Origin of the sequence: Catenulispora subtropica, assembly GCF_039531675.1 — a bacterium.
GTDB lineage: Bacteria > Actinomycetota > Actinomycetes > Streptomycetales > Catenulisporaceae > Catenulispora > Catenulispora subtropica.
The window spans coordinates 1-42,376 of the sequence record NZ_BAAAQM010000077.1; the positions used below are offsets into that span (position 1 = coordinate 1).

25 protein-coding genes and 1 pseudogene are annotated in these 42,376 nt (G+C 72.9%); 13 read left to right on the plus strand and 13 right to left on the minus strand.

Going from position 1 to position 42,376, the window contains the following annotated elements; genetic code table 11:
* Positions 1–141: 141 nt before the first annotated feature.
* Complete coding sequence (locus ABD466_RS40345; protein WP_344662584.1) at positions 142–1,599, minus strand: M28 family metallopeptidase; 1,458 nt, start codon at positions 1,597–1,599, stop codon at positions 142–144.
* A 78-nt stretch (positions 1,600–1,677) separates the two neighbouring features.
* Positions 1,678–3,078, minus strand: a complete 1,401-nt coding sequence (locus ABD466_RS40350) for an MFS transporter (RefSeq protein ID WP_344662585.1) — start codon at positions 3,076–3,078, stop codon at positions 1,678–1,680.
* Positions 3,079–3,213: 135 nt separating this feature from the next.
* Here ABD466_RS40350 and ltaE point away from each other — a divergent pair, with 135 nt between their 5' ends.
* The 8 genes from ltaE (at position 3,214) to ABD466_RS40390 (ending at position 21,333) form a co-directional block, all read left to right on the plus strand.
* Positions 3,214–4,329, plus strand: a complete 1,116-nt coding sequence (gene ltaE / locus ABD466_RS40355) for a low-specificity L-threonine aldolase (protein ID WP_344662586.1) — start codon at positions 3,214–3,216, stop codon at positions 4,327–4,329.
* Positions 4,289–5,197: a cupin-like domain-containing protein gene (locus tag ABD466_RS40360; protein WP_344662587.1), complete on the plus strand. Its 909-nt coding sequence runs from the start codon at positions 4,289–4,291 to the stop codon at positions 5,195–5,197. The genes ltaE and ABD466_RS40360 overlap by 41 nt, the downstream gene beginning before the upstream one ends.
* A gap of 30 nt (positions 5,198–5,227) precedes the next feature.
* Positions 5,228–6,184 (plus strand): GHMP family kinase ATP-binding protein, encoded by a 957-nt coding sequence (locus ABD466_RS40365; protein WP_344662588.1) that lies wholly within the window; start codon positions 5,228–5,230, stop codon positions 6,182–6,184.
* 13 nt (positions 6,185–6,197) lie between these two features.
* Positions 6,198–7,115, plus strand: a complete 918-nt coding sequence (locus ABD466_RS40370) for a phytanoyl-CoA dioxygenase family protein (protein WP_344662589.1) — start codon at positions 6,198–6,200, stop codon at positions 7,113–7,115.
* Positions 7,116–7,192: 77 nt separating this feature from the next.
* Positions 7,193–11,416 carry an AMP-binding protein gene (locus tag ABD466_RS40375; protein WP_344662590.1) on the plus strand — a complete coding sequence of 1,408 codons (4,224 nt, stop codon included), beginning with the start codon at positions 7,193–7,195 and terminating at the stop codon, positions 11,414–11,416.
* Between the two features lie 13 nt (positions 11,417–11,429).
* Positions 11,430–12,191 (plus strand): SDR family oxidoreductase, encoded by a 762-nt coding sequence (locus tag ABD466_RS40380; RefSeq protein WP_344662591.1) that lies wholly within the window; start codon positions 11,430–11,432, stop codon positions 12,189–12,191.
* Between the two features lie 22 nt (positions 12,192–12,213).
* A complete protein-coding gene (locus ABD466_RS40385; protein ID WP_344662592.1) occupies positions 12,214–12,405 on the plus strand; it encodes an MbtH family protein in 192 nt (63 codons plus the stop codon).
* 21 nt (positions 12,406–12,426) lie between these two features.
* Positions 12,427–21,333, plus strand: a complete 8,907-nt coding sequence (locus ABD466_RS40390) for a non-ribosomal peptide synthetase (RefSeq protein WP_344662593.1) — start codon at positions 12,427–12,429, stop codon at positions 21,331–21,333.
* Positions 21,334–21,494: 161 nt separating this feature from the next.
* Here the strand turns inward: ABD466_RS40390 and ABD466_RS40395 are convergent, their stop codons facing one another.
* From ABD466_RS40395 to ABD466_RS40415, 5 genes are all read right to left on the minus strand, one after another.
* A complete protein-coding gene (locus ABD466_RS40395; RefSeq protein WP_344662594.1) occupies positions 21,495–23,729 on the minus strand; it encodes a pyridoxal-phosphate dependent enzyme in 2,235 nt (744 codons plus the stop codon).
* The gene (locus tag ABD466_RS40400) at positions 23,719–25,215 is read right to left on the minus strand and encodes a lyase family protein (protein ID WP_344662595.1); all 1,497 of its coding nucleotides are present in this window, start codon (positions 25,213–25,215) and stop codon (positions 23,719–23,721) included. Before ABD466_RS40400 ends, ABD466_RS40395 begins: the two co-directional genes overlap by 11 nt.
* A gap of 200 nt (positions 25,216–25,415) precedes the next feature.
* On the minus strand, positions 25,416–25,928 hold the full coding sequence (locus ABD466_RS40405) for a mycothiol transferase (protein WP_344662596.1): 513 nt from the start codon (positions 25,926–25,928) through the stop codon (positions 25,416–25,418).
* Positions 25,929–25,938: 10 nt separating this feature from the next.
* Positions 25,939–26,064 (minus strand): hypothetical protein, encoded by a 126-nt coding sequence (locus ABD466_RS40410; RefSeq protein WP_344662597.1) that lies wholly within the window; start codon positions 26,062–26,064, stop codon positions 25,939–25,941.
* Between the two features lie 39 nt (positions 26,065–26,103).
* Positions 26,104–27,165: a cation diffusion facilitator family transporter gene (locus ABD466_RS40415; RefSeq protein ID WP_344662598.1), complete on the minus strand. Its 1,062-nt coding sequence runs from the start codon at positions 27,163–27,165 to the stop codon at positions 26,104–26,106.
* A gap of 180 nt (positions 27,166–27,345) precedes the next feature.
* Here ABD466_RS40415 and argG point away from each other — a divergent pair, with 180 nt between their 5' ends.
* Complete coding sequence (gene argG / locus ABD466_RS40420) at positions 27,346–28,773, plus strand: argininosuccinate synthase (protein WP_344662599.1); 1,428 nt, start codon at positions 27,346–27,348, stop codon at positions 28,771–28,773.
* Positions 28,774–29,009: 236 nt separating this feature from the next.
* Here the strand turns inward: argG and ABD466_RS40425 are convergent, their stop codons facing one another.
* A complete protein-coding gene (locus ABD466_RS40425) occupies positions 29,010–29,786 on the minus strand; it encodes a class I SAM-dependent methyltransferase (protein WP_344662600.1) in 777 nt (258 codons plus the stop codon).
* Between the two features lie 253 nt (positions 29,787–30,039).
* On the opposite strand from ABD466_RS40425, the gene ABD466_RS40430 reads away from it, so the two are divergent.
* The 3 genes from ABD466_RS40430 to ABD466_RS40440 all read left to right on the plus strand — a co-directional run bounded on the left by ABD466_RS40430 (position 30,040) and on the right by ABD466_RS40440 (position 33,741).
* Positions 30,040–30,834 (plus strand): crotonase/enoyl-CoA hydratase family protein, encoded by a 795-nt coding sequence (locus tag ABD466_RS40430; RefSeq protein WP_344662601.1) that lies wholly within the window; start codon positions 30,040–30,042, stop codon positions 30,832–30,834.
* A 162-nt stretch (positions 30,835–30,996) separates the two neighbouring features.
* A complete protein-coding gene (locus ABD466_RS40435; protein WP_344662602.1) occupies positions 30,997–31,638 on the plus strand; it encodes a VOC family protein in 642 nt (213 codons plus the stop codon).
* 180 nt (positions 31,639–31,818) lie between these two features.
* A complete protein-coding gene (locus tag ABD466_RS40440; RefSeq protein ID WP_344662603.1) occupies positions 31,819–33,741 on the plus strand; it encodes a serine/threonine-protein kinase in 1,923 nt (640 codons plus the stop codon).
* A 28-nt stretch (positions 33,742–33,769) separates the two neighbouring features.
* On the opposite strand, the gene ABD466_RS40445 is transcribed toward ABD466_RS40440, so the two are convergent.
* From ABD466_RS40445 to ABD466_RS40460, 4 genes are all read right to left on the minus strand, one after another.
* A complete protein-coding gene (locus tag ABD466_RS40445) occupies positions 33,770–36,529 on the minus strand; it encodes a CHAT domain-containing protein (RefSeq protein ID WP_344662604.1) in 2,760 nt (919 codons plus the stop codon).
* 130 nt (positions 36,530–36,659) lie between these two features.
* On the minus strand, positions 36,660–37,127 hold the full coding sequence (locus ABD466_RS40450) for a hypothetical protein (protein ID WP_344662605.1): 468 nt from the start codon (positions 37,125–37,127) through the stop codon (positions 36,660–36,662).
* Positions 37,128–37,185: 58 nt separating this feature from the next.
* Positions 37,186–37,770 carry an RNA polymerase sigma factor gene (locus ABD466_RS40455; RefSeq protein WP_344662606.1) on the minus strand — a complete coding sequence of 195 codons (585 nt, stop codon included), beginning with the start codon at positions 37,768–37,770 and terminating at the stop codon, positions 37,186–37,188.
* A 52-nt stretch (positions 37,771–37,822) separates the two neighbouring features.
* A complete protein-coding gene (locus tag ABD466_RS40460; protein WP_344662607.1) occupies positions 37,823–39,007 on the minus strand; it encodes a S8 family peptidase in 1,185 nt (394 codons plus the stop codon).
* 489 nt (positions 39,008–39,496) lie between these two features.
* On the opposite strand from ABD466_RS40460, the gene ABD466_RS40465 reads away from it, so the two are divergent.
* Positions 39,497–40,174: a uracil-DNA glycosylase gene (locus ABD466_RS40465; RefSeq protein ID WP_344662608.1), complete on the plus strand. Its 678-nt coding sequence runs from the start codon at positions 39,497–39,499 to the stop codon at positions 40,172–40,174.
* Positions 40,175–40,233: 59 nt separating this feature from the next.
* Here ABD466_RS40465 and ABD466_RS40470 read toward each other — a convergent pair.
* A pseudogene (locus ABD466_RS40470) lies at positions 40,234–42,315 on the minus strand (ABC transporter ATP-binding protein); the annotation flags it as partial.
* Between the last annotated feature and the right edge of the window lie 61 nt (positions 42,316–42,376).

Genomic DNA, 42,376 nt, shown 5'->3' on the forward strand with positions numbered 1-42,376 from the left:
CGTGACCGAGGGGAACGAACCAAAACCCGCCTCGAGGAGTGTTCTTCTCCGGGGTCCGAGGTGGCGCCTGGACCGTCGGCCGACAGCCAGGCGCCCGCCGAACTGCGAGCCCTCACACACCATCAATGGCCGAAGAACGTATCAGCCCACCGTCGGGAACGCCACCGGGCTCCGCAGCCCGCCGGCGCCCACCGCCCGCAGCCCGAACTGGACGTTGTCCTTCGCGATCGGCAGCGTCACCGTGGTCACGTCGCCGACCGGCAGCGCCTCGGTCCACACCGGCGACGTGGTCTCGCGCAGCACCACCTCGTAGCCGGTGAGGCCGGCGTCGTCGCCGCGGGTCCAGGTCAGGGTCGTGGTGTTGACGCCGGAGAAGCCGGCCGGCGGGGTGGTGAGGATGACGACGTCCTTCGGGGTGCCGGGGCCGGAGGCCAGGGACCACAGGGTCGCGGCGTTGACGCGGGTGACGCGGGCCATGTACTGGAAATCGCAGAACCGCGGCAGGTCGCCGAACTGGACGCCGTTCTCGACGCGGACGTCCTGGTGTTCGTGGTCGAAGTTCTCGCGGGGCTCGGTGAAGCGGCCCGCCGGGTAGGCCAGCTGGAGGTAGGACAGGTGGTCGCTGCCTCGCAGGTAGCGGTCGCGGCGCCAGACCACGCGGATGGTCATGTCGGTGGCGTCGTTGACCGCCACGTCCTGGGCGAAGCGGGCCAGTTGGCGGGACGGGCCGTCGTTCTCGCCGCCGACCGACTGGCGGATCGCGGTCTGCGCCGGGGTCTCGGCGGTGGGGACGCCCTCGACGAACAAGCGCACCGTGTGCGGGTCCGGGGGTGTGCCGTCCCAGGCGCTGCTGGCGCCGATGATGTCGTTGCTGAACATGCCCTGCACGTCCATGCCGGCCGCCTTCATCTGCCGGGCCATGAACGCCGAGCCGTACAGGCCCTGTTCCTCGCCCGCGACGATGCCGAACACGAGGGTGCCGGGGAAGCTGCGGGTCGCGAACAGCCGTGCCGTCTCCAGTACCGCGGCCACGCCCGAGCCGTCGTCGTCGGCGCCGGGGGCGTCGTCGGTGAAGTTCATGACGTCGGTGATCCGCGAGTCCAGGTGCCCGGTGACGACGTAGACCCGCTCGGTCGGCGCGGTGCCCTTGAGCGTGGCCAGCACGTTGGTGATGGTCGTCGGCACCGGGATCCGCGAGCCCGCGGGCTGCACGAAGCTCTGCCGCTCCACGGTCATCCGCCCGCCGGAGGTGGCCGCGATCGCCTGCAGCTGCGCGAACACCCAGTTCGTGGCCGCGCCGATGCCGCGCGCCGGATCGGTCTGGCTGGACAGCGTGTGCCGGGTGCCGAAGGAGACGAGCTTCATGATCGTCGCCTCCAGCCGCGCCGGGTCGACCTGGGCCAGCAGCTCCCGCAGCGCCTTGCTCGGCTTCTGCCGGCCGACCCCGATGGGGCTCTGGCCGATTCTCGGCGCCCCGCCGGAGTCGTCCGCGCTCGCGGTCGCCGGGCCGGCGAGTGTGGCGGCGGTGCCGAGGACCGCCGCGCCGGTGAGGGCCTGCCGCCTGGTCGGGCCCGAGCCGTTGGATCCGTGCTCTGTCACGATGCGCCTCCGGGGTAGGGAGTGGGCCTCCGCTGCGGAACCTACTCACTGCCCCGTCCGACGCAACCGGCGCGCATGCTACTGAGAGTCCTGATGCCCTGTCTCCGCCACGGCGGCGTCCATCGCCTTGTCCGTCAGCTGCCGCATCCCGAGCAGCGTCAGCACCGCCAGCGGCCCCATGACCGCGAACACCGCCCGCAGCCCCAGTGTCTGCGCGAGCAGGCCGCCGAGCAGCGCGCCGAGCGGCTTGGTGCCGTACGCCACCAGCCGGTGGCAGCTGTTGATGCGCCCGAGCAGCCGGCCCGGGGTGATCCGCTGGCGCAGCGACAGGGTCGTCACGTTGCCGATCACCAGCGCCACGCCGCCGACGAAGTACGCCGCACCGATCAGATAGGCGTTCGTCGTGACCGCCGGCGCGCCGACCGACAGTCCGCCGAACAGGTAGCCCAGCGCGATCGCCCGTGCCCGGCCCAGCGCCTTCTCGGCCCGCTCGGCCACGAACGAGCCCGCCAGGCACCCGGCGGCCACCGCCGACAGCATCCAGCCGTACTGCTGCTGCGTCAGCCGCATCGCGGAGGCCTGACCCACCGCGTAGAGCACCAGCACCGCCTGCGCCGCGCTGCTGGCCAGGTTGAACACGCCGGTCATCACCGTGATCGTGCGCAGGGGGCGGTTGCGGGCGAGGTAGCGCAGCCCCTCGGCGACGTCTCCGCGCAACGTGGTGCGCGTCGTCGCGGCCCGGGTCTTGAACGTCCCGCGCACCAGCAGCAACAGCGCGAGCGCCCCGGCCCACAGCCCGACCGGCGCCCCGATGGCGATCCCCACCCCGGCCGCCACCAGGAACCCCGCCAGCGGCGGCCCGATGAACTCGAACGCCGTCATCTCCGCCGCGTACAGCAGGCTGTTGGCCCGCTCCAGCTGATCGCGCCGCACGATCTGCGGCAGGATCGCCTGCGACGCGGTGTCGTAGAAGGTCTCGGCGGTCCCGGCCAGCAGCGCCGCCGCGTAGAGCAGCCAGATCGAGCCGCCGCCGGCCAGCAGCGCGACGAGCAGCACCGCCACCAGGCCCGCGCGGACCGCGTTCGCTCCCAGCATCAGCACCCGCCGGTCCACGCGGTCCGCGACCGCGCCGGCGGTCAGGGCCAGCAGCAGCCACGGCAGCGTGAACGCGAAGGTCAGCCCGGCGATCAGCGCCGGGGAACGGGTGTACTGGATCGCCACCAGCGGCAGGGCCACCTTCAGGATGCCGTCGGCCAGGTTCGACGCCGCCGCCGAGGTCCACAGACGCCGGAAATTTGCGCCCAGGCGGGTGGTGGAGAACCCCGGATCGATGGAATCTATCGCATCGATGGAGTTTTCAGGGGTGACCGAGGTCGATGGGGCTGCCGACGCGGTCCGAGCGACCGCCGGGATTGGCCCTTTGACCTGGGATTTTCTCGCGGCCACGGGCATCGTGTCGATCGCTGTGTCCTCGCCCATAGAGCGATAATCACACATCGGTGGAGAAAACTCCATCGCTGGGCGGGGCTGCGATAGGCGGCCGATGGCCGGCCGATGGGCGCGCGCCGGACGGTGGTCGCACCACGAACGGACAGCACTCACGAGGAGGTGTTCGTGCCATCCCGCGTCGAACTCCGCAGCGACACCTTCACCCTGCCCTCGGCCGCCATGCTCCGCGCGATGGCCTCCGCCGAGCTCGGTGACGACGTCTACGGCGAGGACCCCACGGTCAACGAGCTGGAGGCGCTGGCCGCCCGGACCCTGGGCAAGCCGGCCGCGTGCTTCCTGCCCAGCGGCACGATGGCGAACCTGGCCAGCATCATGGCGCACTGCCCGCGCGGCTCGAAGGTCATCGTCGGCGAGGAGTCCGACATCTACGTCTACGAGGCCGGCGGCGCCGCGGTCTGCGGCGGCGTCACCTACCACCCGCTGCCGATCCAGGCCGACGGCTCGCTGGCGCTGGCCGACATCGCCGCGGCGTTCCCGGCCGACCCCGGCGACCCGCAGTTCGCCCTGCCGGCGCTGCTGTGCCTGGAGAACCCGCAGAACCAGGCCGGCGCCAAGGTGCTGCCGATGTCCTATCTCGCCGACGCCAAGGCGCTGGCCGCCGAGCGCGGGATCGCCCTGCACATGGACGGCGCCCGGCTGTTCAACGCCGCGCTGGCGCTGGACGTCGACCCGGCCGAGATCGCCGCGCACGCCGACTCGCTCCAGTTCTGCCTGTCCAAGGGCCTGGGCGCGCCGGTCGGCTCGATGGCGGTCGGCGAGGCCGCGTTCGTCGCCCGGGTGCGGCGGCTGCGCAAGATGCTCGGCGGCGGCATGCGGCAGTCCGGGGTGCTGGCCGCGGCGGCCATCGTCGCGCTGGAGAACCGCGCTCGTTTGGCCGAGGACCACGCCACCGCGCGCCGCCTGGCCGCCGGGCTGCGCCGGATCGAGGGCGTCGTCGTCGACACCGACGACGTGTCGACCAACATGGTCTTCTTCCGCGTCGTCGCCCCCGGCTGGGACAACCGCGCGTTCCTCGCGGCCTGCGCCGCCGGCGGGGTCGGCTTGGCCGAGCTCGCCCACGACCAGATCCGCGCCGTCACCCACTACGGGATCGACGACGCCGACATCGACCACGTCCTCGCGGTGATCGCCTCGGTCCTGCGCGGCGCCACCCCTGCAAGCCCCCCGGCCCGGGAGAGCCATGACCACCGTGACTTCCAAGAATCCGCCCTCGCCCGTTGACGTGCGCACCGGTCTGACCCGGCGCGAGTTCTACCGCGAGTACGTCAATCGCAAGCCGGTCCTGATGAAGGGGGCCCTGGCCCACCTGCCCGCGGCCGAGAAGTGGTCGCTGGACTACTTCGCCTCGGTCGCCGCCGACCTGCCGGTGCGCCTGAAGACCGGCCGGGTGGCCGAGGGCCGGACCGAGACCGTCAGCATGGCCGACTACTGCAAGACCGTCGCCGAGTGGGAGGAGCGCGCCGCCGTCCAGGACGATCCCGGGCAGCCGCCGGCCTACCTGCACGACGTGCCGCTGCTGAGCCTGATGCCGGAGCTGCGCCGCGACCTCGACGGCTTCACCGGCGCGCTGCTGCCCCGGTTCTTCCGCGAGCAGTGGTGGGTGTTCCCGCAGTTCTTCGTCGGCCCCTCGCGCGCCGAGACGCCGCTGCACTTCGACACGCTGCTGACGCACAACCTGTTCTTCCAGTTCCACGGCCGCAAGCGGTTCCTGATGGTCTCCGACGCCGACCGCAAGCGCTGCGGCACCTACAACTGGCGCTGGTCGGCCATCGACCCGGACGCGCCGGATCTGAAGCGCTTCCCGCAGTTCGCCGGAGTGCCGCTGACCGAGGCGATCGTCGAGGGCGGCGACCTGTTCTACATGCCGCCCGGGACGCTGCACAAGGTCACGTCGCAGACCGCGTCGGTGTCCTTCAACATCGACTGGCACGACCACCGCAGCGCCCTGAAGGGCCTGGCCGCGGTCCGCGACGGCATGCCGGCCAAGAACCTGCGCTACAACGCGCTGCTGGCCCTCGGCGTCTGGGGCCGGGTGCCGTTGCGGGTCCTGATGCCCGCGCTCAAGTCCTACTTCGTCTACATCTCCTAGCCGTGCCGAACGAGGGAGTCAGAGTCAGCGATGGGGAACACACGGCCCGACGCGGCCTACGAGGCGGCGACGGCGTTCGGCACCTTCGGCGAACTGCTGCAGGGCGCGCTCTCGGACGGCACCGACTTCCTGGTCACGATGCCGATCGCGCGCTGGAGCACCGCCCGGTTCCGCTACGACCCGCACGCCCCCGACGTCCGGGTCCGGCCGGCCTCGCGCGTCAAGTCCAAGCTGCTGGCCGAGGCGCTGCTGGCCGGGCACGGCCTTCCCGGCGGCGGCCTGCTGCACCTGCACAGCGACCTGCCGGTGGGCAAAGGGCTGGCCAGTTCCTCGGCCGACCTGGTGGCCACCGCCCGCGCGGTGGCCCGGGCGGTCGGGGTGGCCGCCGACCCGGCGACCATCGAGGCCCTGATCCGCCCGATCGAGCCGTCCGACGGGGTGATGTACCCCGGCTCGGTCGCCTTCCACCACCGGCAGGTTCGGCTGCGGGCCCGGCTCGGGCACCTGCCGCCGATGACCGTGGTCGGCGTCGACGAGGGCGGCGAGATCGAGACCGTGGGCTTCAACCGCCGGCCCAAGGACTTCTCGGACCACGACAAGCACGTGTACGAGCACTTGCTCGACGTGCTCGGCACGGCGATCCGGGAGGGCGACGCCGCCACCGTCGGCCAGGTCGCCACCCACAGTGCCCGGATGAACCAGCGGCTGTGCCCCAAGCGGCTGCTGGACGACATGATCGCGGTCTGCCGCGACGTGCAGGGGCTGGGGGTGGTCGCCGCCCACAGCGGCACCGTGCTCGGCGTCCTGCTCGACGCCGCCGCCCCGGATCACGCCTGGCAGCTGGAGCGGGCCCGGAAGGCGGCCGCCGAGCTCACCGGCACGGCCTGGGTCGACCACACGCTGCCCGGCGGCGATGGCGAACCGAAAGCCCTCCGATGCCCCGGCGCCGGATGGTGCACCGCAGAGATGGCCCAGGCCCAGGTATGAGGACGGTGATCGAGTGATCAGCCAGCAGGAGTACGCACACTTCCAGACCTTCGGCTTCGTGGTGTTCCGCGGCCTGCTGAGCGCGGCGGAGATCGCCGTGCTCAAGGACGAGGCGACGACCGCGATGGCCGACGCCTACGGCGCGGCCTACCTCGACGACGGCCCCCCGGTCGCCGAGGTGCCCGCCTTCGACCTGCCGATGATGGCCGCGAGCACGCCGTTCGCGGCGTCCCTGGTGGCCGAGGACCCGCGGTTCTGGCAGGCCTCGCACCACCTGATGGGCTGCGCCACCGTGCCCTCGCAGGGCGAGGCGACCTGCTTCCGCGCCAACACCAAGTGGCACATCGACATGCCGCTGGGGCTTCAGGGCGTGAAGTTCATGGTCTACCTCGACGCCTGCAGCCGCGAGGAGGGCCAGTTGCAGGTCGTGCCCGGCTCCCACCTTCCGGAGACCCACCGCCGGTACTGGGACTACGTCGGCCAGGCCCCCGAACGCCAGGGCCACGGCTTCGACGAAGGGGACTGGCCGATCCCGCTGCACGGCCTCGACACCCGCCCCGGCGACGTGATCGCCTTCCACGCCAACCTGATGCACGCCTCCCAGGGCGGCTATCGCAGGTTCCTGTGGGACGTGTACTACTTCGCCGACCCGATCGCCGCCGGCGGCGAGCAGGTGGAGCTGGTCCGCGACGCCCTGCTGCACATGGGCGACTACGGCGACATGCCGTTCGACCGGATCAAGTACCCGGTCTGGCGGGAGTTCCGCGAGCGGGCCGAGAAGGAGCCCGCGGCGCGCACGGCCCTGCGCCGGCTGGCGCGGCTCGGCGTGCTCGACACCCCCGGCGCCGAACTCGGGAGCCCGAAGTGGGAGCCGCGCATGGGCAAGCCGGCGGTGAGCCTGACGACCGGGGCGCCGCCCACGCGGCGGTAGGAGCGGGACCGGGGGCCGACGGAAGAAGCCGACACCGGGTGTCCACCACGACGCCCGCGCACCAGGAGGGGTAGCCCGTGCTCGTCGAGCGGATCGACCGCACCGCCGCCGCCGCGCCCGACCGGATCGCGGTCGTGGCCGGCGGGGAGCGTTTGTCCTACCGCGATCTGCGCCGCCGCTCGCTGCGGCTGGGCGCGGGGCTGGCCCGGGCGGGCGTCGGGCCCGGGGCGGTCGTCGGGGTGGTGCTGCCGCGCACCCCGGCGCCGCTGGTGGCGCTGGCCGGGGTGCTGCGGGCCGGCGCCGCCTACACCATGCTCGAGTACGACGGCGCCGACCCGGACGCGGTGGTGCGGCGCAAGCTGGCCGCCGCCGACGCCGTGGTCACCACCGCCGAGCGCGCCGCGGCCCTCGCGGGCCTACCTGGCAGGATCCTGATCTACGAGGACCTCCTCGCCGCCGAGCCCACCACGGCCCTGGCCGCGCCCGCCCCCGCGGACCGCCCCGCCTACGTCCTGTTCACCTCCGGCTCCACCGGCCCGGCCAAGGGCGTGGTCGTCGACCACGGCAACCTGCGCCACTACACCGAGTCCCTGCTGACCCGCCTGGGCATCGGCGAGCCGCTGGCCTACGCCCACGTCAGCACCCTGTCCGCAGACCTCGGCAACACCTGCCTGTTCCTGCCGCTGTGGTCCGGCGGCACCGTCCACCTGGTCGCCGACCACGACCGCCGCGACCCGCGCCGCCTGATGGACTACCTGCGCACCGCCTCGATCGACGTCGTCAAGACCACACCCTCGCACTGGGGCGCCGTGTCGGCCGTCGTCGAGTCCGGACGCCGTCCCTCGCTGCGGTATCTGCTGCTCGGCGGCGAGGCCCTGGCGCCGCGCACCGCGCGCGAGATCCTGCGCAGCGGCGTCACCCGCACCCTGGTCAACCACTACGGCCCGACCGAGACCACCGTCGGCGTGGCCGTCAACGTGCTGCGATCCGAAGGCGACACCGCCGGCCCGGCCGGCGAGTCCGTCCCGATCGGCACCGGGCTGGGCCAGACCCGGCTCCTGGTCCGCACCGACGACGGGACCTGGCACGAGAAGGCCGCCACCGGCGAGCTCCACATCGCCGGCCCCTCGGTCTCCCAGGGCTACCTCGGCCTGCCCGAGGAGAACGCCAAAGCCTTCCTGCACGACCCCGAACACGGCCGCCTCTACCGCACCGGCGACCTGATCCGCCTGTCCGACTACGGCGAGGCCACGTTCCTGGGCCGGGTCGACCGCCAGGTGAAGATCGGCGGCTACCGCGTCGAGCTCGAGTACGTCGAGACCGTGCTGCGGGCCGTGCCCGGCGTGCGGCAGGCCAGCTGCCACCGGGTCGCCGTGCCCGGACGGCACGACATCCTGGCGGCCGCGGTGGTCGCCGACAGCGACGCCGTCCTGGCCGGCCTCGGCGCGGCCCTGCGCGAGACGCTGCCGGACTACATGGTCCCCCGCCGCTTCACGGCGCTGGCCGAGCTGCCGCGCACCGACAACGGCAAGACCGACGCGGTGCGGGTCCGCGAGATCCTGGCCGCCGAGCTCGCCGCCGGGGAGCGCGTTCCGCTGCCGGCCGACGAGGTCGACGGGATCGTCGCCGAGCTGTTCGCCAAGTACCTGGGCCGCGCCGACTTCGCGCCCGGCGACGACTTCTTCGACCTCGGCGGCGACTCGGTCGGCGCGATCCAGGTCGTGGCCGACCTGCAGCGCCGCGGCCACGAGGTCACCACCGGCCGGTTCCTGGCCGAGCCGACCGCCCGGGCGCTGTCCCGGCAGGTCGCGGACGCCGCCGCCGGCGGGCCGCGAGGGCCGGGGGAGCCGGGGGAGCTGGGTGCTGCTCCGGGCGGCGCGGGGGCTCCGGGCATTCCGCCGCGCGACCGGCCGTCGTCGTCGGAGGGCATCGGGCTCGCGCCGTCGCAGGCCTGGTTCCTCGGCCGGGGCTTCGCCCAGCCGGACGCCTGGAACCAGGCGCTGTGCTGCGAGGTCGACGGCCCGGTCGACGCCGAGGCGCTGCGCGACAGCGTCGCCGAGCTGGTCGGGCTGCACCCGATGCTGCGGACGGCGTTCCGCGCGGCGGGGGAGCGGTGGGTCGCCGAAGCGGTGGACGTGTCCGGAGGCTGGTTCAGCACCTCGGTCCTGGACGCCCGGGACGCGGACGAGGCCGGGCTCGGTGTCCAGCACACGATGCGCGGTCTGCAGGCGGGCATCGACCCGGAGGCCGGGCGCGTGTTCCGGGTCCACCTGTTCACCAGCGACGCGGGACCCTCGCGGCTGCTGATGCTCGGCCACCACCTGGCGGTCGACGCGGTGTCGTGGCGGATCCTGATCGACGATCTGCGGGCTCTCTACGGCGCGCGCCTCGCCGGCGGGCCGGCGCCCGGGCCGGAGGCGACGGGGTTCTGGCAGTGGCTGCGGGCGTCGGGCGCCGCGCGGGAGGCGCCGGTGACCCGCCGATCAGCGGGCACCGCCAACGTGGAGGGCTCGGCGAGCAGCGCGTGGCTGGTGTTCTCCGAGGCCGAGACCGAGCAGCTCGTCAGAGACCTGCCGGTTCCGCTCCACGCCGCTCTGCTCGGCGTCTTCGCGCGCGAACTCGGCCGCCGCCGCGCCGTGGACCGGGTGCCGGTCGACGTCGAGACGCACGGTCGCCGCACCGGCCCCGACCAGCCCGACGTCTCGCGCACCGTCGGCTGGTTCACCGCGCTGCACCGGCTCGACGTGCCCTGCGGCGCCGACGCGGTCCAGGCCGCCGCCGCCTTGCTCGACGGCCTTGGAGATCACGCGGCCGCGCCGCCGCCCGTGCCTGACACGGCGGTCGCCTGTTACAACTTCCTCGGACGCTTCGACTTTCCGCTCGACGGGCCGCTTCCGCTGCGTCCGTCCTCCCTTCCGCTCGGTCCGGTCCGGGGGCCCCGCAACGACCGCGTCTACGACCTCAAGGTGACCGCGCGCATTGTCGGCGGTCGTCTCGGCATAGACCTGTCTTTCTCCGATGCGCTCGAAGATGCCACCTCCATGGCCGCTCTCCTGACCTCCATCCGCGATGCGCTCCCGGTCGCCGGAACGGCCCGCGTCTGGATCGAACCCGGTTCCAGCACCGGCCTGCTCACCCACGTCCCCGAGTGCCCGCCTCAGCTCGCCGTCGCGTCGCGCCGTGCCTACCGCCACGTCCTGATCACCGGCGCGACCGGCTACATCGGCGCCCACCTGCTGCACCGCATCCTCACCGGCAGCACCCTGCACGCCTCCTGCCTGGTCCGCGCCGCCCACGACCGCGCCGCCGAGGCCCGGCTGTGGGACACCCTCGCCTGGTACTTCCCCGACGAGGACCTCCAGCGCCACCGCCACCGCGTCACCGCCTTGGCGGGCGACATCGGCGAACCCTCCTTCGGGCTGCCCGTATCCGCCTACCGGGCGCTCGCCGCCGACACCGACGCCGTCTACCACCTCGCCGCCGACACCCGCCTGGTCAGCCGCCGCGAGACCATGCGCCGGGCCAACACCGACTCGGTGCGGGAGGCGATCCGGCTCTGCTCGACCGCGCGGCCCAAGGACCTGCACTACATGTCCACGCTCGCGGTCTGCGGTTATGTCCCCGGCCCGGTGGCCGTCCCGTTCGCGGAGACGGATCTGGACATCGGCCAGCGCTTCCTCAGCGAGTACGAGGAGAGCAAGTTCCAGAGCGAACTGCTCGTGCGCCGCTTCGCCGCGGCCGGCGGCAGCGCCTTCGTCTACCGTACCGGCAACGTCACCGGTCACTCGGCGACCGGCCGCTTCCAGCGCAACGGCGGCGACAACCGTCTCGTCCAGCTCCTGCGCGCGCTGGTGAAGCTGGGCCGCGTCCCGGGCGGCGGCGACCAGACCGTGGTCCTGAGCCCGGTCGACACCGTGGCCGACGCCGTGTTCGCGCTCTCGACCGCGCCCGGCGGGTCCGGCGGCGTGTTCCACGTCGACGCCGCCCGCGGCGTCCCGTACCGCGCGGTCTTCGACGCCCTGCGCGACCTGGGCTTCGACCTGCGCCCGACCCCGCACGAGGGCGTGGACGACCTGGTCCGCGCACACGCCGACGTCGACGACCCCGAACTCGCCCTCGCCTACGTCTGGGCCGGCCGGGAGGACCGCAACGTCTCCTACCGCTGCGCCGCCACCCACCGCCGCCTGGACCGGCTCGGCGTCCGCTTCACCGACCTGGACCGGGCCTGGCTCGGCCGGTTCTGCAAACACCTCATCGACACCGGTGTGCTCACTCAGCGGCACCCGCACTTCATCCCATAGCGAGGGGCCCGACATGGCATCCGAACGCATAGCCGTCGTCACCGGCGCGACCTCCGGCATCGGCCGGGCGATCGCCCTGGAACTGCTGGAGGGCGGGGCGCGCGTGGTCGCGACCGGCCGCTCCGAGGGCGCGCTCAAGGACCTGGCCGCCATGGCCGAAGGCGGGTCCGGCGAGCTGCTCACGCTGATCGGCGACGTCCGGGAGACGCACCTCATGGACGAGCTCTTCGACACCGCGCGCCGGGCCTGGGGCCGTGAGCCCGACCTGGTGGTCGCGGCCGCCGGCCACGGACTGCCGGGAACCCTGCTGGACTCCGACGACGCCGGCTGGGCCGGCCTCGTCGAGGTCAACTACCTCGCCGCGCTGCGGCACCTGCGCACCGCGGGCCGCCGCATGCGAGCGGAGGCGCAGCAGGGCCGGAACCAGCAGGCCCGCGACATCGTCGTGCTCGGCTCGACCGCCGGCCGCCAGGTCTCCGCGGCGAACCCCGTCTACGGCTCCACCAAGTTCGCGCTGCACGGCGCTGTCGAGGGCCTGCGCCAGGAACTGTGCGCGCACGGCGTCCGCGTCACCTTGATCGAGCCCGGATTCGTCAAGACCGGCTTCCAGGAGCGCGCCGGCTACGACCCGGTGTGGTTCGCCCAGGTCGAGGCGGACAACGGGCCGCTGCTCACCGGTGCCGACATCGCCCGGACCGTCGCGTTCGCGGTCGGCCAGCCGGCGCACGTCCATCTCGACGACATCCGCATCCGCCCGACCCGCCAGCGGGCCTGACCCCGAAACGAAGGAGACGACCGTGTCCGAGGACAGCGGCGAGCGCCGGTTCCACGTGGTGCTCAACGACGAGGAGCAGTACTCGATCTGGCCGGCCGGCCGGCCCGTCCCCGCCGGGTGGCGGGCCGAGGGCACGACCGGGACCGAGGACGAGTGCATCACGCACATCGAGCGGGTCTGGGTGGACATGCGGCCGCGCAGCCTGCGGAACTAGCCGGGAGAGCGGGAGCCAGGGATGAATACTGAGAAGGCCGACCTGTCCGCCGCAAAGCGGGAGCTGCTGCGCCGGCGTCTGGCCGGGACCACGGGGGGCGGCGGGGGCATCCCGCGGCGCGGCAGCGGGCCGGAGTGCATGTCGCCGGTCCAGCACGCGATGTGGGTGACGAACCAGTTCCTGGAGACGAACGCGCTCTACGCGGTGCCGCGCATCCTGCACGTGCGCGGCGCGCTCGACGTCCCGGCGCTGCGCTCGGCGCTGGACGCGCTGGCCGGGCGGCACGAGGTGCTGCGGACGACGTTCCCCGAGCCGGGTGCCGATCAGACGGTCTCCGGCCAAGGAGAGGGGGAACGGCGAGCCGCCGTCGGGCGGACCGGCGCCGACAGCCCCGTCCCGCTGGCCGTCACGGCGGCCGGGAGCATGGCCGAGGCCCTGGACCTGGCCGCCGTCGAGATCGCCACGCCGTTCGACCTCACGGCCGGTCCGGTCATGCGGGCTCTGCTGATCGGTCTCGGGGACGCCGACCACCTGCTGGTCCTGACCGCCCACCACATGGTCACCGACGGCTGGTCCTGCGCCCTCATGCTCCGCGAGCTGGACGAGCTCTACGCCGCCCACGTCGCCGACCGTCCCAGTACCCTGGCTCCGCTCCCGATCCACTACGCCGACTACGCCGCCTGGCAGTCCGGACGCCTCGCCGCCGGCTTGCAGGCCGAGCAGCTCGACTACTGGCGGACGGCGCTGGCCGACACGCCCGGCGTGCTGGAGCTGCCGACCGACCGGCCGCGTCCCGGCGTCGAGTCGCACCGCGGCCACACCGTCGAGATCGAACTCGGCGCCGAGCTGTCGGCGCGCGTGCGCGGACTCGCCGGCGAGCGGCGCGTCACCGTCTACACCGTCCTGCTCACCGCCCTGGCCACCGTGCTCCGCCACGTCAGCGGCCAGGACCGGTTCGCGATCGGCTCGGTCCTGTCCGGCCGGACGGCCGCGGAGACCGAGCCGCTGCTCGGCCTGTTCGCCAACGCCGTCGCGCTGCCGATGGACCTGTCCGGGCAGCCGGCGTTCACCGCCCAGCTGGCTCGCGCGCACCAGGCCGTGCTCGGCGCGTTCGACCACGCCGACGTCACCTTCGACCAGGTCGTGGCGGCGGTGAAGGCCACCCGGTCGGCCGCGCGGAACCCCGTCTACCAGGTGCTCTACCAGTGCTTCGAAGAACGCGAACGCGTCTGCGAACTGCCCGGGCTCCGCGCCACCACGGTCGAGTTGCCCGACCCGACCGCGAAGGTCGACCTGACCTGTACGGCGGTCAACCGTCCCGACGGCATCGGGGTGGCTCTCAACTACGCCACCGACCTGTTCGGCGAGGACACGGTCCGGCGCTTCGGCCGCTATCTGGTCACCGTGCTCGACCAAGCGACCGCGCAGCCCGACGAACCGGTCACGGCCGCGATGATGATGGGCGCGGAGGAGATCAGGCTGCTCACTCAGGAGTGGGCGACCGCGGAGCCGCCCGCGCGCGATCCGGGCTGGGACGAGCAGACCGTCGTCAGCCTCATCCGGCGGCAGGCCGCCGCGACACCCGGCGCCCCGGCCGTCATCGACGAGCACACGATGCTCACCTACGCCGAGTTCGACCGGCTCACCGACCGCATCGCGCGCGCCCTGCGGGCCCGGGGCGTCCAGAACGGCGACGTCGTCGGGATCGCGCTGCCGCGCGGAGCGTCGATGGTCGCCTCCGCCGTCGGCATCCTCAAGGCCGCCGGCTCCTACCTCTCGCTCGATCCCTCGTTCCCCGCCGCGCGCATCAGCCTCCTGCTGGAGGACGCGGCGGCCCGGATCGTCATCGGCGACACGGTGTCGTTCGACGACCTCGCCGAGGGCGACGCCGACGCCCCCGCCGAGCTGCCCGAGGTGCGGCCCACCGACCTCGCCTACGTCGTCTACACCTCCGGTTCCACCGGCCGCCCCAAGGGCATCGACACCCCGCACGGCGCCATCGTCAACCTGCTGCTCGGCGCGCGCGACGTGATCGCCACCGGGGCCGGCGACCGGTGGCTGATGCTGTCCTCGCTCGGTTTCGACGGCTCCACGCAGGAGCTGTTCCTGCCGCTGATCAGCGGTGCCGCCGTCGTCGTGGCCTCCGACGAGGCCCGCCTGGACGGCGCGCGGCTGTGCGCCCTGATGCGCGAGCACGGGGTCACCCATGCCCAGGCCACGCCCGCGGGGTGGCAGCTGCTGCTGGCCGGCGGGTTCGACGGCCGCCTGAAATACGCGGTCAACACCGCCGAAGCCCTGCCCACGGCGCTCGCCGACCAGCTCCGCGCGCACAGCGACGAGCTGGTCAACGGCTACGGACCGACCGAGATCACGGTCCACGCCACCCACGCGCACCTCGGGGCCGGCACCGAGGCGAACGACATCGGCCGTCCGATCCCCGGCGACACCGTCTACGTGCTCGACGCGGACCTGAACCCCGTCCCGCGCGGCGCACTCGGCGAGCTGTTCGTCGGGGGCCCGGGCGTGGCGCGCGGCTACCGCGGCCGCCCCGGCCTGACCGCCGCCAAGTTCGTGCCCGACCCCTTCGGGCCGGCCGGCTCGCGCCTGTACCGCACCGGCGACCTGGTCCGCTTCGCCGCCGACGGATCCCTGCGCATCCACGGCCGCATCGACGCGATGGTGAAGATCCGCAGCCACAGCGTCGAGCCCGCCGAGATCGAGGCCGCGCTGCTGGCCCACCCGGCCGTGGCCCGCGCGGCGGTGATCGCGGTCGAGGGACCGGCCGGGCGGCGGCTGGTCGGCTACGTGACACCGGAGCCGCCGGCCGCGGCCGATCCCGCGGAGCTGCGCAACCACCTCACCGGGTTGCTGCCGGGTTATCTGGTGCCCAGCCGCATCGTCGTTCTCGACGAAATGCCGCTGACCGCGAGCCGCAAGATCGACCGCGGAGCCCTGCCGCAGGTCTCGGACCTGGTCGCCGAAGAAGGTCCGGCCGGCGAGGCCCCCCGCACTCCCGCCGAGCAGGAGCTGGCCCGCATCTGGTGCGCCGTGCTGGACCTGCCCGGGGTCGGCGTGCAGGACAACTTCTTCGACATCGGCGGCGATTCGGTCGCGGCGATCCACGTCGCGGCCGCCGCGCGCGAGGCCGGGCTGCTGGTGACGCCGCGCCAGGTGCTCACCCAGCAGACCCTGGCCGACCTCGCTGCCGGCGCCGCGCCGGTGGAAGCGGCCGAACCCGTCCTTGACTCGGTGTTCGACCCCTCCGTCCTGGCCGGCGCCGGCATCGACCCGGGAGGCGTGGAGGACGCCTACCCGCTGTCGCCGATGCAGACCGGCATGCTGTTCCACACCCTGTTCCACCCCGACGCCGACGACTACGTGGTCCAGTTCGCCTACGACCTCGACGGCGAACTCGATCCGGGGTGCTGGCGGCGCGCGCTCGAGCTGGTGGTGCGGCGTCATCCGGCGCTGCGGACCACCTTCGCCTGGGACGGCCTGCCGGAGCCGCTGCAGGTCGTGTGGCGCGAGGCGCCGGTCGAGGTGACCGAGCTGGACTGGAGCGCCGAACCCGAACCGGCGTCGCGCGAGCGTCTGGCCGGGCACCTCGCCGCGGCGCGCGCCCGCGGTGTCGACCTGGAGAGCACCCCGCCTCGCCGCTTCGACCTGATCCGCCTGGCCGATCGGCGGCACCTCTTCGTCTGGCACGGCCACCACATCCTGCTCGACGGCTGGAGCGTCCGTGCGGTGCTGGACGAGGTCCGTGCGGTGCACGAAGCGTTGCTCACCACCGGTGCGCCGCCCCGGCTCCCCGCGCCGGTCCCGTTCCGCCGCCACATCGACTGGCTCCGGGCACACGATCCGGCCGTGGCCGACGAGTACTGGGACGGCGTACTGGGTGACGTCACCGATCCGACGCCGCTGACCGTGCTGCCCGCGCCCGCGCCCCCGCCGGGCGCCGAACCGGAGCAGGTCGCCGTCGAGTTCCCCGCCGACTTCACCGATGCCCTGCGCGCCTTCGCGCGCGGCCGCCGCATCACCGTCGGCGCTCTCGTGCACGCCGCGTGGGGTCTGGTCCTGAGCCGCTTCGGCGGCGGCTCCGACGTGGTGTTCGGGTCCACGACCTCGGGCCGCTCCGGCGGGCCGGCCGGCGTCGAGCAGGCGGTCGGGCTGCTGATCAACACCCTGCCGGTGCGGTTGCGGATCCCCGGGCGGACGCCGATCGGGCAGTGGCTCGACGACGTCCACGGCCAGCTGGTCGCCCTGCGGGACTTCGAGCACTGCGCGCTGGTCGACGTGCAGCGGCACAGCCGCATCCCGTCCGGACGGCGGCTGTTCGACACGATCCTGATGTATGAGAGCCGCTTGCGGCCGGATGAGCCGCTCGCGACCGGCCTGCGCGCGGCCTCGCGGCAGACCTGGGAGGCCACCGGGTATCCGCTGGTCCTCAACGTGGCGCTCGCCGACCGGCTGCGGCTGCGCTTGGACCACGACCCCGCCCACGTGGGAGCCGCCGGCGCGCGGCAGCTCGTCGAGCACTTCGAACTGGCTCTGCGCGCGTTCGTGACCGAGCCGGACCGGGTGGCCGCGGAGCTGGCGCCGCTGCCGGCCGCCGAGTGGCAGGCGACCGTCGAGGACTACAACGCCACCGGGCGTTCCTTCCCGGCCGGCCACTGCCTGCACCAGCTGTTCGAGGACCAGGCGGACCGGACGCCGGACGGCGTGGCGGTGCGGTTCGGTGCCGAGACCGTCACCTACCGCGAGCTCGACGAGCGGGCCAACCGGGTCGCGCACGAGCTGCGCGCCGCCGGGGTCGGGCGGGAGTCGCTGGTCGCGATCTGTGTGCGGCGTGGTGTGGACATGACCGTGGCCGTGCTGGGCGTTCTCAAGTCCGGTGCCGCCTACGTGCCGTTGGACCCCGAGTACCCGGCCGACCGGATCGAGTTCATGCTGGCGGACACCGCCGCTCCGGTCGTCGTCACGCAGACCGCGCTGCTGGGCGTCCTGCCCGAGTTCGGCGGCACGGTCGTGTGTCTGGACCGGGCCGTGGACGCTGAGCGGATCGCCTCTCGGGCGGGGGAGCGGCCGACGAGTATCGCCTCGCCGGAGAACCTCTCCTACGTCATCTACACCTCCGGCTCGACCGGCCGCCCCAAGGGCACGCTCATCCGGCACCGCGGCATCGTGAACTACATCTGGTGGATGGCCACCGACTTCCCGCTGGCCGAGGGTGACAAGGTGCTGCAACTCGCCGGCCTGAGCTTCGACATCTCTGTCTATGAGATGTTCTGGGCTTGGACCTGCGGCGCGACCGTGGTGTTGGGGCGTCCGGACGGCTACAAGGACCCGCAGTACATCGTCGACGTCATGGCCGGCGAGCAGATCACCGCCGCGCATCTGGTGCCGTCCATGCTGCGGGCGATGCTCCCGCTAGTCGGCGAGCCGCTGCCGCTGCGGTGGTTGTTCGCCAGTGCGGAGGCGATGACGCTGGACTTGGTGGCCGAGTGGCATCGGCGCTGTCCGGAGACGCCGCTGATGAACCTCTACGGCGCGACCGAGGTCTCGGTGGACTCCACCGCGTGGCGCTGTGATGCGGACTCACCGGTGATCTCGGTGGGGCGGCCGATTCTCAACACACGTATGTATCTGCTCGACGCCGGTGGTGCGCCGGTGCCGGTCGGCGTGCCCGGCGAGGCTTATCTCGGTGGGGCCAGCGTCGGACGCGGATATCACGGACGGCCCGGGCTGACCGCGCGGCGGTTCGTGCCCGATCCGTTCGGGCCGCCTGGGGCGCGCCTGTACCGGACGGGGGATCTGCTGCGGCGGCTGCCGGATGGAGAAGTGGAGTTCCTGGGGCGGCTCGACCACCAGGTGAAGATCCGCGGGTTCCGGGTCGAGATGGGGGAGGTGGAGGCCGCGCTGCTGGCGCATCCGCGGTTGGCGCATGCCGCGGTGGTCGCCGATCACGACGCGGCGGGGCCCACTCGGTTGATCGCGTATGTGGTCGCTGACGGGGAAGCCGCGCCGACGGTGTCGGAACTGCGCGCGCATCTGGCGTCGCGGGTCCCGGACTACATGGTGCCGCAGGTGTTCATGACGCTGCCGGCGCTGCCGTTGAACCCGAACGGGAAGGTGGATCGCAAGGCGCTGCCGGCGCCGGAGGGTGCGCGGCCGGATCTGGTGGTGGCGTTCGCGGCGCCGCGGACCGACGTGGAGAAGGCGCTGGCCGAGGTGTGGTGCCAGGTGCTCGGGGTGCGGGAGGTCGGGGTCCACGACAACTTCTTCGACCTCGGCGGCGACTCGATTCTGTCCATCAAGGTGATGGTCGCGGCGCGGCAGCGGGGCGTGGCGTTGACGCCGCGGCGGATGTTCGCGAATCCGACCATCGCCGAGTTGGCGGCGAGCGTGGAGGGGGCCGGTGCCGTCGCGGCCGTCGCGGTTCACGCCGAGCAGGGCCCGGTCGTCGGTCCGCTGCCGTTGACGCCGATCCAGCGGTGGTTCACGGAGCTGGAGTGGCCGGTGGACCATTACAACCAGGCTGTTCGGTTGGCCTGGAGTGGGCCGGCTGACGAGGCGGCTCTGCGGAACGCCTTGGCGGCGCTGGTGGGGCACCATGACGCGCTGCGGCTTCGGCTCGTGGGTTCGCAGGCTTCCGTCGCCGAGCCTGGGGAAGGTGATCCGCTGGACGTGGCGGACGTGCTGGACGTGCTGGATGTGCGGGAGAAGTCCGGTCGCGAGGCCGATGCGCTCATCGAGGCCGCCGCCGACGACCTGCACGCCTCGCTCAGCGTCGCCGACGGCCCGATGCTGCGTGCGCTGCTGGTGCGCATCGGAGCGGGTCGGCCGGACGAGGTCGTGATCACCGCGCATCACCTGGTGGTCGACACCGTCTCCTGGGGCATCCTGCTCGACGACCTGGCGACGGGGTATCAGCAGGCGTGCGACGACCAGCCGATCACGCTGCCCGCGAAGACCACGTCGTTCCAGCACTGGGCGCAGAGGCTGGCCGAGCATGCCGGCAGCGCTGAGTTCGCGGCCGAGGCGGGGTTCTGGCGGTTGCCGCGTGGCGAGGCGGTGCCGTTCCCGGTCGATGCCGACGGTGTCAACAGCCAGGGGTCGCTGGGCGAGCTCCGGGTGCGGCTCGACGCCGAGCACACCGAGGCCTTGCTGCGGTCGGCGCACACCGCTTACCGGACCCAGATCAACGACCTGCTGGTCACCGCGCTCGTCCTGACGCTCGGCGAGCATTGCGGCGTCGCTGACGTCCACGTGGACCTGGAGGGGCACGGTCGGCAGCCGTTGTTCGAGGACGTCGATCTCACGCGGACCGTCGGATGGTTCACGTCGGTCCATCCGCTGCGGATTCGGCTGTCCGACCCCGGTGACCTGCGGCACAGCATCCTGACGGTCAAGGAGCATCTGCACGGGACGCCCGGGCACGGCATCGGGTATGGCATCGCGAGGTACCTCGGCGCCGAGGTATCGCCGCGGTCCGGCTGGACCGGCCTGGGCCCGGCGCCGGTCAGCTTCAACTACCTCGGGCAGCACCACAGCGTGGCGGAGGCGGGCCTGTTCACACGGCTCGGTTCCGTGCCGGGGGCCGAGCGGGCCGCCGCGGGGATCCGGCCGCATCTGCTGGAGGTCGACGCCGCGGTGATCGACGGCGTGTTCCAGGTCGTGTGGGGGTACTCGCGGAATCTGTACCGGTGCGAGACCGTCCAGGCGCTGGCCGAGGCGTTCCTCAGGAACCTGAGTCTGCTCGTCGAACACTGCCGCAAGGCGGCGCTCGACGCGGCGCCGACGCCGGCGCGCGCGTTCCTGGACCGGCTGTCGCCCGGTGTCCCGGCGGTCGGGCTGCGATTGCGGCGGCACGGCGTCCCGGGCGCGAGCTTGGCACTGGTCGCCGACGGCGAGGTGGTGGAGGCCTGGGGCGAGGGCGTGGCCGATGCGGTGTCCGGGGTTCCGGTGCGGCCTGACACGGTGTTCCAGGCCGGGTCGGTGAGCAAGCATGTCACCGCGGTCGCTGTGGCGCGGCTGGTCGACGAGGGAGTGGTCGACCTTGATGAGGACATCGACGCTTACCTGCGGTCTTGGCGGTTGCCCCGTGGGGACTCGAAGCGGCGGCCGGTGACGCTGAGGATGCTGCTGTCGCACACCGCCGGGCTGAGCCTCGACGAGTTCGGGGGCGCCGGCGCACGCCGGGCTGACCGTCCGGTGCCGAGCTTGCTGGACGTGCTAGAGGGGCGTGCGCCGGCTGAGACGGCGCCGATCAGGCAGATCGGTGCGCCGGGGGAGTATCGGTACTCGGGTACGAACTTCGTGGTGGTGGAGCAGGTGCTGCAGGACGCGGCCGGTGAGCCGTTTCCCGAACTGATGCGTGATCTGCTGTTCGGCCCGCTGGGACTGCGGGACAGCGGGTACGGGCCGGCGTTCGTCGCTGCCAGGGATCGTGATCGCGAAGGCCGGGTCGCCGTCGGCCACGATGTCTCCGGCGCGCCGATCCCTGGCCGGTGGCGCTTGTATCCCGCCGCTACCGGAGGCCTCTGGACCACCGCCGCCGACCTGGCCAAGATCGCTGCCGAGGTCCAGCGGGCCCAGGCCGGCGCCGGGCCGGTACTGCTTGACCAGTGGGCCGCGCAGACGCTGCTCAGCGAGTCATCGGCAGCCGCATACGGGCTCGGGACAGTTGTGCGCACCGCGGCTGACGGCGTCCGCTGGTTCGGCCATACCGGCGCCACGGAGGGCTACCGCTGCTATACGGCGGTCGGCCTGGAGCCCGGCGCCGGGATCGTGCTGATGTCCAACAGTGATGCGGGCAGCGAACTGGCCATCGATCTTCTTCTTGAGACCGGGGCCGGGTTCCACGCCTGGGCCGAGCAGACCCTCGACGATCGGAGAGGGGAGGTGGCTGCGGGATACGGAACCGGGTGAGTTGATGGGTGGATGGGCCCCGGCGCGTTGCCTTGCGCGCCGGGGCTTGATCGGGGGCGGGGGCGGGGGGGGGGGGGGGGGGTCAGAGTGGCGACTTGAGATGCAGGAGGGGCTCCGGGAACCGTCCCGGAGCCCCTCCTGCAGTAGTCGTTTTTGAGTACTTACTCCTCGCTGATCACCACCTCCATCTCCGCCATCGCCTCGTCCAGCGCCCGTTCCACCTCCGCGGCGGACGGCGCGACCGCGATGACGAAGCCGAGCCGGTCGTACGCGTCCCACGCCGGTCGCACCACGCGCCCCGGCGTGCCCGTCACCGTCACCTGCTCCACGCCGCCGACCAGGCGTGCCCGCTCCACGCCGCTCACCTCCAGGAACCGGCCGGGGCGTGGTGCGATCAGGAATCTGATGCCGGCGTGCTTGGTGCGGTCGGCGGTCAGGCGGAGGGGCATGCCGGATGCGGCGCGCAGTTGCTGTTCCAGCAGGTCCACGCCGGTGGCGGGGCGGACCAGTTCGGGGATCATGCCGCCGGCGAGTCGGCCGTTGATCTCGATGACGGCGGGGCCGGAGGGCGTCAGCTTCAGCTCGACGTGGGCCGGGCCCTGGGTGAAGCGGGTGGCTTTCAGGGCGCGGCGGGCTGTTTCGGCCAGGGCGGCGGTGTCGGCGGGATCGAGGGCGGCCGGGAAGTGGTGGCCGGTTTCGACGAAGTGGGGCAGGGGGCTGACGGTGCGTTCGGTGAGGCCGACGCAGAGGGCTTCACCGTCGGCGCAGAACATCTCGGCGCTGAACTCGGGGCCGGAAAGGAATTCCTCGACCAGGACCGTCTGGGCGGTGGCCTGGCCGCGGACGTTCTCGCCGACGGCCAGGACGCGGGCGGCGTGCGCCACCGCGATCTCGGCGGTGGGGCACCACAGCACGTCGTGCGAGCCGGAGTCGTCCACCGGCTTCACCACGCAGGGCAGTCCGATGAGGGAGACCGCCGCTTTCACCTCGGAGGTTGTGCGGGCGACGGCGAAGCGGGGCTGGGCGACCCCCGCCTTCTCCAACGTCTCGCGGGTCAGGGCCTTGTTGCGGCAGCGCCGCAGGGCGGCGGGGTCGTTGCCCGGCACGCCGAGGCGGGTGGCCAGGGTTGCCGCCTGGACGAGGAAGTACTCGCTCGTCGTGGTGACGCCGGCGACGGTGCGCCCGGCCACTGCTTGCTCGGCCGCGGCCCGCAGTTTCTTCGGATCGTCGGTGTCGCAGACCACGACCTGCGCGGCGGTGTCGTCCAGACCCGCGTAGCGTGCCGGGTCCGCTGTGAGGAACACGGGTTCCAGTCCCAGGCGCACCGCTGTGCGCAGCGCCAGCATTCCGGTGCCGGTGGTGTTCGACTCCACGAACAACAGCACTTTGCGGTCCCGGCGGGGGATTCGGGCGAAGGACCACGAGGTCACGGTGGTGCCGTAGGGGACCTCGACCGGTTCGGCGGCGACGGGCTCGTTGGTCTCTGTCGCGTAGACGGAGTCGACGTAGCGATCGCCTCGGTCGGGCATGATCCCGACGAGTCGCGTTCCCGGGGGTGACTGTTTCGCGAGGTGTGTCAGGATGCGGTAGACCGAGCCGGAGGTGTTGCCCGCGAAGATCTTCTGCTCCCGGGCCAGGGCGTGCGCGGCGGCGAACGCCTCGTCGTCGGACAGCCAGTGCACCTCGTCGAACAGCCGGTAGTCGATGTTCCCCGGATACAGGCTGTTGCCCAGCCCGCTCTGCTTGCGCGTCGGCACGTCCGGCTGCGCGAACAGCACGCTGCCGACGCAGTCCACGCCGACCACGCGCAGCTCCGGGAAGCGCTCCAGGAGCGCACGGGACGTCCCGCACAGGGACCCGCCGCTGCCCACCGCGCCGACCAGCACGTCGAGCGAGCCCAGGTCGGCGGCCAGTTCGGTGGCGAGGGTGCGGTAGGCGGCGGGGTTCTGCGGGTTCGTGTATTGGCGGGGCCAGAAGGCGCCGGGCAGGTCGGCCATCAGGCGGGCCAGCCGTTCCAGGCGGGCGCTCTGCCAGCCGCCGCCGGTCATCGCCTCGACGATGTGGACGCGGCAGCCGAGGGTGCGGAGCTTGGACAGGGTGATGGGGTCGATGCGGGGGTCGGTGACGATGTGGACGGGGTGTCCCAGGGCGGTGCCGACCAGGGCCAGGCCCAGGGCCATGGTGCCGGAGGAGCTCTCGACGACCGGGCCGCCCGGGGCGAGTTCGCCGGTGCGCCGGGCTTCGAGGATGACCTGGCGGGCGACCCTGTCCTTCATGGCGAACAGGTTCTGCAGCTCCATCTTGGCGTAGACCTCCACGCCGTCGGGAGCGTCGTCGATCCGCAGGCGGATGACGGGGGTGTGGCCGACGGCGTCGACCATCGAGTCATGGCGCATGGCGGGGCTCCTGTTCTTCGAAGTGCACGTCGATCTGGGCGATGGCGGCCTCCACTCCGGTGCGAAGCCGCCGCCAGCGTTCTTCCACGGCCTCGAACCCGGCCTCCTGCTCGGCGGCCATCGCCAGGACGGCGTCCGGGTGGGTGGAGCCGGACGAGCGCTTGGCCCGCAGCCCGGCGTCCACGCTGAACGCGGCGGCCAGCAGCCGGGCGGCGTCCGGAACCCGGTGGCCTTCCTCGGCGGCGGCCTCGACCAGGAACCCCGGCTCGATCTCGCTCGACGGCACGCCGGCCTCCACCGCGCGTTTGATCGCTCGGCCCGCGACGATCTGCGCGGTCCGCCATGGCAGCCCGCACTCCAGGGTCAGCAGATTGGCCAGGGAGAAGCCGCCCAGGTATTCGCGCTCGCAGGACTCGCGCATGCGCTCGGCGTGGAAGCCGAGGTTCTCCAGCACGGTGGTGGCCAGGCGGAGTGAGGAGCGCAGCGCGTCGATCTCGGCCCACAGCCGCGAGCCGGCCTCCTTGGAGACCTCGACGGTGTTGGTGTAGGCGGTGTTGCGTTGTCCGGAGGCCAGGTCGAACATGGCGCCGGCGACCTGCGAGCAGCGGCCGCGGATGCGTTCCAGCACCGGGAAGTTGCGCTTCTGGGGCATCGCCGCCGAGATCCCGGACAGTTCGTCCGGCAGGTCCAGGAACCCGTACTCGCTGCCGCCCCAGGCCATCAGGTCCGTGACGAAGCGGCTCAGGGTCACCGCGTAGCCGGCCAGGTCCGAGGCGACCGCCAGGGCCCAGCGTCGGGAGGCGACCGCGGTCAGGGCGTGCGGCACCGCCTTGGCGAACCCCAGCCGGTGCGCCATCAGCGTCCGGTCCCAGGGCAGTTCCTGTCCGGCCATCGAGCCCGCTCCCAGCGGGCAGGCGAAGCAGTCCTCCCAGGTGGAGGCCAGCCGCTGCGCGGTGGCGAGCGTCTCCTCGGCCAGAGCCGTGAGGTAGAAGCCGGGGGAGACGATCTGTGCCGCCTGGGCGTGGGTGAAACCGGGCATGGGCAGGTCGGCGGCGGTGCGTGCGGCCCTCAGCGCTGCCCGGCCCAGGGCGGCCAGGTCGTCGGCGACGGCGAACAGCCGCTCGCGCACCGCCATCAGCTGGGCGCAGGCCTGCAGGTCGTTGCGGCTGCGGTCGACGTGCCAGGCGGCGAACGGCGGTGCGGGCCCGGCCCCGACGAAGCGCTCGATCGCGAAGGAGATGTCGGACATGTTGGCCGCGGGATCGGCGAGCAGGTCGCCGCCCCGCAGCAGGTTCAGGCGGCGGGCCACCGCGGCGGCGTCCGCCGCGTCGGCCACCCCCATGCGGACGTACTCCAGCAGCAGCACCTTCTCGATGGCGACATAGTGCCGCAGCAGGTGCTCGACCTCGTGGGCGAACTGCGGTGCGAGCACCTCCTCGTGCCACACGCGGCTCGGCGCGGCCGTGATCCGGCCGGTCATCGTCATAGAGCCGTCCCCTTTCCGTCGACCCGTGGACGGCGAAGGGCGGCCGGGAGCACCGCCATGTCGCCTCCGGCGGTTGTTTTCTCCAACGTCCGCGCGGGGGCTTTCGGGGCGCTATCGATCGGCCAAGGGAACAGGCTTTGGGGGCCGACCCCGGCGAACGGGCGCTGGTAACGCCCGTTACCGGTGTCAGGACTATGGCATCAGGACTCGCGCAGCAGGACGCCCCGCACGTAGGCGGCCTGACCCACGTGCTGCAGCGTGTCGGACACGACGCTGACCAGCCGCACGCCCAGCGTCACCGGCGGGTCCCAGCGGGTGTCGACGATCCGGTCGAAGTCCTCGTCCTTCAGGCCGCTGACGTAGGCGACCGTCTGCTCGTGGACCGCGTCGTGGTACCCGGTCAGCAGGTCGGCCGACGGCACCCGCAGCTGGGCGACGTCGTGGGAGGAGTGCCCGTAGCCGATGGCGCCGGTGCGGTAGGGCGTGCCGAACCGCTCGGCCCAGCCCTGGACGGTCCACAGCTGCTCGGTGCCCGCCACGTCGGCGACGTGGTCGTCCTGCACCCGGGCCAGGTGCCAGAGCAGCCAGGCGATGGGGTTGGCGTCGGGGTCCAGGCGCTGGTGCAGCTGCTCGACGGTCAGGCCGGCGACGGCGGCGTGGACTTCTTCGTGGACGCGGCCGAACGCGTCGATGAGGAGTTCGTGGCCTTGCATGGTCTCCACGCTATCGCGTCGGCCGGATCGCCACGCCGCCGAGCCACCACGCCCCGGCCGCGGCCGGTTTCGTGTCGGCGCCGTCCGACCGTGGGCGGTCGGCCTGCAGCAGAGCCGGCGGTATCGCGTCCGTCATATCAGCCTTCTTCATCAGGGAAGGCCATGCTGCTGGGGCTCAGTGGCTGTGCGCGCCGGTCGTGTGGACGGGGCCGTGGGAGCCCTCGCAGTGCCCCGGCCGGGCGGCCGGCGCGTGCGCGCTGATCTGCAGCAGATCGTGCGCGTCCTCGCCGAGGTGGTCGACCTGGAGCGTGGCGTGGGTGACGCCGTGGTCGGCGCGCAGCTTTTCCTGCAGGTCGCGCCGGACCTTGTGGCAGTCGGCACCGGGGACCACCAGCACGTGGGCGGACAGTGCGGCCTGCCCTGAGGTGATCTCCCAGATGTGGAGGTCGTGGACCTCGACGACGTTCCCGACGGCGGCCATCTGGTCCCCGACCGCGTCGGGGTCGACCCCGGCCGGCGCGGCTTCCAGGAAGATGCGGCTGGCGGCGGTGACCAGGCCGGTGCCGGCCTTGAGCATCAGCGCGACCACCACCAGGGACGCGATGGCATCGGCGCGGGCGAAGCCGGTGGCCAGTACGACGGCGCCGGCGATCGCGGTGGCGATGAAGCCGTAGAGGTCGGTGAGGATGTGCTGGAAGGCGCCCTCGACGTTGAGCGAGGTGCGGTTGGCTTTCGAGATCGACCAGGCGGCGGCGATGTTCACTGCGACCCCGACGAGCGCGGTGGCCAGGACGAGGCCACCGGTGACCTCGGGCGGACTGACCAGCCGGCGGATCGCCTCGAACGCCAGCACGGCCGACAGCACCAGCAGCGTGACCCCGTTGGCCTGGGCGGAGAGGATCTCGGCGCGCTTGAGGCCGAACGTGTAACCGCCCTTGGCGGGCCGGGCGGCCAGGCGCATCGCGAACAGGGCGAGGCCGATCGAGGCGGCGTCGGTGAGCATGTGCGCGGCGTCGGAGACCAGCGCCAGGGAGTGGGCGAGCACGCCGACGACGACCTCGACGCTCATGAAGCCGACGATCAGCGCCAGGCCGATCAGGAGCCAGCGGCGGTCGGCGTCCGCGCTCACGCCGTGCGAGTGGCCGGAGTGGCTGTCATGGCCGGAGTGGCCGTCGTGCCCGGAGCGGCTGTCGTTGGGGTGGCCGTGATCGTGGTGGCCGTGATCGTGGTCGCGCACACCGTCTCCCGTCCGGTCGTCCGTCTCGCGTGCTGCTCGGGCATTACATCGCAGAATCCGTTCATCCGGCAAAGCTGGCAATGACATCGGTTTCCATCGTCGCCGCAGGTTCCGCGGCCGTCCGCCCGAGGCGTGAGACGCGATTTTGCATATTCATGCAGGAGGCTACATACTTGTGCCGTGTCCAAGGTGCTCACTTCCCTCCCCGTCGGCGAACGCGTCGGCATCGCCTTCTCCGGTGGCCTCGACACCTCCGTCGCGGTCGCATGGATGCGTGAGAAGGGCGCCGCCCCGTGCGCCTATACCGCCGATCTCGGCCAGTACGACGAGCCCGACGTGGCCTCCGTCCCCGGCCGCGCCGCCGACTACGGGGCCGAGGTGGCCCGGCTCGTCGACTGCCGCGCGGTCCTGGTGGAGGAGGGTCTCGCCGCGCTCGCGTGCGGGGCGTTCCACATCCGCTCCGCCGGCCGCGCCTACTTCAACACCACGCCGCTGGGCCGCGCGGTGGCCGGGACCATGCTGGTCCGCGCCATGCTGCAGGACGACGTGCAGATCTGGGGCGACGGCTCCACCTTCAAGGGCAACGACATCGAGCGGTTCTACCGCTACGGCCTGCTGGCCAACCCGTCGCTGCGGATCTACAAGCCGTGGCTGGACGCGGACTTCGTCGAGGAGCTCGGCGGCCGCAAGCAGATGTCCGAGTGGCTGCTGGAGCGCGGGCTGCCCTACCGGGCCAGCGTCGAGAAGGCGTACTCCACCGACGCCAACATCTGGGGCGCCACCCACGAGGCCAAGTCGCTGGAGCACCTCGACACCGGTGTGGAGACCGTCGAGCCGATCATGGGCGTGCGGTTCTGGGACCCGGCCGTCGAGATCGAGCCCGAGGACGTCAGCGTCACCTTCGAGCGCGGCCGCCCGGTCGCGATCAACGGCAAGCAGTTCGCCTCGGCCGTGGACCTGGTGCTGGAGGCCAACGCCATCGGCGGCCGGCACGGCCTGGGGATGAGCGACCAGATCGAGAACCGGGTGATCGAGGCCAAGAGCCGCGGCATCTACGAGGCGCCCGGGATGGCGCTGCTGTTCGCGGCCTACGAGCGCCTGGTCAACGCGATCCACAACGAGGACACCGTCGCGGCGTACCACAACGACGGCCGCCGCCTGGGCCGGCTGCTCTACGAGGGCCGCTGGCTGGACCCCCAGTCGCTGATGCTCCGGGAGTCGGTGCAGCGCTGGATCGGCAGCGCGGTCACCGGCGAGGTGACGCTGCGGCTGCGGCGCGGCGAGGACTACTCGCTCCTCGACACGACCGGCCCGGCCCTGAGCTACCACCCGGACAAGCTGTCGATGGAGCGGACCGAGGACGCGGCCTTCGGCCCGGTGGACCGCATCGGCCAGCTCACCATGCGCAACCTCGACATCGCCGACTCCCGCTCGAAGCTGGAGCAGTACGCCGCCCTCGGCCTGGTCGGCGGCGGCCACACCGTGCCGACCGAGCTGATCGGCGCGCTGCCGGCCGGCGGCGCCGAGGCCATCGCCCTGGAGGGCGCCGCCGGCGCCGAGGGCGCGGAGCTGCTCGACGACGCGGCGATGGAGGCCGGGACGGACTGAGGGACCGGACGCCGGCCCCGGCGGCGACGCGTTTCGACCACAGCGCCCGCGCACAGTATTCGTACTGTGCGCGGGCGCTGTGGTTCGGCGGTCGCCGACCGATGCGGAGCCGCGGATCAAAGGTTCGTCGCGGCTGAAGAACGGCTTGGTGCGCGTGGACCGCGCTCGACGCCGGCGGGGCAGCCGGGCGGAGACGGACGGTAGCGCCGGATCAGGCTTCGGCGCTGTCGGCCGTTCTACAGCTTCCGGACGCGCAGCACGCCGGTCAGCATCGGGAGCGTGAACTCGCCGTCCGCGGTCTCGGGCGTGCTCGCGAGGAAGGCGCGGATGCGGCCGAGCGTGGCTTCCCGTTCCTCGTCCGGCATCACGAGCATGCCGGCACGGGTTCCGAGTGTGGCGACGAGCGTGTCGGCGGTGCGGCGCTGTCCGTGCGGGAACTCGGCCTGCTCCGGTCCGCCGAAGTGCACGGGGCCGGTGGCCGGCACGTGCATGCCCGCCGTCGCGGAGCGCCAGCTGGTGAGCGTGTCGCGCGGGCCGACGGCCGCGGGGCCGCCGACCCGCTCCAGCCCCGCGGTCCAGGCGAAGCGGTCGTCGATGACGTTCCACAACCCGGCCAGGATCCCGCCCGGCGCCAGGACCCTGGCGATCTCCGGCCCGGCGACGGCCATGTCGAACCAGTGCAGGGCGTTGCCGGCCACCACGACGTCGACGGACGCGTCCGGCAGCGGGATCAGCTCGGCGCTCCCCGCCAGGGCCCTGACGGTCGGCAGCGCGCGCCGCAGCTCGGCCAGCATCGCCGGATCGGGCTCGACGGCGGTGACGTCGGCCCCCAGGGCCACCAGCGTGGCCGTCAGCTTGCCGGTGCCCGCACCGAGATCGAGGACGCGTAAGCCGGGAGCGGCTACGAGTGCCCAGCCGACTGCCGCCTCGGCGTAGTCGGGGCGGTGCTCGGCGTACGCGGCCGCCGCGGTGCCGAAGGACGAGCTGTGGCGGAGTCGTTCGTCGTGTGTCATGCGTGCCTCTTCCGACGGTGATGTGTCGCCTCGATGTATCGAGCCGATACATCGAGAAGATATGGGCCGGGCTGGTTTCCGCGCAAGGCACCCCGGATCGCGGCACTGCCGGCGTCGACGACCTCGACCGCTGCCGGGCCTCCGCCGCCCCTGACCGCGGTCTCCCGCCGCGGCTATTGCCTTTTCACCGCGCTAGGTGAAACGTGTTCTCGTTTTCGCAGCGACGCCGAGTGAGGGGACAGCGAGGGACACCATGGGCGGCACCGAGCACTGCACCGTCGAGCGGGACGGCCACACGATGATCGTCACGATGAACCGGCCCGAGGCCAAGAACGCGCTGTCGCTGCCGATGCTGGTCGGTATGGCCGACGCCTGGGTGGAGGCGGACGCCGACGACGACGTGCGCACGATCGTGCTCACCGGGGCCGGTGGGGCGTTCTGCGCGGGGATGGACCTCAAGGCGATGAACATGGCGCAGGGTTCGCCCTACGCGGACCGGCTCAAGGCCGATCCCGATCTGCACTGGAAGGCGCTGCTGCGGCATCACAGCCCGCGTAAGCCGCTGATCGGCGCGGTCGAGGGGCACGCGGTGGCCGGGGGGACCGAGCTGATCCAGGCCTGTGACATCCGGGTGGCGGGGGCGTCGGCGACGTTCGGGTTGTTCGAGGTGCGGCGTGGGCTGTTCCCGGTCGCGGGGTCGACCGTGCGGCTGCCGCGGCAGGTGGCGTACACGCACGCCATGGAGATGCTGCTCACCGGTCGCCCCTACACCGCCGCCGAGGCGCGGGACATCGGGCTGGTCGGGCATGTCGTGGACGACGGCGAGGCGCTGGACAAGGCGCTGGAGATCGCCGCGCTGATCAACGCCGCCGCGCCGTTGTCGGTCGAGGCGGTCAAGCGTTCGGTGAAGGAGACCGCCGGGATGGGCGAGGCCGAGGGGCTGGCCCGGGAGCTGGAGATCGGGTGGCCGGTGTTCGCGACGGAGGACGCGAAGGAGGGGCCGCGGGCGTTCGCCGAGAAGCGGGACCCGGAATGGAAGCGCAAGTAGGAATTTCCGAAACGCGGGGACCGTCGGATCGTCGGATCGTCGGCCGATCGGACATCGCTCCTGGTCACGCTGAGGGTGCGGAGCGTATCCGAATGCGATGTAAGGGGTGCCCAGTCGGTCCCGATTGGGTTACAGAGGCATCCTCAGGGCAGAGTATGAACCGTGCGTCTCGATCACGTTTCCTACGCTGTGTCCAACTCCGAGCTCGGCTCCACGGTGAACCGGCTCGGAACGCTGCTCGGTGCGACGTTCCGCGACGGCGGCGTCCACCCCCGCTTCGGAACCCGCAACTTCGTGCTGCCCCTGTCCGGCGGCTCCTACGTCGAGGTCGTGGCCCCGCTGGACCACCCCGCGACCGACTCCGCGCCGTTCGGCAAGGCCGTGAAGGCCCGCGCCGAGGAGGGCGGCGGCTGGCTCGGCTGGGTGGTCGGCGTCGACGACATCACCGGCTGGGAGCAGCGGCTGGGCCGGCCCGCCGCCGCCGGGCACCGGGTCCGCCCCGACGGCTTCGACCTGCGCTGGAAGCAGATCGGCGTGCTGGACCTGATGGCCGATCCGCAGCTGCCCTACTTCCTGGCCTGGGAGGTGGCGGTCGACCAGCGCCCCGGCGCCGGCGGCGGCACCACCCCGGCGTTCGAGCGGCTGGAGATCAGCGGCGACCGCGAGCAGGTCCTGAACTGGATCGGCGGCTCCGACCAGCACGATCCGCTGGAGGAAGTGAAGGTCGACTGGGTCGACTCCGAGGAGCCGGGCGTGGTCGCGGTGCACTTCAAGTGCGCCGCCGGCAGCGTGCGGATCGACTGATCCCGTCACTCAGCAGTCTTCCGCGGCGGGGCGCGGGCCGATGGTCACACCGGTCCGCGCGCCCGCCGCTCACGTGTTCTCCCTGATGCGGCGCGCGTTGCCGGGAATCACCGCCGCCGCGCCTCGGTCCGCGCCAAAATGGAAGGCCAGAGGCCAGGGAGACGTCAAAGGGGGGCCGTCATGCCCGGAGCCGACAACGGCGCGCGCCGTACGAGCGAGAAGGGGTCCGGGACACCGTCCCGGCCGGGTTCCCGCTCCAGCTCGCGCGAGCACGCCGACGGCGAGCTGATCGCCGACCGGTACCAACTCCAGACCCGCCTCGGCCGCGGCGGCATGGGCGAGGTCTGGTCCGGCCGCGATCTGCGGCTGCACCGCGACGTGGCCGTGAAGCTGTTCCACGGCGGCGCCGGCATGTCCGCCACCGACCTGCCGGACTGGCTGCGCCGCGAGGGCATCGCCGCGGCGCAGATCGTGCACCCGAATGTGGCCGTCCTGTACGACCAGGGCGTGCACCGCGATCGCATCTACCTGGTCCTGGAACTGGTCCCCGGCGCCACCCTGGGCGAGCTCATGCGCGTCGGCCGCCTGCCGCTGCGCGACGCCCTGAGCTTCGCCGCCCAGATCGCCGAGGCCCTGGCCGCCGCCCACGCCGCCCGCGTGGTGCACCGCGACATCAAACCGCAGAACGTCCTGGTCACCCCGGACGGCACGGCGAAGGTGGTGGACTTCGGCATCGCCGGCTTCCTGGCCGATACCCGCTCCTGGACCATCGCCCGCTTCGACACGGTCAAGGGCTCCGGCACCCCGGAGTACGCCGCGCCGGAGCAGGTCATGGGCCACAACGCGGACGCCCGCAGCGACCTCTACTCGCTCGGCACCCTGCTCTACGCGATGATCGCCGGCCAGGTCCCGTTCCGCGCGGACGACTTCCTGGCGGTGATGCACAAGAAGGCCCACGAGGACGCCCCGCCCCTGCCGCCGGGAGCCGGCGCCCCCCGCGAGGTGGTGGACCTGGTCGCGGAGCTGCTGGCCCGGGAGCCGGACCGGCGCCCGGCGTCGGCGCGGCAGGTCGCGGCCCGTCTGCGGGCGCTGCTGGAGCGCTCGGGACGGGGTGAAGCTCAGGGTGAGGTCGAGGGCGGGGATTCACTCGATCGGAAGTCGAGGGTCGACGATCCGGAGCCCGACGTCCGGACGATCGTGGAGACCGGGCCGGCGTCGGAGGAGCCGTGGACAGCCCCGCCGCTGGAGAAGGCCGAGCCGCAGGAGGGTGCTGAGAAGCCGAAGCCGGCGAAGCTCAAGGCTCAGGTGGCGCCGGTGGCTGAGACGGGCGATGAGGACGAGCAGTCGGAACCGGTCAGGGTGAAGCGGGGGGCGGACGCGCAGCGATCGGCGCCGGTGAGTGCTGATGCCGGCGCGGCATCGCAGGCGGTGGGCGAGAGCCGACCGGACTCAGCGAACAGCGACGACCAGCCGATAGCGGCCACTGGCGACGGTCGGCCGAAATCGACGAGCGGTGAGAACCGGTCTGAAACGGCGAGCGGCGACAGCCGGCCGAAGCCGGCCGGCGCTGAGAGGGGGCCGAGTTCGCCGAGCGGCGAAGGCCGCTCGGAACGGGACCAGAAGCCTGAACCGCGCGCGAAGGCGGCCCCGAGCGGCGGCGAGTCCCAGAAGCCGTCCCCTGGAGCGAAGCCTGCCGGCTCGGCCGCACCCAAGCCCCGGTCCGCCCCGAGCGGTCCCGGCAAGACGCCGGCCAAGAAGTCCGCTCCGGCCAAGTCCCCGGCTCCCAAGCCGCCCGTCTGGGGCGCGTCGAAGGAGCACGTCACGCCGCCGGAGACCGGAGCGTGGGAGCCCCTGGCCGCGACCGGCGCCACGGTCCTGTCCGCGGCGGCGGCGATGGAGATCCGCGGCCGCTCCCTGCTCCCGCCTCCGGCCCGCTCGCTGCTCGCCAACCCGACGGGGGAGCGTTACGTCCCCACGCCGCCTCCGGCCCCGCCGCAGCCCGAGCCCACCGCCCCGCCCCGCCGCTCGTTCCTGCCGGTGCTGCTGATCGTGCTGGCCGTGGCGGCGGTCGCGGTGGGGGTGATCGTCCTCACCAACCACTGAGGACGCTCAGCCCGGACTCAGCCCGGACTCAGCCCCCGAAACCGAAGCACACGAACCCGCCGATCCCGGTCGCGGCCGACGCCTCGGCCAGGGCCGCGGCCGGGGGACGCCCCCGGGCCAGGGCGGCGTGCAGGGCGAGCATCAGGGTGCGGGTGTCGGCGTCGTCGACCGGGGTGACGCTGGCTATCAGGGTGCGCGTGCCCAGGGCGAAGACCGCCGAGGCCAAGCCCATCAGCTCGTCGCCGGGACGGACGCCGGACAGGGCCGACTCGCACGCCGACAGCACCAGCAGCTGTGGCGTCGACCCCAGACGTTCGAGGTCGTAGACGTACAGCGGGCCGTCATGAGCGTCCAGACTGGAGAACAGAGGATGGTCTGAACGGAAGCGGCCGTGGGTCGCGACGTGGGCGAGGGCCGCGCCGTCCAGCGCCCGCGCCGCGTTGGCGGCCGTCGCGTCGGCGCCGGACAGCACCACGGCCTCGGGGTACCGGGCGGCGAGGGCGGCGATCTCCGGCTCCGCGTGCGCCAGGCCGGGGCCGGCCATCAGGACCGTGCCGCGCCCGGTCGCCGAAGCGGCTTCCGTGCCCGTGTTGCCGCCCCCGCTCCCGCCCGCGCCGCCGTCGGTGCCGCCGACCCCGGCCCCGGCCCCCGCCGCGGACAGCCACAGCCGTGCCGACGGCGTCACGCTCACCGGCCGCCCCGCACACGTCGGCAGCGCCGTCCACGGCAGCGCGTGCAGCGATCCGGTCGGCACGATCACCAGCGGTCGCTCGGCCCCGCTCCACCCCGCGGCCGGTTCACCGCCCCTGCCGACCCCGACCCCGACCCCGGCCCCGCCCCCGTCCATGGCCCGCCGCACCGGCTCGAACAGCAACCCGTCCAGCACCGCCCGGCTGTGGTCGTAGGCCTCCACCGCAGCCTTCTGCATCACCGGCGACCCGAACCGCCGCGACATCCGGTTCATCGTGAACCGCACCACGTCCAGCTGCCGCAGCACCGCCTGGTACGACCCCAGCCGGTGCCGCCGCACCAGCCCGTCCCGCACCGTCACCGCGTGCAGGTCGTCGTCCAGCCGCACGAACTCGACCAGCACCCGCTCGCCGAGCGCCTCGGCCAGCGCCGCCGGGGCGAACGGCGGCTCCGGCGCGTAGGCGCCGCGCGCGTAGCGGGAGCGGTCGCGGACCGCCGCTTCCAGGCGCAGGCGCTCGGCGTTCAGCCGGGAGATCTCCGTGCGGGACGCCGACCGCACAGTGGGCGCCTCCATCTCCGCCAGTTCCGCCACCACCCGCCGCAGCTGCGCCAGGTCCGCGGCCAGTTGCTCGTCGTCCGGCGGACGCACCGGCCGCCGCCGCAGCGAGGCCGCCCGCCACGTCTCGGCCCAGCGCAGCACCGCCCGCGCGTCCCCGCGCTCCAGCGCCAGGCGCAGCCCCAGCGTCGCCAGCTCCTCGCCGCGCGCCGCCGCGTGCGCCCGCAGGTCGGTGGCGCCCAGGACGGCGTTGTACTCCGCGTGCACCCGCAGCCCGGCCCGCAGCGCCTGTTCGGCGGCGGTGGGCCGCCCGGTGCTCAGCGCGTGCAGCGCCTGGGCGTGCCAGGCCAGGGCCCTGATCTCGGCCACACCCCGGTGGCGGTGCCGCGCCACCTGTTCGAACAGCGCCTGCGCCTGCTCGGGCCGATTCAGGTCGGCCGCGATCCGCCCGGCCAGCAGCCGCGCCTCGTGCGGCGCCACCGGCCACTTGGCCGCCGCCAGCCGGTCGCCGAGCCCGGCTGCCTCGCGCAGCAGCCCCGGGCTGCGCTCCCCGGTCGCGAAGCGGGCCGCGACCTCGGCATGCCGGGCCAGGTCGGCCCACGCCGCGCGGCGCTGGCGGCCGAACATGCCGCGGGCGGTGCGGGCGGCGGTGGCCGCGGCGGCGGGGTCGCCGTCGGCGAGCGCGGTGCGGGCGTGCATGAGGTGCGCTTCGGCCAGGTTGAAGCGGAAGCCGCTCTTCTCCTGCTCGGCGATGGACTGCGCGACCGTGGTCCGCGCCTCGGCGGCCAGCCCGGCGGCCAGCAGGATGTCGGCGCGGTCGGCGTGCAGGTTGGTGCCGCGCTTGCCGTGCTCGGCGTACAGGCCGGCGGCCGAGTCCAGGCGGTCCAGCGCTTCCGGCAGGTTGCCGGTCACCCGGGCGAGATAGCCCAGATTGAGCTGGATCATGGCATTGAGCAGGTGATACCCGGCCCGGCGGCTGAGCCGCTCGCCGCGCAGCAGGTTCGCCGACGCCTCGCGGTACCGGCCGGCATAGAGGTGCAGTACGGCACGGCAGTTGAGGAGCAGGGTCTCCCAGCGTGCGTCACCGGCGGCGCGCAGTACCGGCTGCCCGCGGTCGAACGCGGCCAGCGCCTCGGTGGTGCGGCCGATGCGGATCAGCACCAGTCCCAGGTTCACGTCCAGCCTTGCCGAGTCCGCCCCGGTCAGCACCGAGGCCGCGAGCGTGGCCTCGGCCAGCGCCGCCTCGGTCTGCCCCAGGTCGGACAGGATCACCACGAGGGACATCCGGGCCTCGGCGGCCCGATAGTGCTCACCGCACTTCTCGGCCACGGTGATCGCCCGGCGCAGGGTCCTCACGGCGCGCGCCAGGTCGCCGTTCTCCTTCCACGACAGGCCCAGGGCGCGCAGGGCTATGGCGGCGGCCGCGTCGTCCCCGGACTCGGCCAGCACCGCCTCGGCGGCTGCCCGGCCCGCCGCGGGGTCGGCGAGCACCAGGTCCACGGATTCCAGCGCACGAGCGAGCCGGTCGGCGGAAAGTGGCATGCGGACACTGTCTCAAATCCCGCGCGAAACCTCCTACTCGCGGGCAGCACCCATCGCCGCCGCGCACCGGGCGCGGCGGCGATGACGAGTTCGGCGGCAACCGCGGGGGAAGTCGCGGTCGCGGCCGGGTCTACACGGTCACCCAGCTGGTGACCACGGCACCGCCGCCCGGTGTGGTCAGCGCCACCCGGGCCGGGCCGGCCGGCAGCGCGTCGGCGCTGAACAGGCCCTGTTCGTCGACGGTCACGGTGGTGGCGCCGGCCGGGTGCTCGATCCGCAGCGTGTCCGAACACGCCGGGATCAGCTGTCCGACCAGCTTGCGCCGGTCCCCGATCTCGGTGACCTCCACGACCACGTTCACGCTGGGCGCCTCGAACGTCAGCAGCCTGGTGTCGGTGCCGCGCACCGAGCCGGCGCCCACCAGCCGGGAGTCCTCGGCCAGCTCGGCGAGCTCGGCGTCGATGGTCCGCCAGGTGAAGGCGGCGTAGCCGGCCCGCACCACCTCCGTCGGCACCGGGTCGACCTCGTCGAACATCTCGCCCACGGCGGCCAGCAGCCCGATGTCCTCCGCTGAGGCCCCGTTCGTCAACTTCGGCATCGCACTTCCCCCTGGCTCATGTCCCTGATCGGGTGCTGGTGTGTCGGTCTGCAGGTGTTCACGGTCCGGCCGTCTCCGGCACGCTGGTCAGGGCTTTGAGGGCCCGTTTGAGGTGCTCCAGGCAGCGCGAGCGGGTGGGCCCGATCGACCCCACCCGCATGCCCAGGGCCTCGGCGACCGCCGCGTAGCTCTCCAGCGGGGTCACCGCGACCACCCGCAGCAGGTTGCGGCAGCGCTCGGAGAGCGTCGCGTAGGCCTGCCACAGATCACTGCGGTCCTGCTCGGCGACCAGGGCCGTCTCCGGGTCGCCGTCGTCCTCGGCGTCGCCGAAGAACGACGCGTTCTGATCGGTCTCCTCGGAGTCCGGGATCTCCCGCCGCGCCTTCCGGATCAGGCGCAGCGACTCCCGGCGGGCCGTGGTCGCCAGCCAGCCCGCCAGCTGATCCGGGTTCTGGATCCGGTCCAGGTTCTCCACCAGGCGCAGCCACGTGGTTTGGCTGACGTCGGCGGCGTCGGCGACCGAGAGCCGGAACCCCCGGGCCACCGACCACACCAGGCGGTTGTAGTCGTCGACGATCTGGTTCCAGGCCTCGCTGTCACCGTCCGCCGCCGCCTTCAGCAGCAGCGCGGGGGAGCGGTCCATGTCGTGCCTTCTCACTGTCTTCGGAGCTGGGGGGTGGGTGGGGTCCGGCAGTTCAGTGCCCGTTGGCGGACACCACGACTCCGAGGTCCGGGATGTGGGTACCGGCCGGGTCGAGCAGCTGGCGCACGGCGTCGTGGGCGGACATGTCCTTGTCTGCCATCAGGGCCGCGATCCGCCCGGCGACGTAGGGCGCCGCGAAACTGGTTCCGCTCCAGGTCGCGTACCCGTGGAAGTCCTCGCCGTTCTCCCGGCCGTGGGTCAGGAAGCAGCTGGAGACCTTGTCGCCAGGGGCCGCCGCGTCCACCCACCAGCCGTAGTTGGAGAACGAGGCGCGTTCCGGGCCGTCGCCGTCCTCGGCGGCCAGCGCCGCGACCGCGGTGACGTCCTTGAGGGCGGCCGGCCAGTACGGGCGGTCCGAGCCGTCGTTGCCGGCCGCGGCCACGATGACGGAGTGCCGGGCGAGGTGCGCCACCGCGTGGCTGAGCACCGGCGAGGGACGGTCGTCGAAGGTGAAGCAGCCCAGCGACAGGTTCACGACGTCCAGCCGGTCGGCGGCCGCCGCGGCCCGGGCCTGGATGCGGGCCAGGCCGCGCAGGAGCTCCAGCTCGTCGGCCACGCCGTCGGTGCCCAGCACCCGCTCCACCCGCAGGTACGCGTTCGGGGCCTGCTGCAGCACCACGCCCGCGATGAAGGTGCCGTGCCCGGACTCGGAGTCCAGATCCCAGTCCGCCGAGGGGTCCAGCACCTCGTACTCGTCCGGGGTGCAGGCGCCGTACCACTTGGAGCCGGTGAACCACGGGTGCGGGTCGATACCGGTGTCCAGAATGCCCACCACGGCGCGGCGCCCGGTCTCGGGCCCGGCGGCCGGGGCGGCCAGCTGCGCGGCGGGCGCGGGCGGGCCGAACGGGCCGCCGGTCATGTCCGGCGCCCCCCGCAGCACATGATTCGGCGTCACACTCACCCGCCGATGCGCCCCCGCGCCCCCACGCAGGTCGTGCACCAGCCCCGCCGCGTCGACCCCGGCGTCCGCGCGCAGCCGCAGCCGCGCCACGCCGAGGTCGGCGAAGTCCTCCCGGGAGTCGACCCACCGCCGCGCAGACTCGTGCACCGCGTCGGCGTGAGCGCCGAGCACCAACAGCTCGTCCTTCTTGATCAGCGCCTCCGTGGCGCCTTCGACGTGGACGACGTCGGGGTGTGTCTCCAGCAGCCGAGCCAGGCGCGCAGCGTGGTCCCTCATCCTGCCCTCCCTATGGAAAAACAACGTTGTTCAGCACTAATGCTGCACCGTGAATACCCGTAGGCGGAACTGGACCCCCGTCCCAGTCCCGCCCACGGCCCCCCTCCGGTTGTGCGATCCCCCGTGGATCCCCCCCGGGCCGTGCTATCGAGCTCCCCCAAGCTCGCCCCCTCAGTGGTGCATCCCCGTACCCCCCCAGAGGTCCCCCCTCTGTTCTTGCGTTACTGCTGGTGCGGTCGCATCCTGGCCCGGTAGTGGTGTGCCGCACCCACCCCCCGGCGTTACGGCACACCACATTCACCCGGCCTGGCCGGCGGCGCGTCCCCCCTTTGAGATCACACCGACGTGGACCACACCTGCGGGCCCCCCGACCCGCTCACTTACAAGAGTCGCCTGATGCGCCCCTGATACATCCGGGCCGATTTTTTTTTCCGACGGATTTTCCGACTGCCCGTCAGGCCTGTCGTACGCGGCGGATAGGTTCTTTCCATGCGTGAACTCATCCCCGCCTCCTGGGCGCCGGTGTTGGCCGCCGAGACCGAGCAGCCGTACTTCGCCGACCTGGAGGCATTCCTTAAGACCGAGCGTTCTGAGCACCAGGTGTTCCCGCCCGAGGGCGAGGTGTTCGCCGCGCTGGACGCCACGCCCTACGAGGACGTGAAGGTCGTGCTGATCGGCCAGGACCCGTACCACGACGACGGCCAGGCGCACGGCATGTGCTTCTCGGTCCGGCCCGGCGTGCGGATCCCGCCGTCGCTGCGGAACATGTACAAGGAGCTGGAGACGGACCTGGGCATCGCGCCGGTCAAGCACGGTTACCTGAAGGCCTGGGCCGACCAGGGTGTGCTGCTGCTGAACACGGTGCTCACCGTGCGCGCGCACGAGCCGGCCTCGCACAAGGACCAGGGCTGGGAGAAGTTCACCGACGCCGTCATCAAGGACGTCTCCGCGCGGGAGAAGCCGGTGGTGTTCGTGCTCTGGGGCGCCCACGCGAAGAAGAAGGCGAAGCTGATCGACACCTCGCGGCACGCGATCGTCGAGGGCGCGCACCCCTCGCCGCTGTCGGCGAAGAAGTTCTTCGGGTCCAAGCCGTTCTCGGCGGTGAACGAGGCGCTGGCCGGGTTCGGGCAGGAGCCGATCGACTGGCGGCTGCCCGAGACCGTCTGAGCGTCCGGACACGCCGCGGCCCCGGTGTGGTTGTCCGCACCGGGGCCGCAGCGTTCTGATCAGCCGGCGACCGCGGCCGCCTCCTGCACGGTCGGTTCGTGCCCGGCGGCGAACGCCTGCCACAGCTCCGCGTACGTCCCGCCGGCCGCGACCAGCTCGGCGTGCGTGCCGTCCTCCACGATCCGGCCGCCGTCCAGCACCAGGATCCGGTCGGCGCGGGCCGCCGTGGTCAGGCGGTGGGCCACGACCAGGGTGGTGCGGGCGCGGCCGGCGCCGTCCGGGCCGGTTCCGCGGGCCTGGCGGTCCTGTTCGGCGCGCGTGACCGCGGCCTCGGTGGCCAGGTCCAGCGCGGAGGTGGCCTCGTCCAGGATCAGCACGTCCGGATCGGCCAGCTCGGCCCGGGCCAGGGCGAGCAGCTGCCGCTGGCCCGCCGACAGGTTCCGGCCGCGCTCGGAGACGCGGTAGCGGAAGCCGCCGGGCAGGCCGGCGATCATCTGCTCGGCGCCGACGGCGCGGGCCGCGGCCTCGATCTCACGCGGGGCGGCGTCCGGGCGGGCGTAGGCGATGGCCTCGGCGACGGTGCCGTCGAACAAGTACGCCTCCTGCGGCACCACGCCGAGCCGGTGCCGCCAGTCGGCCAGCCGGAAGGTGCGCAGATCGCGGCCCCCGGCGGTGACGGCGCCCTCGGTGGGGTCGTAGAAGCGGGCCACCATCTTCACGAACGTCGACTTGCCCGCGCCCGTCTGCCCGACCAGCGCCACGGTCTGCCCGGCGGGGATGCGGACGCTGATCCCGTCCAGCGCCGGCCGCGCGTCCGGGCCGTAGGCGAAGGTGACGTCGTCGAACACCAGGTCGCCCAGCTGCCGCGGCACCGGCTCCGGGTGCGCCGGCTCCGGCGTGGACGGGGCGGTGCGCAGCAGGTCGCCGATCCGGCGCAGGCCCACCGCGGCCTGCTGGTAGCCGTCGAACACCTGGGAGAGCTGCTGGACCGGCGAGAACACCATGTCGATGTAGAGCAGGTAGGCGATCAGGGCGCCGGCGGTGAGTTCCCCGGAGTGCACCCGCGCGGCGCCGCCGGCCAGCACCAGCAGCCCGGCGACGTCGGCCAGCGCCTGCACGAACGGGAAGTACGTGGCGATGTACTTCTGGGCGCGCAGCCGGGAGACGCGGAACTCGTCGGACAGTCCGGCGAACCGCTTGGCGTTGGCGTCCTCGCGGCGGAAGGCCTGCGTGACGCGCATGCCCGCGACGTTCTCCTGCAGGTCCGCGTTCACCGCCGAGACCTTCTCGCGGGCCTCGGTGTAGGCCTTGCTGGACTTGGCGCGGAACACCACGGTGGCGACCAGCAGGGGTGGCAGCACGCTGAGGGCGATCAGGGCGAGCTTCCAGTCGATGACGAACAAGGCGACGACGATGCCGACGAACGACAGGATGCTGACGATCGCCTGCTGCAGACCGGTCTGCAGGAACGTGGACAGCGCGTCGACGTCGGTGGTCATGCGGGTCATGATGCGGCCGGACAGTTCGCGCTCGTAGTAGTCCAGGCCCAGGCGTTGCAGCTGGGCGAACACCTTCACCCGCAGCGCGTACAGCAGCCGTTCGCCGGTGCGGCCGGTGACCAGGTACTGGAAGGCGTTGATGCCGGTGTCGGCGAGCACGACCAGCAGCGCGGCGGCCGACACGGCGAGGATCGTGGACAGCGAGTGCGCCAGGATGCCGGAGTCGACGCCGTTGCGGATCAGCGCGGGCAGCGCCAGGGCGGCCACGGTGTCGGCGGAGACCAGGAGCAGGCCGAGCAGCAGGGCCAGGCGGAACGGGCGCAGCAGCGTGCGCAGGGAGAAGGCGGGGTCGGCGGCGCGCGCCGTGGCGGAGTCGACGTGCGGGGTGTCGGTGGCCGGGGGGAGCGCGGCGACCTTCGCGAGGAGCTCCGGGGTGGGCGGCATGGAGGCCAGGAAGCCGCCGAAGCCGCCCCCTCCGCCGACCGCGCCGGCGCCGGCGCGCATGCCGCCCCCTCCGCCCAAACCCGGCAGCGCCTGCGAGCCGGTGCCCCGGGGGGAGTCGGAGTCGGAGTCGGTGTCTTCGTCGTCCTGGGGCCAGAGGCTGGGGGTGATGCCGTCGACCTGCGGTTCGAGGGTCGTGGTCGGATGGCCAAGTCGGAGGCCAAGCGGTCTTAGGAAGACAAAAGGATCATCCAACTCCTTG

Coding starts and splice junctions, on each gene's coding strand:
- ABD466_RS40350 (WP_344662585.1), bottom strand. CDS start 3,078: ATGGGCGAGGACACAGCGATCGACACGATGCCCGTGGCCGCGAGAAAA.
- ABD466_RS40360 (WP_344662587.1), top strand. CDS start 4,289: ATGACCACCGTGACTTCCAAGAATCCGCCCTCGCCCGTTGACGTGCGC.
- ABD466_RS40365 (WP_344662588.1), top strand. CDS start 5,228: ATGGGGAACACACGGCCCGACGCGGCCTACGAGGCGGCGACGGCGTTC.
- ABD466_RS40380 (WP_344662591.1), top strand. CDS start 11,430: ATGGCATCCGAACGCATAGCCGTCGTCACCGGCGCGACCTCCGGCATC.
- ABD466_RS40390 (WP_344662593.1), top strand. CDS start 12,427: ATGAATACTGAGAAGGCCGACCTGTCCGCCGCAAAGCGGGAGCTGCTG.
- ABD466_RS40395 (WP_344662594.1), bottom strand. CDS start 23,729: ATGCGCCATGACTCGATGGTCGACGCCGTCGGCCACACCCCCGTCATC.
- ABD466_RS40400 (WP_344662595.1), bottom strand. CDS start 25,215: ATGACGATGACCGGCCGGATCACGGCCGCGCCGAGCCGCGTGTGGCAC.
- ABD466_RS40405 (WP_344662596.1), bottom strand. CDS start 25,928: ATGCAAGGCCACGAACTCCTCATCGACGCGTTCGGCCGCGTCCACGAA.
- ABD466_RS40410 (WP_344662597.1), bottom strand. CDS start 26,064: ATGACGGACGCGATACCGCCGGCTCTGCTGCAGGCCGACCGCCCACGG.
- ABD466_RS40425 (WP_344662600.1), bottom strand. CDS start 29,786: ATGACACACGACGAACGACTCCGCCACAGCTCGTCCTTCGGCACCGCG.
- ABD466_RS40430 (WP_344662601.1), top strand. CDS start 30,040: ATGGGCGGCACCGAGCACTGCACCGTCGAGCGGGACGGCCACACGATG.
- ABD466_RS40440 (WP_344662603.1), top strand. CDS start 31,819: ATGCCCGGAGCCGACAACGGCGCGCGCCGTACGAGCGAGAAGGGGTCC.
- ABD466_RS40445 (WP_344662604.1), bottom strand. CDS start 36,529: ATGCCACTTTCCGCCGACCGGCTCGCTCGTGCGCTGGAATCCGTGGAC.
- ABD466_RS40450 (WP_344662605.1), bottom strand. CDS start 37,127: ATGCCGAAGTTGACGAACGGGGCCTCAGCGGAGGACATCGGGCTGCTG.
- ABD466_RS40455 (WP_344662606.1), bottom strand. CDS start 37,770: ATGGACCGCTCCCCCGCGCTGCTGCTGAAGGCGGCGGCGGACGGTGAC.
- ABD466_RS40460 (WP_344662607.1), bottom strand. CDS start 39,007: ATGAGGGACCACGCTGCGCGCCTGGCTCGGCTGCTGGAGACACACCCC.
- ABD466_RS40465 (WP_344662608.1), top strand. CDS start 39,497: ATGCGTGAACTCATCCCCGCCTCCTGGGCGCCGGTGTTGGCCGCCGAG.